This is a genomic window from Streptomyces sp. NPDC006372, assembly GCF_040612515.1.
Lineage (GTDB): Bacteria > Actinomycetota > Actinomycetes > Streptomycetales > Streptomycetaceae > Streptomyces.
Genome location: NZ_JBEXQJ010000006.1, coordinates 57,672 through 113,243 on the forward strand (window position 1 = coordinate 57,672; position 55,572 = coordinate 113,243).

49 protein-coding genes and 5 pseudogenes are annotated in these 55,572 nt (G+C 67.9%); 16 read left to right on the top strand and 38 right to left on the bottom strand.

The genetic code is table 11. The features are described 5' to 3' along the window. Positions 1 to 60: 60 nt before the first annotated feature. On the top strand, positions 61 to 276 hold the full coding sequence (locus ABZ016_RS13025; RefSeq protein WP_356916638.1) for a hypothetical protein: 216 nt from the start codon (positions 61 to 63) through the stop codon (positions 274 to 276). 104 nt (positions 277 to 380) lie between these two features. Here the strand turns inward: ABZ016_RS13025 and ABZ016_RS13030 are convergent, their stop codons facing one another. The 3 genes from ABZ016_RS13030 to ABZ016_RS13040 form a co-directional block, all read right to left on the bottom strand. After that, positions 381 to 956: a class I SAM-dependent methyltransferase gene (locus tag ABZ016_RS13030; RefSeq protein ID WP_356916639.1), complete on the bottom strand. Its 576-nt coding sequence runs from the start codon at positions 954 to 956 to the stop codon at positions 381 to 383. Positions 957 to 1,012: 56 nt separating this feature from the next. After that, a complete protein-coding gene (locus ABZ016_RS13035; RefSeq protein ID WP_356916640.1) occupies positions 1,013 to 1,864 on the bottom strand; it encodes an ATP-binding protein in 852 nt (283 codons plus the stop codon). Positions 1,865 to 1,943: 79 nt separating this feature from the next. Then, on the bottom strand, positions 1,944 to 2,231 hold the full coding sequence (locus ABZ016_RS13040) for a hypothetical protein (protein WP_356916641.1): 288 nt from the start codon (positions 2,229 to 2,231) through the stop codon (positions 1,944 to 1,946). A 132-nt stretch (positions 2,232 to 2,363) separates the two neighbouring features. On the opposite strand from ABZ016_RS13040, the gene ABZ016_RS13045 reads away from it, so the two are divergent. Beyond that, positions 2,364 to 3,137 (top strand): GntR family transcriptional regulator, encoded by a 774-nt coding sequence (locus tag ABZ016_RS13045; protein ID WP_356916642.1) that lies wholly within the window; start codon positions 2,364 to 2,366, stop codon positions 3,135 to 3,137. A 73-nt stretch (positions 3,138 to 3,210) separates the two neighbouring features. Here ABZ016_RS13045 and ABZ016_RS13050 read toward each other — a convergent pair whose 3' ends face one another. From ABZ016_RS13050 to ABZ016_RS13085, 8 genes are read right to left on the bottom strand one after another with little or no spacing between them, the layout of a single operon-like run. After that, positions 3,211 to 3,846: an HAD-IA family hydrolase gene (locus ABZ016_RS13050; protein WP_356916643.1), complete on the bottom strand. Its 636-nt coding sequence runs from the start codon at positions 3,844 to 3,846 to the stop codon at positions 3,211 to 3,213. Positions 3,847 to 3,883: 37 nt separating this feature from the next. Next, positions 3,884 to 4,360 (bottom strand): NUDIX domain-containing protein, encoded by a 477-nt coding sequence (locus ABZ016_RS13055; RefSeq protein WP_356916644.1) that lies wholly within the window; start codon positions 4,358 to 4,360, stop codon positions 3,884 to 3,886. Between the two features lie 31 nt (positions 4,361 to 4,391). Beyond that, complete coding sequence (locus ABZ016_RS13060; RefSeq protein ID WP_356916645.1) at positions 4,392 to 6,011, bottom strand: carbamoyltransferase C-terminal domain-containing protein; 1,620 nt, start codon at positions 6,009 to 6,011, stop codon at positions 4,392 to 4,394. Continuing rightward, positions 6,011 to 6,877 carry an AAA family ATPase gene (locus ABZ016_RS13065; protein WP_356916646.1) on the bottom strand — a complete coding sequence of 289 codons (867 nt, stop codon included), beginning with the start codon at positions 6,875 to 6,877 and terminating at the stop codon, positions 6,011 to 6,013. Before ABZ016_RS13065 ends, ABZ016_RS13060 begins: the two co-directional genes overlap by 1 nt. 2 nt (positions 6,878 to 6,879) lie before the next feature. Further along, positions 6,880 to 7,923, bottom strand: coding sequence for a Gfo/Idh/MocA family oxidoreductase (locus ABZ016_RS13070; protein ID WP_356916647.1), 1,044 nt, complete (start codon positions 7,921 to 7,923; stop codon positions 6,880 to 6,882). Beyond that, complete coding sequence (locus ABZ016_RS13075) at positions 7,920 to 8,825, bottom strand: sugar phosphate isomerase/epimerase family protein (RefSeq protein WP_356916648.1); 906 nt, start codon at positions 8,823 to 8,825, stop codon at positions 7,920 to 7,922. Before ABZ016_RS13075 ends, ABZ016_RS13070 begins: the two co-directional genes overlap by 4 nt. After that, positions 8,822 to 10,066: a methionine adenosyltransferase gene (locus ABZ016_RS13080; RefSeq protein WP_356916649.1), complete on the bottom strand. Its 1,245-nt coding sequence runs from the start codon at positions 10,064 to 10,066 to the stop codon at positions 8,822 to 8,824. Before ABZ016_RS13080 ends, ABZ016_RS13075 begins: the two co-directional genes overlap by 4 nt. Further along, positions 10,057 to 11,046, bottom strand: a complete 990-nt coding sequence (locus tag ABZ016_RS13085) for a glycosyltransferase (RefSeq protein ID WP_356916650.1) — start codon at positions 11,044 to 11,046, stop codon at positions 10,057 to 10,059. The genes ABZ016_RS13080 and ABZ016_RS13085 overlap by 10 nt, the downstream gene beginning before the upstream one ends. 171 nt (positions 11,047 to 11,217) lie before the next feature. Here ABZ016_RS13085 and ABZ016_RS13090 point away from each other — a divergent pair, with 171 nt between their 5' ends. Next, positions 11,218 to 12,531 (top strand): XRE family transcriptional regulator, encoded by a 1,314-nt coding sequence (locus ABZ016_RS13090; RefSeq protein WP_356916651.1) that lies wholly within the window; start codon positions 11,218 to 11,220, stop codon positions 12,529 to 12,531. Between the two features lie 96 nt (positions 12,532 to 12,627). Here ABZ016_RS13090 and ABZ016_RS13095 read toward each other — a convergent pair whose 3' ends face one another. The 4 genes from ABZ016_RS13095 to ABZ016_RS13110 form a co-directional block, all read right to left on the bottom strand. Next, positions 12,628 to 12,828 carry a hypothetical protein gene (locus tag ABZ016_RS13095; protein WP_356916652.1) on the bottom strand — a complete coding sequence of 67 codons (201 nt, stop codon included), beginning with the start codon at positions 12,826 to 12,828 and terminating at the stop codon, positions 12,628 to 12,630. Positions 12,829 to 13,300: 472 nt separating this feature from the next. Continuing rightward, positions 13,301 to 13,972 carry a hypothetical protein gene (locus ABZ016_RS13100; RefSeq protein WP_356916653.1) on the bottom strand — a complete coding sequence of 224 codons (672 nt, stop codon included), beginning with the start codon at positions 13,970 to 13,972 and terminating at the stop codon, positions 13,301 to 13,303. Beyond that, on the bottom strand, positions 13,969 to 14,571 hold the full coding sequence (locus tag ABZ016_RS13105) for a sigma-70 family RNA polymerase sigma factor (RefSeq protein ID WP_356916654.1): 603 nt from the start codon (positions 14,569 to 14,571) through the stop codon (positions 13,969 to 13,971). Before ABZ016_RS13105 ends, ABZ016_RS13100 begins: the two co-directional genes overlap by 4 nt. Before the next feature lie 443 nt (positions 14,572 to 15,014). Next, on the bottom strand, positions 15,015 to 15,626 hold the full coding sequence (locus ABZ016_RS13110; protein ID WP_356916655.1) for a hypothetical protein: 612 nt from the start codon (positions 15,624 to 15,626) through the stop codon (positions 15,015 to 15,017). A 1,203-nt stretch (positions 15,627 to 16,829) separates the two neighbouring features. Between ABZ016_RS13110 and ABZ016_RS13115 the strand changes: the two genes are divergently transcribed. The 3 genes and pseudogenes from ABZ016_RS13115 to ABZ016_RS13125 all read left to right on the top strand — a co-directional run bounded on the left by ABZ016_RS13115 (position 16,830) and on the right by ABZ016_RS13125 (position 19,873). Continuing rightward, on the top strand, positions 16,830 to 17,201 hold the full coding sequence (locus tag ABZ016_RS13115; RefSeq protein WP_356916656.1) for a VOC family protein: 372 nt from the start codon (positions 16,830 to 16,832) through the stop codon (positions 17,199 to 17,201). A gap of 138 nt (positions 17,202 to 17,339) precedes the next feature. Then, positions 17,340 to 18,793, top strand: a pseudogene (locus ABZ016_RS13120) (NF041680 family putative transposase). A 204-nt stretch (positions 18,794 to 18,997) separates the two neighbouring features. Then, positions 18,998 to 19,873 carry an aminoglycoside phosphotransferase family protein gene (locus ABZ016_RS13125; RefSeq protein WP_356916829.1) on the top strand — a complete coding sequence of 292 codons (876 nt, stop codon included), beginning with the start codon at positions 18,998 to 19,000 and terminating at the stop codon, positions 19,871 to 19,873. 952 nt (positions 19,874 to 20,825) lie between these two features. On the opposite strand, the gene ABZ016_RS13130 is transcribed toward ABZ016_RS13125, so the two are convergent. Further along, positions 20,826 to 21,965, bottom strand: a complete 1,140-nt coding sequence (locus tag ABZ016_RS13130) for a hypothetical protein (RefSeq protein WP_356916657.1) — start codon at positions 21,963 to 21,965, stop codon at positions 20,826 to 20,828. Between the two features lie 298 nt (positions 21,966 to 22,263). Here ABZ016_RS13130 and ABZ016_RS13135 point away from each other — a divergent pair, with 298 nt between their 5' ends. After that, positions 22,264 to 22,566, top strand: a complete 303-nt coding sequence (locus tag ABZ016_RS13135; protein WP_356916658.1) for a hypothetical protein — start codon at positions 22,264 to 22,266, stop codon at positions 22,564 to 22,566. Between the two features lie 71 nt (positions 22,567 to 22,637). On the opposite strand, the gene ABZ016_RS13140 is transcribed toward ABZ016_RS13135, so the two are convergent. Genes ABZ016_RS13140 through ABZ016_RS13150 form a run of 3 tightly spaced genes read right to left on the bottom strand, consistent with a single transcriptional unit; the run spans position 22,638 to position 24,176 of the window. After that, on the bottom strand, positions 22,638 to 23,066 hold the full coding sequence (locus ABZ016_RS13140; RefSeq protein WP_356916659.1) for an ANTAR domain-containing protein: 429 nt from the start codon (positions 23,064 to 23,066) through the stop codon (positions 22,638 to 22,640). Next, on the bottom strand, positions 23,063 to 23,455 hold the full coding sequence (locus ABZ016_RS13145; RefSeq protein WP_356916660.1) for a site-specific integrase: 393 nt from the start codon (positions 23,453 to 23,455) through the stop codon (positions 23,063 to 23,065). Before ABZ016_RS13145 ends, ABZ016_RS13140 begins: the two co-directional genes overlap by 4 nt. Beyond that, a complete protein-coding gene (locus tag ABZ016_RS13150) occupies positions 23,397 to 24,176 on the bottom strand; it encodes a hypothetical protein (RefSeq protein ID WP_356916838.1) in 780 nt (259 codons plus the stop codon). Before ABZ016_RS13150 ends, ABZ016_RS13145 begins: the two co-directional genes overlap by 59 nt. 172 nt (positions 24,177 to 24,348) lie before the next feature. Here ABZ016_RS13150 and ABZ016_RS13155 point away from each other — a divergent pair. Together ABZ016_RS13155 and ABZ016_RS13160 are read left to right on the top strand one after the other, a co-directional pair. Further along, positions 24,349 to 24,504 (top strand): annotated as a pseudogene (locus tag ABZ016_RS13155) (Ku protein); the annotation flags it as partial. Positions 24,505 to 24,588: 84 nt separating this feature from the next. Next, positions 24,589 to 24,819, top strand: a complete 231-nt coding sequence (locus ABZ016_RS13160) for a hypothetical protein (RefSeq protein WP_356916661.1) — start codon at positions 24,589 to 24,591, stop codon at positions 24,817 to 24,819. Between the two features lie 21 nt (positions 24,820 to 24,840). Here the strand turns inward: ABZ016_RS13160 and ABZ016_RS13165 are convergent, their stop codons facing one another. The 3 genes from ABZ016_RS13165 to ABZ016_RS13175 form a co-directional block, all read right to left on the bottom strand. Beyond that, positions 24,841 to 26,082, bottom strand: a complete 1,242-nt coding sequence (locus tag ABZ016_RS13165) for an IS110 family transposase (RefSeq protein ID WP_356916830.1) — start codon at positions 26,080 to 26,082, stop codon at positions 24,841 to 24,843. 788 nt (positions 26,083 to 26,870) lie between these two features. Continuing rightward, positions 26,871 to 27,239 (bottom strand): VOC family protein, encoded by a 369-nt coding sequence (locus tag ABZ016_RS13170; protein WP_356916662.1) that lies wholly within the window; start codon positions 27,237 to 27,239, stop codon positions 26,871 to 26,873. A gap of 61 nt (positions 27,240 to 27,300) precedes the next feature. Next, positions 27,301 to 27,639 (bottom strand): hypothetical protein, encoded by a 339-nt coding sequence (locus tag ABZ016_RS13175; protein WP_356916663.1) that lies wholly within the window; start codon positions 27,637 to 27,639, stop codon positions 27,301 to 27,303. On the opposite strand from ABZ016_RS13175, the gene ABZ016_RS13180 reads away from it, so the two are divergent. The 3 genes from ABZ016_RS13180 (at position 27,607) to ABZ016_RS13190 (ending at position 30,557) form a co-directional block, all read left to right on the top strand. After that, positions 27,607 to 27,813, top strand: coding sequence for a hypothetical protein (locus ABZ016_RS13180; RefSeq protein ID WP_356916664.1), 207 nt, complete (start codon positions 27,607 to 27,609; stop codon positions 27,811 to 27,813). The two genes, ABZ016_RS13175 and ABZ016_RS13180, sit on opposite strands and share 33 nt — an antisense overlap. After that, positions 27,810 to 29,465: a hypothetical protein gene (locus tag ABZ016_RS13185; RefSeq protein WP_356916665.1), complete on the top strand. Its 1,656-nt coding sequence runs from the start codon at positions 27,810 to 27,812 to the stop codon at positions 29,463 to 29,465. Before ABZ016_RS13180 ends, ABZ016_RS13185 begins: the two co-directional genes overlap by 4 nt. A gap of 636 nt (positions 29,466 to 30,101) precedes the next feature. After that, positions 30,102 to 30,557: a hypothetical protein gene (locus ABZ016_RS13190; RefSeq protein WP_356916666.1), complete on the top strand. Its 456-nt coding sequence runs from the start codon at positions 30,102 to 30,104 to the stop codon at positions 30,555 to 30,557. 232 nt (positions 30,558 to 30,789) lie between these two features. Here ABZ016_RS13190 and ABZ016_RS13195 read toward each other — a convergent pair whose 3' ends face one another. Together ABZ016_RS13195 and ABZ016_RS13200 are read right to left on the bottom strand one after the other, a co-directional pair. Then, a complete protein-coding gene (locus tag ABZ016_RS13195) occupies positions 30,790 to 32,001 on the bottom strand; it encodes a ParB/RepB/Spo0J family partition protein (protein WP_356916667.1) in 1,212 nt (403 codons plus the stop codon). Then, complete coding sequence (locus ABZ016_RS13200; protein ID WP_356916668.1) at positions 31,998 to 33,263, bottom strand: ParA family protein; 1,266 nt, start codon at positions 33,261 to 33,263, stop codon at positions 31,998 to 32,000. Before ABZ016_RS13200 ends, ABZ016_RS13195 begins: the two co-directional genes overlap by 4 nt. Positions 33,264 to 33,900: 637 nt before the next feature. On the opposite strand from ABZ016_RS13200, the gene ABZ016_RS13205 reads away from it, so the two are divergent. Then, on the top strand, positions 33,901 to 34,284 hold the full coding sequence (locus tag ABZ016_RS13205) for a hypothetical protein (RefSeq protein ID WP_356916669.1): 384 nt from the start codon (positions 33,901 to 33,903) through the stop codon (positions 34,282 to 34,284). Positions 34,285 to 34,752: 468 nt separating this feature from the next. Here ABZ016_RS13205 and ABZ016_RS13210 read toward each other — a convergent pair whose 3' ends face one another. Continuing rightward, positions 34,753 to 34,992, bottom strand: a complete 240-nt coding sequence (locus ABZ016_RS13210) for a DUF6368 family protein (protein WP_356916670.1) — start codon at positions 34,990 to 34,992, stop codon at positions 34,753 to 34,755. After that, complete coding sequence (locus ABZ016_RS13215; RefSeq protein ID WP_356916671.1) at positions 34,992 to 35,288, bottom strand: DUF6368 family protein; 297 nt, start codon at positions 35,286 to 35,288, stop codon at positions 34,992 to 34,994. Before ABZ016_RS13215 ends, ABZ016_RS13210 begins: the two co-directional genes overlap by 1 nt. Before the next feature lie 233 nt (positions 35,289 to 35,521). Here ABZ016_RS13215 and ABZ016_RS13220 point away from each other — a divergent pair, with 233 nt between their 5' ends. Continuing rightward, positions 35,522 to 36,400 (top strand): YwqG family protein, encoded by an 879-nt coding sequence (locus ABZ016_RS13220; protein WP_356916672.1) that lies wholly within the window; start codon positions 35,522 to 35,524, stop codon positions 36,398 to 36,400. Between the two features lie 617 nt (positions 36,401 to 37,017). Here ABZ016_RS13220 and ABZ016_RS13225 read toward each other — a convergent pair. Continuing rightward, positions 37,018 to 37,854 (bottom strand): hypothetical protein, encoded by an 837-nt coding sequence (locus ABZ016_RS13225; RefSeq protein WP_356916673.1) that lies wholly within the window; start codon positions 37,852 to 37,854, stop codon positions 37,018 to 37,020. Positions 37,855 to 38,613: 759 nt separating this feature from the next. On the opposite strand from ABZ016_RS13225, the gene ABZ016_RS13230 reads away from it, so the two are divergent. Then, a complete protein-coding gene (locus ABZ016_RS13230; RefSeq protein ID WP_356916674.1) occupies positions 38,614 to 39,129 on the top strand; it encodes a hypothetical protein in 516 nt (171 codons plus the stop codon). Positions 39,130 to 39,763: 634 nt separating this feature from the next. On the opposite strand, the pseudogene ABZ016_RS13235 reads toward ABZ016_RS13230, so the two are convergent. The 7 genes and pseudogenes from ABZ016_RS13235 to ABZ016_RS13265 form a co-directional block, all read right to left on the bottom strand. Further along, a pseudogene (locus tag ABZ016_RS13235) lies at positions 39,764 to 39,868 on the bottom strand (AAA family ATPase); the annotation flags it as partial. A gap of 33 nt (positions 39,869 to 39,901) precedes the next feature. Further along, a pseudogene (locus tag ABZ016_RS13240) lies at positions 39,902 to 40,120 on the bottom strand (ParA family protein); the annotation flags it as partial. A 590-nt stretch (positions 40,121 to 40,710) separates the two neighbouring features. Further along, positions 40,711 to 41,361 (bottom strand): hypothetical protein, encoded by a 651-nt coding sequence (locus ABZ016_RS13245; RefSeq protein ID WP_356916675.1) that lies wholly within the window; start codon positions 41,359 to 41,361, stop codon positions 40,711 to 40,713. A gap of 10 nt (positions 41,362 to 41,371) precedes the next feature. Further along, positions 41,372 to 46,321, bottom strand: a complete 4,950-nt coding sequence (locus ABZ016_RS13250; protein WP_356916676.1) for a ricin-type beta-trefoil lectin domain protein — start codon at positions 46,319 to 46,321, stop codon at positions 41,372 to 41,374. A gap of 801 nt (positions 46,322 to 47,122) precedes the next feature. Further along, entirely contained in the window at positions 47,123 to 47,452 is a 330-nt protein-coding gene (locus tag ABZ016_RS13255) for an ASCH domain-containing protein (RefSeq protein ID WP_356916831.1), read from the bottom strand. Then, positions 47,346 to 48,572, bottom strand: coding sequence for a hypothetical protein (locus ABZ016_RS13260; RefSeq protein WP_356916677.1), 1,227 nt, complete (start codon positions 48,570 to 48,572; stop codon positions 47,346 to 47,348). Before ABZ016_RS13260 ends, ABZ016_RS13255 begins: the two co-directional genes overlap by 107 nt. A 122-nt stretch (positions 48,573 to 48,694) precedes the next feature. Further along, positions 48,695 to 49,177 (bottom strand): Pycsar system effector family protein, encoded by a 483-nt coding sequence (locus ABZ016_RS13265; RefSeq protein WP_356916678.1) that lies wholly within the window; start codon positions 49,175 to 49,177, stop codon positions 48,695 to 48,697. Positions 49,178 to 49,425: 248 nt separating this feature from the next. Here ABZ016_RS13265 and murJ point away from each other — a divergent pair, with 248 nt between their 5' ends. Continuing rightward, entirely contained in the window at positions 49,426 to 51,108 is a 1,683-nt protein-coding gene (gene murJ / locus ABZ016_RS13270; protein ID WP_356916679.1) for a murein biosynthesis integral membrane protein MurJ, read from the top strand. Between the two features lie 30 nt (positions 51,109 to 51,138). On the opposite strand, the gene ABZ016_RS13275 is transcribed toward murJ, so the two are convergent. From ABZ016_RS13275 to ABZ016_RS13290, 4 genes and pseudogenes are all read right to left on the bottom strand, one after another. Beyond that, positions 51,139 to 52,188, bottom strand: a complete 1,050-nt coding sequence (locus tag ABZ016_RS13275) for a hypothetical protein (protein WP_356916680.1) — start codon at positions 52,186 to 52,188, stop codon at positions 51,139 to 51,141. Positions 52,189 to 53,396: 1,208 nt separating this feature from the next. After that, positions 53,397 to 53,720, bottom strand: a complete 324-nt coding sequence (locus ABZ016_RS13280; protein ID WP_356916681.1) for a helix-turn-helix transcriptional regulator — start codon at positions 53,718 to 53,720, stop codon at positions 53,397 to 53,399. Next, positions 53,717 to 54,845, bottom strand: a pseudogene (locus ABZ016_RS13285) (tyrosine-type recombinase/integrase). The gene ABZ016_RS13280 and the pseudogene ABZ016_RS13285 overlap by 4 nt, the downstream one beginning before the upstream one ends. Positions 54,846 to 54,921: 76 nt before the next feature. Next, complete coding sequence (locus ABZ016_RS13290; protein ID WP_356916682.1) at positions 54,922 to 55,314, bottom strand: RRQRL motif-containing zinc-binding protein; 393 nt, start codon at positions 55,312 to 55,314, stop codon at positions 54,922 to 54,924. Positions 55,315 to 55,572 lie beyond the last annotated feature (258 nt).

Below are 55,572 nucleotides of genomic sequence, written 5' to 3' on the forward strand. Positions count from 1 at the left end.
GCCGACAGCCGGCCGGCTCCCCCCGAGCCAGGAGACAGCCTCAAGACAAGGACGAACACCATGACTCAGAACGACCGTAGCCCGTCCCCCACCTCGTCGGCTACGACGACCGCGATCACATGGATCAGCGGCTTAACCTTGCTCACCACCGTCATTGCGGTCATCGTGCTCGCGTTGACGGGCCACGGCGAGTATCTCGCTCCCGTCATCGGGCTTGGGGCTGGCGCGGCCGCGGCCGGAGGGACTGTGCACGTACGGGTGCATATCCGTCGCTGAATAGGGCTTCATCCTGTAGCGACCCGGCGCCGTGTCCGTCCTGAGGGACGGGCGGCGCCGGGAGCTGCGGCCTCGTTGCCCTCGGCGGGATGAAGCGGACGTGGTCAGCTGTAGTCGTGCAGTACCACTGCCCTCTGTCTCCGGCTCAGTGAGTACGTCCGGCGGAATGCCCATCCGGAACTCAGAGTTCGGAGTTCCTGTTCGGTGAGGCCTCGGTGGAACGGATCGGTGTCTGGCTTCCTGCACTCGCCGGGCTGGTCGACGTACACGAGCGCGTAGAAGGTGCCGGAGGGGCGCAGCCAGCGTCCGATGTCCGTCAGCAGCCGCTCGTACTGGAGGTACGGCAGCGCGTAGCGGCAGGTCACGAGGTCGGCGCGGCCTGGTTGCAGGATGGGGTGAATGGGATCGCCGTCGATGTCCCAGTGCGCGTACGTGACGCCGGCCGCACCGGCCGCCGTGGCCTGCCGGAGGGCTTCGGCGGAGAAGTCGAAACCGGTGGCGTTCACCCCCCAGGCGGCGAGTTGCCGGGTCCACTGGCCGTTGCCGCACGCCAGGTCCACGGCGGACATCCCGGGCCTCGGGGCGACGTGGTCGTAGAAGAGCTGAGCTTCCTTGTGACTGACTACGGTGGGCCAGCCGGTCTGGTACCAGTGATCCCACTGCTCGGGCGAAAGGCGCACTCCGCCTGGGCTGCCGGTTTCGTGCCCTGTGGCATCGGCGGAGGCCTGCGAGCGGGTCACAGCGATACCTCGCCCGGCATCAGCTGTGCCCGGACGGTCTTGAGCCGGGCGTCCTCGGAGAGGAAGCAGCTGACCGTCGCGCCCAGGAGGCGCGCGTACTTCAGGCCCCTTCCCATCTCACCGTCGATGGCGGCCTCGCTGAGCGGAATGTCCGGGCGCGGGTCTTGCACGTCGATCAGCAGTGCCTCGTCCTCGGTCACGGCCAGTCGTACGGTCATTCGCGCGGGAGTCTCGTCGGCGGGCCGGGCGTGCACGGCGGCGTTGTACGCGAGCCGGGACAGCACCTCGATCGCCGTGACGATGTCACCGGGCCACCTCAGTAAGGTCAGGCGCATGCGGGCATCGTCCCGGAGTCGGCGCAGGCTCGCCGGGGTCATGGCGTAGGACTGGGACCATTCCCGGTCAACGGGCGCGGTGAGGACGGAGACCGGGGCGTCGGCGGGCTCATTGACGGGCGGGAGCGTTCGGTGGTGCCCGGCGTGCGGGTAGGCGGCGAAGGCGGACAGGCTCAGCAGCCACTCACGCAGTTCCCTCTGCTCTGCAGGCGTGGTGGCCACCTCGTGCTCGGCCGGTACGACCAGACCGGCGGCTTCGCCGGTTGCCAGGAGCTGTTGGACGGTGCGCCAGCCGGTGCGGCTGCGGGCCGGGATGTGGAGTGGCGCCAGGTCGTACGCCTCGTGGGTGACGGTCCACCCCCGCTGTTCGGCGAAGTCGCGCATGGATGTGAGCGTCTGGACAGCGATCCGGGAGTTGACGCTGGTCGTGTAGAGCACGACCGCGGCTCCGGCGGGGGCGGCGTCCTTGGCTGTCTGGGGCGGGCCGGAAGCGAGAGGTGTCGAATGGGTCATGCCGTCAGCTCCAGAGCCTTCAGGTGATCGTTTCGGCGCGCTGCAGCCGACGGAGGCAGGCCGAGGTACGCGGGGAAGGTCACGGGGTTTCTCCTCCGGCGGAGGCCGTCTCGATCTCCGCCCAGATGACGGAAGTACCGCTGTGTTGGAGGCAGTGACCGAAGCGGTCGGCGGTTCGCATCAGGAAGGCGAGAACATCGAGGCGGACCGCTTCGCTGAGTGCGTCCGGCACTGGCGCTGAGATACGCAGCCCCGTGTCGCTGGCTTCCGTGCGAACAGCCTCTGGATCGTCGTCGTCCAGGGGCACGCCGAGCGCCGTGCTGAGCATGGAGGCGATCGCGGTGGCCCTGGTCGTCGGCGAGCTCACGGATCTCCCCTGTACACGCGTGATCACGTAACGTATATCTGATGCATTAGCTTGAACCTGATGCATTAACTTGTCAATCGAGAGCCGCAATCCCGGCACTGAGACAGCCGACGACCAGTACGGAGTCCGCGCATGGGCAACGCCGAGCCGCCGCCGCACCAGGTGGTCGCAAGCGACCTGCGGCGCCGACTCGCGGAAGGCGAGTGGGAAGTCGGCGCGAAGCTGCCCTCCCGGGCGCAGCTCGCCCAGCACTACCGCGTAGGCCCCAACGTCCTGCAGAAGGCCACGGAGCGCCTCATCGTCGAAGGACTTCTCGAAGGCCGCACAGGGTCGGGGACTTATGTGGCCCCGCCGCGCGAGCGGCGCCGGATGATCCGCTCCCGGCACCGCGAACGCCGCGGCGGCAGCCCCTTCCGCGCCGACATGTCGGAGATCGGCAGCAACGGAACCTGGGAGGCTTCCTCCGAGGCCCGCACACCCGCCCCGGAGAACATCGCCCGGCGTCTCGGCATCACGCCCGGCGACCCGACCGTGCGCACGGCCTACGAGTTCCTCGCCGACGGCAAGCCCGCCCAGCTGTCCGTCAGTTGGGAGCCCATGGCCATCACCGGCGACACCCCCATCCTGCTTCCCGAGATGGGCCCGCTCGCCGGCAAGGGCGTGGTGGAACGGATGCGCTCCATCGGCATCGACACCGAAACCTGGCTCGAGATCCCGCGCCCTGCCCGCGCCACCCAGGAGCAAGCCGCCCTACTCGGTATCAGCACCGGCGACCTGGTCCTGGCAATCGAGCGGACGTACTACGCCAGCGACGGCCGCGCCGTGGAGACCGCCGACATCGTCGTCCCGGACCGCAGCTGGGAAGTGGCCTACGAGTTCGCCGTCGACCCACCCGAGTCCGCCTGATCATCATCACGGCAACGCCCAGGGGGGTGCCTCGAGGAGCACCCACGGCCGCCAATACCGCTTCGTGCGAAGGCTACTGGCCGAGCAGGGATGCGAGTGCGATACGCAGATCGTCGAGCTTGCGGTAATGGAAGGCGGTCATTCCGGCGTCGCGGGCGGCCGTCACGTTGGCGGCGGTGTCGTCGATGAACAGGCATCGGTCAGCCGTGGCCCCGAGACGTTCGGCGGCAATGCGGTAGACCCGGGGATCGGGCTTCGCAACGCCGATGCGGGCGGTGTTCACCACCGTGTCGGCCACGGCGTCCAGTCCCTGGCGGGCGAGGTCCTGCTCCAGCCGAGTGGTTCCGTTGGAGACCAGGGCCACGGAGGCGACGGTACGGACCTGGGTGAGCAGGGCCACGAGTTCCCGGTCCACGATCGGAACGAGTTCGGACCAGGCGGCCACGGCAGCGCGGGCACGTTCCTGCGACCCGCAGGTAGCGGCAAGGTCGGCGGCCACGGCTGACCGCCATTGCTCATCAGTGATTTGCCCGGTGATGGCGGGGTGGACGCGGGACGGCGCGAAGGCCGCGGCGGCGAGTGCACCGGCGGGCAGTCCGTGGGCCTGCTCGATCTCGTCGTCAGTGGGCCAGTGCCGCAGTACGCCGTCGATGTCGCAGAGCACGGCGGCGTACGGCGCGGGAGAGCCGGCCGGGCAGTTCTCAGTCATGCCCGCAGTCTGCTCAGCCGCGCCACGCGGGGAACGCTCATCCGTTCAGGACGACGGGGCGCGTGGGTGCACCGTTTTCGAGGACGCCGGTGATCAGATCGGCGAGACCGAGCGGGTAGACCGTCTCGGCCGTGGCGCGCAGCTCGGCAAGGGTCCACCAGCGGTGCTCGCGGATGTTGTCGGGCTGTGTGGCGCCAGCCGGGTCGACGTCGGCAGCGGAGACGCGGGTGAGGAAGTACTTCTCCACCTGTCGGACTTCGCGTCCGCCGACCAGGTGCTCCTTGCTGCGCTCCGCGAGCTGTGCCCCCAGTTCGACCGCGTTGGCGTCGATACCGAGTTCTTCGCTCAGCTCGCGGAGTGTCGCCGTGGCGTGGTCCTCTCCGTCTTCCAGGGAGCCGCCGGGCGTCGCCCAGAAGCTGCCGTTCTCGTCGTAGCGCAGCAGCAGGACGCGGTCATCGGCGTCCAGGACGATGGCGCGGGCGGCTTCCCTCAGCGGCGGAGTGGAGGTCGTCATGCCCTCCAGTGTGGCAGCCCTCAAAGGGGGGTCAGGACCGCTCGACGAGGTATTCGCCAGTACACGCCGCGTCCAGGTCGCAGACCTGGAGGGTGGCGAGCGCGTGGGCGGGAGTCTCGACGATGGGTTCTCGATCGTTGAAGGACGTGTTCAGGACGACGGGCACCCCGGTGAGCTGGTAGAAGTGCTCGATCAGCGCCCCGTACGCGGGGGCGACGGCAGGATCGACGGTCTGCACGCGAGCGGTGCCGTCGACGTGCACGACTCCGGCGATCTTGTCGGCGTGGTCGGGGCGGACCGGCGGGGCGAGCAGCATGAACGGGCTGGGCACGTCCAGGTCGAACCATGTGCTCGCGTGGTCGGCGAGGACGGCCGGCGCGAATGGCCTGAACGGTTCCCGGTGCTTGATCCTCTCGTTGAGGGCGTCGGAGCTGTCGCGGGTGCGGGGATCGGCGAGGATGCTGCGCGCGCCCAGCGCGCGGGGCCCGAGCTCGCTGCCGCCCTGGAACCAGCCGATGATCTTCCCGTCGGCGATCATCTGGGCGGCCGTACGGGCGATGTCGCTCTCGCGCCGCCACGTGAACGGTGTCCGGCGGCGTTCGACCAGGCCGGAGCGGGGATCGCGGTGCAGGGCCTGTTCGATCTCCTCACTGCTGTAGTCGCGGCCGAAGTAGTCGCTGTTCAGGGGGCGTTTGGGGAGGTCGCCGGTGAGGCGGTGCCAGGCGTAGAGCGCGCAGCCGAGGGCCTGGCCGCGGTCGGATGCGGCGGGCGGGGCGAAATAGCCGGTGACCCCGGGCAGGCGGCGGATCTTGTCGGCGGCGACGCAGTTGAGGGCGACCCCACCGGCGAAGCACAAGTCGGGCAGGCCGGTCGCAGCGATCGTCTGCGTGGCGAGCGCGCACAGGGCGCGCTCGGTTTGGTCCTGTACGTAGGCGGCCGCGTTGGCGGCGAGGTCGCCCTGACCGAGGCTGCCGTACGGACCGAAGTCGAAGCCGGTCCGCCTCGCGAGGTCGGCGACTCCGGGAGCGTGGGTGCGGGTGAGCCGTCCGTGGACCTGGGTGTCGACGACGTCGAACAGCGGGGCGAGGTAAAGGCCCGGGTCGCCGTACGAGGCGAGCGCCATGGTCTTTCCGGCTTCCTGCTCGTGCCAGCCGAAGTGGTTGGTGAAGGCCTCGTACGTCGCGCCGATCCCGGCCGCCCGGGGCCTGGTGGGCGGATTGCCGCCCAGACGCTCGATCCCGTCGGGGGTGGCGGCGTAGTAGGTCTCGGTGTCGTTGTTGTTGCCGCCGCCGTCGACGACCAGCACGGTCGCCGTCTCGCACGGGCTGAGGCAGTAGGCGGTGTAGGCGTGGCTGAGGTGGTGGTCGACCGGGAGGATCCGCTCGCGGTCGATGCCGAGGTGCGCCAGGCCGGTCTCGGCCCGGGTGGGTGGGGTGCGGCCGATGCCGCTGACGGCGACCAGGTCGACGTCAGCGATGGTGAGGCCGGCCGCGCGCAGGCAGTATAGGAGCGAAGCCTCGAAGCCGGGGCTGTAGCGGGTGCGGTTGAGGCGTTCCTCGCCGATCGCGACCATCACGCTGTCGGTGATCAGGGCGGCGCCGCCGTCGTGACCGAGGTTGATGCCGACAACGCAGGGGGTGGTGCGGCTCATCAGGCGGCCCTCCTGTCGGAGGCGGCAAGCGGGTTCCACAGCCGGGTGCGCCCGGCCGGGTCGCGGTGCAGGGCGCCGAGCTGGCAGAGCTGGACGGTGCCGCCGCGGTGGTCGATCGCCGGGCTGAAGGGGTGGCCCAGGGCTTCCAGCCCACCGAGCTGGGTGTAGGCCTCGGTGAACTGCTCGTCCAGCGGCGGCCGCGGGATGGGGGCGGCCGCAGAGGTGAGGCGCCGCGCGGTCTGGTCGAGTCCTGCGTCCGCGAGCACGCCGGCGACTTGGGCGAGGACCGCTTCCGGTGTGGCCCCGTCGGTGTTGATGATCGTCGGTGGGGCTGGGCACAGCGTGGGGGCGATGTCTGTGTAGAAGGTGTGCAGCCGCTCCAGCAGGCCTTCGTCGAACCACTGCTTCCACCTGGGCAGTTCGGCCACCTTCCCGCGGCGTGTCAGGCTCTGGTCGGGGCTGACCAGGAGGATCGCGGTGAGGACCGTCTCTGGGAGTTCGGGAGCGATACGGCGGGCGTAGAAGTCACGCGCGAGGGTGTAGGGCAGGGAGTCCTCGGCGTGGGTGGCGTAGCAGTAGGCCAGTGCGCCGAGGTGGTTGCGGTCGGCGATGAGCAGACGGGTTGACTCGTCGGTGACCAGGCGGCGCATGGCCCGGGCCTTGTCGAGTTCGTGCCGCAGGAACCAGAGGGTGTGTCCGGCCGGACTGGGGTGCACGGGCGCGGCAAGTCCGGTGGCGAGGCGGGCGTTGGGCTCGGTGATCCACATCGTGTCGTCGCCGAGGGCGCACACCATGCGGGCGAGGAGGGAGGTCTTGCCCGCTCCGGGCGGGCCGTCCAGGACCAGTACGGGGGCGTCGTGGGCCACGATCAGGTGTCCTTCCGTGTGCAGGTGCCGGGGCGGGTGAGGCCGGCCAGGGCGAGGGCGAGGTCCTCGACGCGCAGCGCGAGGTCGGCGCTGGTCGGCAGGTCGGCGGGGTGCTGCCCGGACAGGCGGGCGTCGACGGCCGCCCACATGGCGGCGAACGGATCGGCGAAGCCGCTCTGTGTGCCGTCGGCGGTGGTGAGCTGGGTGGTGGCGGCCGGCTCGTAAGGGCGGGCGAAGTCGATGGTGGCGGCCGCCGCCTGGTCGGCGAAGTGGATCTGCTCGCTGAAGACCCCGGCCGGTGTCGCTCCGATGACCAGGGTGAACGGCTCCCCCGCGGGCCCGTGCAGGAGGGCGTGGACGGATTGCCGGGCTGGATCGAGGGTGCACGCGGTGGCGGTGGTGCCGGGGACGGCCAGCACGAGTGCCGTCAGCAGGTGGTAGCCCTGCCACAGCAGGATCTGCAGCGCCGTCACCTGGTAGCGGTCGAGGTGGTCAGGGAAGGGCTGGGGCGGGTCGTTGGCGAACGTGTACGGCGCGAAGCCTGCCGGGAGCAGGCGGCGGCGCGCGGCCTCGTCGACGCCGTCGGCCTTCACCAGCCATCCGCCGGCGGGTTCGGGCACGTGGGCGAGGGCCGCGTGCAGCGCCGGGTCGTGGGCGCGCATCGCGCCGACCTCCAGCAGCAGCCCAGCATCGCGGGCCCGGGCGGCGAGCTTGCGGGTGCGCACGACGTCCAGGCAGACGGGTTTCTCGGTGAAGACGTGGACGCCGGAATCGAGGGCCTTCTCAATCAGGTCCTCGTGCACGCCGGTCAGCACGACCAGCACGTCGGCGTCGGCCAGGAGGTCACCGACCCGGGTCACGGTACGGGGCACGGCGAAGTGCTGCTGCGCGGTGCGGGCCCGTGCGGGGTCGCGGTCAGCGACCGCGATCACGTCGAACGTGTCGGAGGCCGCGAGCAGCGGGAGGTGCAGGCCGAAGGCGGCGGCGCCGCATCCGGCGACCGCGAGCCGCCACGGACGGGCGGGCGCGCTGAGGGTGGGGGTCATCGGGATGCCTCCGCGAGGGTCCAGCAGCGGGTGGCCGCGTGGTGGGACAGGCGGGCGATCTCGCCTGCGGGCAGCGCCCGCAGCTTGGGGTTGAACAGCTCCACGCTCACCGGCCCGTCGTACCCGGCCCGGGCCAGGGCGTCGGCGAGGGCCGGCCAGTCCAGCGCTCCGTCGCCCGGGAACAGGCGCTGCGCATCGGTGAGCTCGCCGACGGTGCGGTGGGCGGGGGTGTCGGCGATCTGTACGTGCGTGATGCGGTCCGGGCCGAGAGCGGTGATGTGGCCTGGGTCGGATCCGGCGGCCTTCCAGTGGAAGGAGTCCACCAGGACACCTGCGTTCTCTGCGCCGGTGTCGTCCAGTAGTTCGGCGAGTTGGGGCAGGCTGTCGACGACCGGGTGCGGGCCGTCCAGCTCGGGCGGCAGCCCGGTGTGGATGCTGACGGCCTCGACGGCGAGCCGCACGCCGTATGCGGCGGCCGCGGTGGCGAGTTCGGCGATCCGCTCCCGCGCGACCGTCCGCGCCTCGGTCGTGTCGAGCGGGGAGCGGGGGTTGAGGACGGTCGTGGCGACGGTGCAGCCCAGTTCGGCCATGGTCTCCAGCCGACTGTCCAGACCGTCCAGGCAGGCGCGGTAGGTGTCCGGGTCGACCAGCAGCGGGGCGGGCAGGACCGGCCCGGCGGGCAGGATGCCGCTCGCGGCCGCCACGCTCACGCCCATCTCTTTCAGCAGGTCGCGTAAGGGTTTGGTGCCGTGGGATTGGGCCTGCTGGATGGAGACTTCGACCGTGGGGAATCCGGCGCCCGCGGCCAGGGCCAGGAACTGTTCGAGTGGGATACCGGAGAGGGTGGCCGGGTTGAGGCAGGGCACGAACCGGCCGGCAGTGTCGGTGTGGGGCGCGGTCATGCCGTGGACAGCTTCCCGTCCAGCAGCTGCTCGCGCAGCGTGCCGAGGTCCGCCATCACCGCGTCGATCACCCTGCGCACTCCCGCTTTGCCGAGCGGGTGGGGGCCGGGGGTCTGCACGATCGCCTGCCATGGGTCGGTCAGGTCCCGGCCGGACTGGGAGACGAGCACGACCGCGCAGTCCAGCCCGGTCTCCTCGTGCAGGCGGCGGGCGGCCTCGGCGGCGGCCAGGTTGTACAGCTTGCCGACGTGGTAGACGGGGTTCTTCCCGGAGACGCCTTCCGCGGACCAGGGCCTGAGCATGCTGATCAGGCCGTTGGCGCGGTTGCCGCGGCCGACGACGCCTTCGTCGCCGGACTCGATCGACGAGCCGGTCGCGGTCAGGTACAGCTCGGGACGGCTGTCGTCGTCCCGGGTGTTGACGGCCACGGTCACCTGGTGCTCGGGTGCGATCGTGGACGCGAGTTCGGTGATCAGGTCGCGGGCCTGGGTCCGGCGGGCGATGTAGGTGTCCAGATCCGCCGTCTCGCGGGCGATCTGCGGCACGCACGCGGTCAGCTGCACGCTCGCACCGTGCCGGACGACCATGAGCTTGATGTCGGTTCCGTAGTAGGGGTGTTCGGCGCGGAACGCCTCGCTCGTCAGCTGCTCCTCGATGCCGAGGGCGAGCTGCTCGGCGATGCCCAGCGGCCAGTAGGCGACGCCGGCCGAGGTGTCGTTGGAGAACATGCGGTGGCGTTCGGCGAGGTCGTCCAGGGTGCGCGGGGCGAACCACCGCTGACGGGAGGCCTCGCGTTGGGCGGCGTCTGCAGCGTGGACGGCGCCAGGGCTGGAGGCCTGCGTCAGCCGCGGCCGTACGTCGACCCACCGGGTGACGTCGAGCAGCGGCAGAGCGCTCGCGAGGTAGTCGCGCGCGGCAGCGGTGACGATGTCGGCGACCGGGATGGCGTGGTCGCCGAGGGCGGCGGTGATGCGCCCGTTGACCAGGACCTGGACAGGCGCGGTGAGTTCGCCGTGGCCGAAGCGCACGTCGGCGGCTCCGCCGAGCAGGGACGTCTTGTCGGTGTTGTGGTGCAGGATCGCGCCGAACTCCTCGAGGCAGTAGCGGCTGTAGGCGCGGGAGATCGCCTCGGCCACGCCGTCGGCGAGGGTGTCGGGGTGCCCGGCGCCCTTGCGTTCGACGACCTCTGCGCTCAGCGCGGCGGAGGCGGTGGGCAGGCCGGTTGTGGTGATCACGTCCATGCGGGGGACTCCTTCGTCGGGGAGTGCTGAGCGAGGCCGATGGAGCGGCGGCCCAGCAGGCGCAGCCGGCCGCGTTCGAGGTGGTAGGCGCCGATCCGGGCGAGGTCGCGGGCGCCTTCTACGGCGCGGGAACGGTCCAGGAACGTCCACCCGGCGGCGAGGTTGATAACGGCGGCGTGCACCGCCTCGCGGCCGGCCTGGATCGCCGCGGGCTCCACGATCACGCTCAGGTGCATCCGGGCGACACACACGCCGTGCCCGGCGCCCTGACGCAGGAAGTACCTGAGGGTGGTCTCCGGGCGGTAGACGGGATGGGAGGCCACGGCGGCCGGCTCGATGAGGGTCTGGTGGCCGGCCTGGCGGGCCCGGTCGATGAACTCCAGGTCCTCGCAGTCACCCATCCACCGGCCCCGCCGCCCGAGATCGGTACGGAACAGGCCGATGTCGAGCGCGGTCTGGCGGTGAAAGAGCAAGTTGCAGCCGGTGACCCAGTACGGCCACACCGCGACCTCACGGCCACCCGGCCAGTCGACCGCGCCGTGGCACTCACGCAGCGCCTTGGTCAGGGCGACGACCTGCCCGCCGGGGTACTCGACGGTCGTGCGGCCGCCGACAGCGAACACATTCTCCTTCTTGATGGCGTCGAGGAGAGTCTGCAGCCAGGCGGGCTCTGGGGTGATGTCGGGATCGGTGATGGCGACGTATCGGCCGCGTGCCGCACAGATCCCTCGGTTACGGCCCGCACTCAGGCCCGGCGTCGGCTCGTACAGCACTCGCACGGCGAAAGGCCAGTCGCCGTCACGGACCGCTTCCGCGATCAGGCGGATGGGACCGGGCGGGTCGTTGTCGACCACGACCGCTTCCAACTGTGCGGCGGGCAACGTCTGCTGAGCCAGGGCGTCCAGCAGATTCCGCACATTCTGGGTGTTGCCGCGGGCGCTGACGACCACGGACACGAGCGGTGCAGCAGGTTCCGGCATCGGCACATCCCTCCCGATAGAGGTCCATCCATCGCCGCCTGCCGTGCCGCGGCATCAGGAGAATGGGCTTCAGCTTCTCGACGTAGCCGGCCCTCGGGCAGAGGTCCCGGGGAGGTCCCGTCCTGCGCGGAAGAGTCACCAGAGCCGTGCACTGAGTGATTGGATGAAGGCGTGGAAGAGACCCCGCACCCGCTGGTACTGGCGCGCAAGGCGGCCGGACTGACGATGGAGGGCCTCGTCTCCGGCATCCGCGCCGCTGCCGCCAGGCGAGGCCTGCGCTCAGGCGTCGACGAGGCGCGGGTCCGCAAATGGCACCGCGGTACCCGCCCCAACGACGAATCGCAGGTCTACATCGCTGAAGCACTCGGATGGCCGGCGGACATCGTCCGAGCGGAGGACTGGCCGAACTGGCTGCCGCTCACCACGGACGGCGTGGTCCCACTCGGACCGAACAGCTTCGTACTCGCGTTGAGAGAGGCCCTGCGAACAGCGATGGACCGCCGCACCTTCTTCACGATCTCCGGCGCCGCTCTGTCCACGCTCGCTGCGGACTGGGCCGCCGGCCCGGCCGTCGAGCTCGCCCAGAGCCATGACGGACAACCCGTCGGTGAAGAGTTCGTCGCCTTCCTGGAGAGCACCGCACAGCAGCTCACGGGGTTTGCCACCGAGCATCCGCAGCAGATCCCCATCCTGTTAGAGGCGCAGCTGTCCGCAGTGACCGACCTGCTCGAAAACAGCCGCTACACACCCGCCCTTGGGCTGCGTCTGCACGCCCTTGCGGCCTCCTTGTCGCAGACAGTCGCCTGGCACGCCTTCGACCAGGGCCGCCACACCCAGGCCAGTCAGAACTGGGTCGCCGGTCTACACAACGCCTATGCGGCCAGGGACTTCGACATGGGCGCCGGTCTCCTGGGCGACCTTGCCTACCAGGCTGCCTGGCGTCTCGACCACGCCACCGCGGCGGACATCCTCAACCACGCCCTGACCCGGGCCCAGAACCCCGCCGCCCGGTGCCTTCTCCAGCTCCGCCTCGCCCGCACCCTCGCCGCCCGAGGCGGCCGAAACGAACGGCGTGCCGTGCTACGCGCCCTCGCCGCAGCAGAACAACACCTGAACGACGCCGGTACCGACCGGCCCACCTGGTGCGTCTGGGTATCCGAAGCCGACCTTGCCGTGGACTCGGGCCAAGCCCTCCTCGACCTCGGCGACGTCGGCCGCGCCCACCACCTCATCACCGAGGGAGAGCGCCTCCTGCCCACGTCCCGGGACAAGACGAGAGGCGTGTTCCTCGCCTACCGCGCCACGAGCCTCCTCGACCTGAAGGAACCAGAACCCGCAGCAGCCGCCGCCACCCAGTCCCTCCTCCTGGCCCGTCGCACCGAAGCTCCCCGCTGCGTCAGACTCGTCGAGGACCTCCTCCCCCGCTTCCAGCCCTACGCCCACGCCCAAGGCGTTGAGGAACTCTTCCAACTCGCCACCGCATGACGAGGAGCTTCTTCTCGCGCGAGACCAAGCGGATCCTGAACGGCGGGGTTGCTGAAGACGACGGCGGGACCGTCCCACGACGAGCCCGCCGTGGTGTCAACGACGGGCCTCCCACCACAGGATCAACAGCGTCACAGCGCCGCTCCCGAGCTTGTAGGCAGCGCCCTGAAGGAATTCAGTGGGGATGCTTCGCCCCTGCTGGCCGATCCATTTGCGCAGGTGACGAGCCATTTCCGTGCGTCGCCTCGCCCAGCGGGACAGGTGCTTGGGCTGACGTTTCGCGTTACTCTCCTCCATGGGGAGTTCCTCTCGTTGATAGGCGTGCTGGAACACCGCGCAGGGAGCCCTCCCAACTCAGAGGCCTAGGAAACCTGTTGGGGATGCAAGGGCTCCTTTTGCGCGGAACAGCAGTCTAGTGATGGGCGACTGACACATCGTTCAATGAAGGTCGGCCTGCCACAGACTCGTTGACTCTCCTGGACTCAATGTGACTCGGCTCCACTTCGTGTGACTAGGCGAAACTCGGCGCTGGGAAATTCCCAGGTCAGGGCGACATCGCGTAAGGCGCTGTGAGCTTGGCCGTACGTCACATTGGGGTGCTCTAGGCGCCTCCTTCCGGTCCGAAGTCGTGGATGTAGTCCGGGGCTCCCCCTTGCACCCAACGTAGTTCGCCGCGTCCCAAGCGTTAAGGGGCATTGTTCCGGATGGCGGGATTGCCGTCGTGCCAAGCCGGGTTGCGGGCCGCCTCAAGCGGTCCCGACCTCACCGGTCAGCGGCGGGTGAAGTCGTGCATCAGGTCCGCGAGGCGCCGGTCGGGGCGCTGGACGATGATGCAGGAGTCCGGCTTCGCGGTGGCCAGGCGGTCGACTTCCATCTCAAGTCCCCCGGTGGGGGCGCTGGCGAGGCTGGAGCCGGTCCTGCGGACGTACGTCGCGACGGCCTCCAGGGTGGCGAGGAAGGTGCCGTCGGGCGCTTCGGAGTCGAGGACGTCGTCCGTGACTTCGTGCAGCCAGTGCCGTGCCTCCCGGGTCTCGCCGAGGGAGAGATGGTGCAGGTGCAGGCAGTAGGCGGCGGCGCGGTGGCCGGCCCCGGCGGCGAGCTGCCACCAGAACTGGGCGCTTTCCCGGTGGTCGGTCAGGTGGAGCAGGCATGCGAAGACGAGGGCGCCGTCGACGTCCAGGTGGCCGTCGTCCGCGGGGGTTTCGGGTTCCTGGGCGAGGCGGTCGACGTGCTCGGCGGCATCGGGCTTGTTCAGGATCCAGCGGCAGACCACCGACAGCCGCTGCCCGGCCTGGGCGGCGCGGACGGTGTCCGGGTGCGGCTTGGCCGCGACGGCGGCCGCGTCGGCGGCGAGGCGGCGCAGGGCGGCGCCGACGTCGAAGCTCTCACGCGGCGCGGTGGGGATACGGGCGTCGGCCAGGAGGTCGTCGATGGCGGTCACTGTCCTGTCCCCTTCTTGGTCTTGCCGGGAGTAGCGGGCAGGCCCAGTCGGATGCGCAGGCGTTCCTTGCCCTTGCGACCGTGGTAGTCGACGGTGCGGGTGTCCAGGCCCATGTAGCGGGCGATCCGCTTGGTGGGGTAGCCGAGCAGGTGGCGCAGGACGATCACGGTGAACTGGCGGCTGGGCAGCGCCAGAATCTCCTCGTACAGGCCGTCAGCGCTGCTGCTCAGCTCCAGCTGGCTGCGTACCGCCTCGAGGTTCTTCGTTATCGGCCCGTTGATGAGGAAGGCCGGCGGGCGTCCGTCTTCCTCGAGGCGGCGGGTGACGCCGCGGTGCAGCACTGCAAGCGTCTGCTGCTCGAGGTCGCCCTGCTGCAGGAGTTCGTCCCAGCCTCCGAGGATCTCCAGGAACACCTGGTGGATGACCCGTTCGGCGGTGCGCCGGCTGCCGAAGTGGATCTCTGCGAAGTCGTGGAAGAACTCCTGGTGTCCCAGATAAAAGCCCTCGAAGTCCAGCGGCAGATCGGGAGGGGCCTGGACGGGCTGGTCCTTGCCGCCGTCCTGGGGCGATACGTCAGTGCTGACGTCGCCGTTGCCCATGCAGTCCTCCAGGCGGTGAGCACCGGTCCTCTCCGTTGAGGCCGGCGGGTTCGGACGCAGACCAACTGGCCTGCGTGAGCGCCACGTTGGGTCCGGGCTCTCAGGCACCACCCTGTCGTTTTTCAGGTCCTGAAACTCATGCCACCCTCAAAAACTGTGACTCTGCGATCTTCTCCATAAACGGAACGTGATTGCGGCATGGGGTCGCGCGTTCGAGAATGGCCCGTGAGCTGCGGCGATTCCGTTCCGCGCGAAAGTTTCCCTTTCAAGGATCGTCGGGTTCGTGGCATAGGTCACACGGCCTTCGCTGCTGTGTGGACACCTCGTGAAGCGCAACCCGCCACAGGTGGCCGTATGCGCGCAGAACCGATCTGCTGTCACCCGATCGGGGGATACCGGGTGTGCGGACGAGAGCGGCGCTGTCCCGGGCGGGCGTACGGTGACTAGAACTCCAGGTCAGCTACGACTCTGCTGACGGCGGCGACGAACTCCGAGTGCCGCGCGGCCGCGATGGCGACCTGTTCGTCGGCGTGCTCTTCGGCCCGGGAGGTCACGGTCCCACCGGTAGCCAGAGCAACCACCGGTGCCAGCAGAGCGTCGGTCGGCTCGTTGATCTGCTCCCGGAGGTTGGCGGCCGTCTCCTTCAGGGCGTCCGGGCCGAAGATGCGCACCTGAAAGTAAGCGTGGACGACGCGGCTGTCGGTGGCGCGTAGCTCCGCTGCCAGAGCCCTGAGGTTTTCATGCCGGCGGCGGTCCAGCTCGTTGCGCAGAGCGCTCCCCGCGGCAGCGAAGTCGTTGGAGGCAGTCAGCATGGCCAGGCTTGCGTCCACGCGGTGCTGCCGCAGCCAGTCCGCGCGTCCGTTGAGCGTCTGAAGGGCGACCTGCCGTGCGGCTTCCTCACCGGCTTTGGCGGCCCCTTCGACGGCGGCTTGGATGTCGCCCTCGCTCTGGCGCCGGGCCGCGTGTACCGTGGCGCGGCATTGAAGAGCGCTGCCGATGACGGCTCCGGCGAAGCCGGTGACGCCGGCGAGTACGGCGGCTAATCCTGCGTCCATCTGCAGGCAGAGGATCATCCCGGACGCCTTCGCTGTCGGGTCCCATCTGCCGAAAGTGTCCGTCCTGGCGGGCACGGCGCCGGGAGGCCCGGGCGGCCTCGTAGGTCGGCGGACCTCTCAGTGCCTTCTCCGCGCCGCTGGGGGCCGTCCGCACGGTGCGGACGACCCCCAGCGCGTGCTACGCCGTCGGTCGATGCTCGTCGTCGGTCTCACGGGCGGGCCGGAGTGCAGCGACCCGTCTCGTGCGGCTCCGTGCACGAATCTTCCGAGCACTCCAGCTGGCAACTGCGAGTACGAAGGCAGCCATGAGGCTGCCCAGAAATTCAGGCAGCGAGGAGGCAAGTATGCGCAGTACGGACTCAGATAAGGAGATCGTCACATGAACCTCGGGGAGGGGGACGCCCGAGGTCGTGTGCGATTACCCGACCAGGGCGTCTGTTGCGGACAGGTCTGACGTGTGTCCGCTCCCGCCCGGGGCTCGGGGCACATGTGAGCTGCGCAGGCGAATTACTCCACATGGCGATGACGCCACCGGTGGCACAGCGTCAAGAAACTCGTAGTGGCGGTCGCAGAGGGCCCGCGTTAGGAGCGTGTCCGCAATCTCATAGACGAGCTGAAGGAAAGCATCTTCCAGGTCCAGCAGTGCACTTCGAGGCCGTTCGGCATCATCCCAGGGCAACGGCGGGGCGCTGGACATGGAGTCCACGGGGAGTTCTGGTGGCTCCCAGTTCTGGAAGACTCGTAGGGCGCGATGCGGGGGAGGCACAAAAAGGTCTCGCCTACGCATGCGCAGCTCGACGCGGCGAGCGATCTCTTCCTGCTGCCGTTCCTGCCTGATCTGCTCCCGTCGCCGGGTCGCGAGCAGTTTGATGCGGAGCAGCGTGGCTATCTCGGCGGTCTTCCCTGAGCCCACTCCGGGGGTGGCAGTGATGTGCGGAGTCGCAAGATCAATCCAGTCCGCAGACCTGTGCTGTCCGTCAACGAGCCATGGCAGTGACGTGAGCTCGACCCGATAAGGGTCATACCTATCCCACCAGCGTCTCGGTTGCTGGGGGGATACGTCCGTCATGCGGCTCAGCATAGAAGTTGTGACACCACGGGGGTGGCGGAACGAGAAAGCCCGTATCCCTGAGCTTGTTCTTTAACCTCGGGCTGTGCCCCTGCCGTTTGGCCCGCTCGTGGGCCAGTGGCAGAGTGAGCCGGATGATCGGACGCCTGTACACCGTTGTCATCGATTGCCCCGACCCGGATGAGCTCGCCGGTTTTTACGAGAAGCTGCTGTCGCTCTCACGGCAGGCGGACACGGGCGACTTCGTCGTGCTCCAGAACGCGGCGGGCACCCCGGTGGTCGCCTTCCAACGGGTGGAGGACTTTCGCGCGCCGCGGTGGACGGATTCTGCGCGTCCTCAGCAAATGCACATCGACGTGATGGTCACGAACCTCGATACGGCTGAGGCCCAAGTGCTCGCCCTCGGCGCGACGCTGCTGGATGGTTCGGACAAGCCGATCGGTTACCGCGTCTACGAGGATCCCGTCGGCCATCCCTTCTGCCTGATCACTCCCGAGGGAGCATGACCTTTGCCAGTTAGGGTCCGGCGTCGAAATGTGCTTCGAACTGGGTCGCTGACCTGGGTATTCTCCGGACGCTGAGGCGGCCTTCGTCTCATCATGTGCTCCGACCAAGGTGCACCGATCGAGACGAAGGCCGTGAAGGTGAGTCTGCTGCCTGATGCCGGTCCCGGGGAAGTGTTCGCGCAAGCGTCACGCTTCCGGGAGGACTTATTCGACTGCCTTACCGCGCGCGGGGACGAACTGTTCGACCTCGTCGACGCGTTGCTCTGCGCGGACGGGCCGGTGGCCTCGCCGGTGGACTTGACGCTGGTGGCCGAGCACCGGCGCGGACACGGCGCGATGTACGAGGCGCTGAACTGCGGGACCGTCGACGTGCCCCGGCTGCGGCAGGTGCTGGCCGGTCTGTCGATGCCGCAGGCCGCCGACGGGCGCCTGGTCCTGGCGGTCGACGTCAGCAACTGGCTCCGTCCCGACGCGCCGACCAGCGCGGACCGCCTGTTCTGCCACGTCTACGGCCGCAGCGGACGCTCCTCGGACCAGTTCATTCCCGGCTGGCCGTACTCCTTCGTCGCCGCCCTCGAATCAGGCCGGACGTCCTGGTGCCAGTTCCTGGACGCCGTCCGTCTCGGCCCCGAGGACGACGTCGCCGAGGTCACCGCCGCGCAGCTCCGCCGGGTGGTCACGGACCTGATCGAGATGGGCCAATGGCACTTGGGCGACCGCGACATCCTCATCGTCTTCGACGCCGGCTACGACGCCCCGCGCATGGCCCACCTCCTGGGCGGCCTCCCGGTCGAGGTGCTGGGACGGATGCGCTCCGACCGCGTCATGCGACGGCCGACGCCCTCGCTCAAGGAGTACGCCCTGGCCTATCCCCAGGGCGGGCGACCGCCGAAGCACGGCAAGGAGTTCCGCTTCGCCAAGCCGGAGACCTGGGGCGAGCCGGACGCGGCAACCGTGCAGGTCACCGACCGAACGGCACCGCCCGCGCGATGGCATGGGACCGCATCCACCCCCGCCTGACCACCCGCTCCGCATGGATCGACCACACCGGCGAACTCCCAATCATCGAAGGCACGCTGATCCGCCTCCAGGTCGACCGCCTGCCCGGCGGAGGCGAGCCGCTCCCGCTCTGGCTGTGGTCGTCCGCCACCGGCCTGAACAGCGAGGACGCCGACGTGCGCTGGCAGGCGTTCCTGAGGAGGTTCGACATCGAGCACCTCTTCAGGCTGATGAAACAGACCCTCGGGTGGACCCGTCCGAAGCTGCGAACCCCTGAAGCCGGCGAGCGCTGGACCTGGCTGATCATCGCCGCGCACACCCAGATCCGCCTCGTGCGCGAGGCCGCCGCCGACTTGCGACGGCCGTGGGAGAAGCCCGCCGAGCCCGGCCGGCTCACCCCGGCCCGAGTCCGCCGGGGGTTCAGAAACCTCCGCCCACATCTCACCTGCCCGGCCCGTGCACCGAAACCCTCAACACCCGGACCAGGCAGGCCGCTTGGCTCGAAGAACCGGCGGCCCGCCACCCGCTACGACGTGGGCAAGACCGTGAAACGACCCGAGAGCATCACCGAACGAAACCGACTCAGACCATAAAGAACAAGCTGAGAAGCTGTGTCACAACCGACGATCTGTGACGTTCCGTGACTGGTTGGCCGTAGGGCTGGCCTGGGGAGGCCTTGACTCCGCTCTCCTTGACGGCGATATCGCGTCAGTTCGGACGGCCTGGCCGACCAGATCCGTTTCTGTCGATATGCGTGTGCGTGGCGGCAGTTTGGGGTGCAAGCTGCCGGGGTGAATATGGAAGAGGTCCGCGCTCGGTTGGTAGGTCGGTTCGGTCCCGAGGCAGAGGGTTGGCTCGCTGAGGTTCCGGATCTCGCTGCGCGGCTGGCTGCGCGGTGGGGTTTCGTGCTCGGTGAGCTGTTCGCGAGTGGAGCCTCCTCTGTCGTCTGGCGCTGTCAATGGCCTGACGGAACGCCGGCGGTTCTCAAGCTCAGTGCGGATCGGGCGCTGTTGTCCAAGCAGGTGGAGATGCTGCGCTTGTTCGCGCCGTCGGGTCGGGTGCCGGCCGTATTGTCTGCCGACGCGGAGGCCGGGGCGATGGTGTTGGAGGAGGTCCTGCCCGGCACCGAGGCCGAGGACATGCCGCAGACGTCCTTGCCGCAGCAGTGGGGAGAGTTGCTTGCCGCGCTGCACGCCGTGGCCCCACCCGCGCACTGGCCACTGGATCTGCGCGGTCGGTTTGACGAGGCCTTCGTCCGGATCGGCCGACGGCTGTCCGAGCCGGCCATCGGCGCACGGATCGACCAGGCCTCGTGGCAGCGGGCGATACGGCGCTGTGAGACGTTGCTGGACAGTCAGGCCAGGCTCGTGTTGCTGCACGGCGATCTGCACCTCGGCAACGTCCTGGACGGCGGCCCGTCGCGCGGTCTGATCGCGATCGACCCGAAGGCATGCGTGGGCGACCCATGCTTCGACGCCGTCGACTATGTGGTGGCCGGCGCCGGACAAGAGGGCGTCGAGGCACGTTGCCAGCAGGTGGCGACCGCGTGCGGGCTCGATGGGGACCGGTTGTATGCCTGGTGCCGAGTGATCGCGCCAATGGCAGCCATCGCGCACCTCACCTATGACGGTCCAGAACCGGCGATCGACGAACTACTCTCCCTGTCTCGCTGATCCCACGCAAATAGCAGTTCCTGCCGGTCAGAGCGACCTCGGCTCTCGTCAGCCACGTGTCGTGCGTCCGGCCAGGTCGCTCCAGGACACCCTGCTTCGCGTACGGCGGCGAGGGCCAGGCGGATCGTCTGTGGCTGCATTCGCCGGATGCGTATGGGTTTGGGCTTGCCAGCCGCTTTCACGGGTTCGACGGGGGGTGGTGACGTGCCTGGTGGTCGGGGACCCCCGAACGACTCCAGCAGCTCGCCCAGCTCGGCCTCCACTGGGCGCAGGGGTGACGCGCGTGGCAGGCTGCGCCCGAGGGGTCCGCGCCGGACCCATCCAGCACGGACCCCTCTTCGGCGCGAGGAGCGTCGAACGAAACGCTGGCCGCTACCTCCCCACATCTACGGTGGCAAGCCTGGCTCGCAAGGGACGCCCGGTCGTTTGCACCAGGACCGCGGGCGGGCGGCGCCGCTGCCGGGCCCGGAGACGACTCACCTCCGCGTCGCGGGGAGACCCCCACGGCGGCCAGGATGCGGACGGGGTGGTCGGGATCCCCCGTCCCATGTCGAGATCGACGTCGTGTCTTCCCTGCCGACTCGGGGGTGTTCCGATCGGCAGGGTGGTGCCCGACAGGGAATCGGAGTTCCGTCCTAGCATTTCCGCTGCCCCCGCGGGTCTGGACAGCCGGGGCGAGTCGCTCTGGGGTGGATCAGTGGAACAGTTTGGGGGACTGGCCCCCCCTGATGGGGATCTTCAGTTCCCCCTGCCGACCACTCAGGCCCCAGCCCCGTGCGAGGGGCGGCACCGAGGGGCGGTGATGGTGAGATCGCCATGCGGCCGACCTTCAGTCCGCCGATGTCGAGCCACCTGGCTCGTGCAGCGTTCAGCTCAGGTCAGGCAGCATCGGAATCGGCCACCCCCGCCTCTCGTGCGGTGCCAGCCCGCCAGGGCCCTGGAACTGGGGGTGTCACACTTTCATCGCGTAGACGTTGCGGAATCCGGGATGCTCGCCGAGGCCCCACATCCATCCGTTGCGGCCGTCGTAGCTGAGGTCTTCCGGTCCGCGGGAGACCCGCCACATCTCCTTGGCTGTCCCCTCCTGGTTTGCTCCGAGCAGTGCGGTGCTGAGGTAGCCGTCGTCGTTCCCCACGCTGACGGAGAGGTACATGGTGTTGTTGACGGTGACTGCTCCCTGAACCCCGCGGCCTTCGGGGATGCCGGTTCCCCGGTGGATGGTGTAGACGTCGGCCGCTGTGGCGGTGTTGCCTTCGGTGATCAGCGATCCGCTGGGGCCGTAGGCGAAGCTCCACCGACCGATGCTCTGCGAAACGCCGTCCGTCTCCCATCCGTTCACGATGAGGGTGGTTCGGCGGAACGGGGACGCCAGGGAGGTGCGGTCCACCGCAACCTGGGAGAACCTGAGGGCACCCGGGTTGTTTGACGTGTAGGTGCGGCTCAGGGGCAGCGCCCACGGGGCTTGGGAGTCGCCGGTCCGGAAAATGTCGTCGGTGTTGAACACCAGCAGGGCGCTCTGCTTGCTGTCCGTGACATACAGCCGGTTGCGGTACCAGGCTAGGCCACCCGCGTGCAGGCCCTTGATCACTCCGAAGGTGTAACCGCGGCCACTCGGCTTGGTTTCCACCAGCTTGATGTAGTGGTAGCGCCCGGCCCCGCGGTCGATGAGGGCCACGCGTGCACCCTTGGGATCGTCCTCGTTGTACCAGGAGACCATCATGCGCGTGCCGTCCCGGCCGGTCGCGTCGTAGTAGGTCGTGATGCCCTGGGGCCACCAGCGCCTGGCCTCATCGTTGGCGTCGCGGTCGTTCGGGGACCAGCCATAGGCCACGACAGGGAGGGGTGTGTCCTGCGGCCAGTCGGGAATCTTCGCCGGCACCCGGCGGAACTCCCAACTGCCCACGCGGGGTAAGGGCAAGGTCGTCGCGTTGAGCCTGCCGCGCCTCATGTTGAGCCAGCGGATTCCGCGTACGTGGGTCGCGGTCTTGGACGGATCGTATGTCAGTGCCAGGTTGGGTTTCGCCGGAGCGGCTACGGCCGTCTCCGGCACGAGTAATCCGCCCGCCATCGCGGCTATCGGCGTCGCTGCCATGCCCCGGAGGATGGTTCTGCGTGAGGTGTCCATGACGCCGTACCTTAAGCCGGAATGCCGGGCTCCCTCCGCGTCGCGTGGTGGATTTTTCGGACTTTCTCCGGGCTCTGAGGCGCGACGATGCCCCTGCGAGAAGGCCGACTCCAACGCGGCTTCACCGTGCGGAATCCCACTCCGTGCTCGCGCATCAACGCCCGGTGCGACATCCCTACGGCCATCAGGACGTCGGGCAGAACCAGTTGCCCGCGATGGGGTCCGGTGGGCAGCAGCCGCCCGGTGCGGTGGGGGCGAGGACGGGGTGGGTGCAGCGGCGGCGGTGGCGGGTCTGGGCCACGCATCGGATGTCTTCGACCGTGTGCTGGGCGAGGTAGAGGCACAGCAGCCGACGGGCCGGGCCGAGCTGGCGGCGTCGGAGTCGCGGTCGGAGTGGGCGGCCTGTGTGCTGGCGGGAGCAGGAGTGGGGATGAAGGCGCCGGTGTCGGTCAGGCGGCGGGTGTGGACGGCGAGCTGGCGGCGGAGCGCCTCGAGGCAGGCGGTGGCGCATCGCACCGCTCTCACCGCGAGCCGCCAGGGGCAGGTCGTGGTCGTCGCTCAGTCGTAGATTTGCTCCAGCACCGAGGCGGGCACGGCCTTTGCCACCCCACCACCGAACAGGCCATGGCCGCCTGACCGCTACCCGGGCTGATTCGAGTCGTGCGCTCCGTACGAGCGCCGCTGCACGGCCACGTCCAGAGCCTTGCCCACCGCCGGCCCGGACAGTGGCTCCCCCCGTGCCCAGCCGATCACCGACTCGGCCACCGAGTACAGCTTGATGTTGGTCTGCTGGGAAAATGCGCGCAGCACCTCGAACCCAGCCGAAGGCGGGATCCGGTGGACCGCGATGAGGACACCGATGGCCTGGTCGACCGTCGCATGAGAGCCGACCGCCTGGCGTAGCTGGGCGTTCTCCTGCTCCAAGCCGATACCCGAGGCGCCACGGTTCTCGGGCCGCTGCGTGTGTAGAATTTCCTGATCCACCGCGGCCCGCAATTTTGCGGTCCCGTCGTCCTCGTCCTCCTCCAAGCGCCCTGCGGGCTGGAGCGGAGCAGCGGTAATCGTCATCGGGCGCCCTCCCCGCCCAGCTCTCGCGGCGAGGGAACGCGATTGACTGCATCACGCAGCCGTGATGCCGCCGGATGCAAGTAGGGGCGCGCGGATTCGGGGTGCTTGTGCCCCAGGAGCATCTGCACCTCGTCCAACTTGCCGCCGGCGTCGACGACGTTGCTGGCCATCGCGTGCCGGCACATCCGCGGTCCCACCCTGCGGTCCAGTCCCGCCCGCCGAGACAACGACTCGCACAACTCCCCTGTTGCGTCCGCAGAGACCGGCGCACCCAGAGGGTGACGGAAGAGGTTGACGAGTAGAAAGTCGCCGCCGTCGGACCCCAGACGCTCATGCCGTTCCAGCGCGTACTGGTCGAATGCCTGCACGACCAGGAAGTCCACGGGCATCACCCACGACTTCTTCGACTTCGACCACGCGTTGTTCTCGTTCTGACGCCGGACGACATGCACGTGGGCGCCTTCGACGTTGCAGCCCAGTGACCGAGGAGTCCAACAGCAGGTGAGGATCACGGCGACGAAGGCCAGCGACCTGCGCTGGACGCAGTCCGACCCGGGACAGCAGGAGCATGATCAGCCGGTCGCGCGCTGAGCGGCAGGCGAGGAACAGCGCAATGACCTCCTCGTCGCTGGCTCGGTCGACCTCGGTCTCGGGCTCCTGGAGCCGATGGTGGGCTCGCAGGCGGTGGCGCATCGCACCGCTCTCACCGCGGGCCGCCAGGGGCAGGTCGTGGTCGTCGCTCAGTTCGTAGATCTGCTCCAGCACCGAGGCCGGCACGGCCTTGTTGGTGACCGCGTGGACCAGGAACATCCGCACGGCTGTGAGCACTTTGTTGATCCGGGTGTCCCCGCGGACTGGCTTGGTCCCGGGCCCGGGCACCACGACCTGGCGCTGCCCGCCGTTGCCGGTCCACCTCAGCCAGAGGATGAACAGCCCCATCTCGCGAGCCGCCGTACGCCAGTCACGCCCCGTGCTCACGCACCAGCGCAAGAACAAGACGAGACCCTCGGCGTACGCCTTCGTCGTCAGCTCCGCCCGCCCTCGCCCCAGCCGAATCTCCCGCAGGAAGTGGTCAGCGTCCTCGACGACCTCAAGATCGTCATCTACCACGGTCCAGTACCGGAGGCCCGAAGGCAGCCGAACAGGAAATGCACGCACTTGTACCCCTAGTCCACGAGTCGATCGCAACGATCCACCGCAGAGCCACACCCCCGGAGAACCTGTCCTACGGCCCCCACGAGGAGGTGCCGTACGACGTCACACCACAGTCCTGAAACCCCCCGAGAACATGGGCCGGGTGCGGGTGCGCAAATACTGCGAGATCGAGGACCGTGAGGTCGACCAGAGCGAGATCGGCAAGGGCTACCAGCTGACCAAGGAGCAGGTCATCCCGATCAGCGATAAGGAGCTTCAGGACCTGCCGCTGCCGACGGCGAAGACACCTCACGTTGCTATGCCGTCAAGTCGGTTGCCTTCAGCCCCTGTAGCGTGACCTGCCTATTCGAACGGGTGGGGGTGAACGATGGTCGACGTGGTGCGCGTGATGGAGGCACTGGCGGAGCAGGGCGTCACGGTGCTGTTCAAGGCGGATGCGGAGCGCATGCGTGATGGCGTCAGGCCGTGGACTTTCGTCGCGAACGGCGGCCCCTTCCATGAGGACCTGCTTGTGCGCACTGATGCGGCCTCGGTGGAGGCCTGCCTGAAGATCTGTCTGCCTCAGCTGCGTGACCGCGGGCTGGTCATCCCTGAGTGAGCTGCGGCCCAGTCGGCCGAACTATGCAGCAGCGGCTTCTGTCGCTTCGGGTGAAGCCGGAAAAACCAGGCGCTCGTCGAAGAGTCGCCGGTGCTGGAGGCAGTGGTAGAGCTGGCCGATCATGCGGTTGAAGAGGTTGCGCTGGGCGGCGGCGTGCCAGTCGCCTTGTTCGCGTCGGCGTCGGTAGTGGGCTCCGGCTCCTGGCGAGTGGCGGAGCGCGGAGAAGGCCCACAGGTAGCCGGCGTGGTTGAGCCGGTCGTTCTTCACCCATCGCCTGGTGATGGCGGACTTCTTGCCCGAGGCGCGGGTGATGGGAGACGAGCCTGCGTATGCCTTGAGGCCGCGGGCGTCGGCGAACCGAGTTCTGTCGTCCCCGATCTCGGCCAGGATTCGGGCGGCGAGCTGGATACCGAGCCCGGGGAAGCTCAGCAGGATCTCGGCGTCCGGGTGCTGGGGGAAAGCCTCTTCTACCGCTTCGGCGAGGTTGTCGGCAGCGGCGCAGGCCGCCTCCAACTGGATGAGCAGGGCGAGCATCTGCTTGCCGAGAGCATCCTCGACCAGCGGCGGCTGGTGGGGCCATTCGCCCCGAAAGACCTCGCGGAGGCGGTCGGCCTCGGCGTCGATGCCGCGCTGGCGGCCGGCTCGCTTGAGCGCGGCCTGGATCTGGGGGCGGGTCAGTCGTGCGGCCCGAGCCGGGGTCGGGGCAGCCTTGAGGAGTTCCCGGGCCTCGGGACGACACAGACCGTTGGTCCAAGCGGCGAAGGCGGCCGGGGCGGAGGGATAGTACTCACGCAACAAGGACTGGAGCTGGTTGGCGAGCTGCTGCCTGTTCCATAGCGAGTCCTGCTGAGCGCGGGCCAGGACGGAGATCGCGCGGCCGAGGTCGCTGTCGTCGGGCAGTTGCCGGTGGGCGTGCATGTCAGTGCGGAGGATGTTGGCCAGGACCAGGGCGTCGCCGGGGTCCGACTTCCTGCGAGAGACGCTGTGCCGGTCGCGGTAGCGAGCGGCGGCCATCGGGTTGATCGCGAAGACCTGCCGCTTGCCGGTCCGCAGCACAGCAACCAGCAGGCCGCGGGAGGTTTCGATCGCGACCGGAATAGGGTTCTCGGCGGTGTCGCCGTACTCGGCGAGCAGCTCCAGCAGGATCTTGTAGCCGTCCGCATCGTCGGTGATGTGCCGCTTGGCGAGCAGTTGGCCGGTGTCATCGACCAGGGCGACGTCGTGGGTCCGTTCCGCCCAGTCGATTCCGCAGTAGATCAAGATTCCCCTCCCCAGAGTTCGGCATTTACGCTGGTCACGAGCGCATGCGGGCCACGCAGCGACCTAATCCCAGGACTCGGCACGAGGGCCGGTCCGCCACCTCACTAGCCGTTCGTGGCACCAGCGCACCCCACGGGCCTCGGTCTGCACAGGAGCTCGGTGGGCTCGGGCATATCGAGAGGTCGCCATGGGGCGGGCTCGCACCACTAACGTCAACGAGTGACCAAAGCCCGGGCTTCTCTGAGTCATAGCCAAGGCATGGTGGTGGCGGCCACGAACGTCAGACGCCACCACTCTTTGCATAGGCGTCGACGCCGGGCGATCGAAAGGCATGCGCCTGACGCACGTGACCGCCACCACCAGCACCACGACCGCGCACCGATCTACGTTGAGGCCTCGACGGCCCGGCTGCACTTGGATGTCACGGTCTGGTACTCGAACGCTCTGAGAAGCACCCGCTCCTGCGGAACGCTCACAACTACGGATTAGGCGATCGAGATCGTCGCGTTCGTGCCGCTGGACTCCGTCGACCCTCTGAAGATCGGCGAGGGCTACTACCTGGCGCCGAGCGGGCTTATCTAGATCTCGCTCTGATACTTGCTGGTCAGCAGGGTGTCGTGTGGTGAGGGACGTGAGGTGTGGAAGGTCAACCTGGAGCGTCAACTCTGCGTCGAGGTGGATTGGTTGTGGCAGTGGCCCCGCCGAAGGCGGGGCCACTGCGTTGATCTGTGAGGTGCGGTTGCGGTCGGTGCCGAAGCTCTGTGCTTGTCATGCTGGCGAGGGAGGCAAGGTCACGGGCGTGAGCGCGGGGGATTGAAGACGCAGAACTCGTTGCCCTCCGGGTCGGCAAGGACGATCCAGCGAAAGCCGTGTTCGCTCATTTCTTCAGAGAGCCGCTCGGCGCCGAGTCGTTCGAGACGGTTGGCCTCGGAGGTCAGGTCTGCGGTCCCGAAGTCCAGGTCAAGGTGCATGCGGTTCTTCCCCTGCTTGGGTTCTGGGACGTGCTGCAGGAGGAGAGTTGGTGCTGGAGTCTGCCCGACCAGGCTCAGGTAAGGGGGTCCGTGGAATCCGCGCCGGTAGTCCAGCGGGGCGAGCGCTGCGAGCCAGAAGTTCGCTTGCGCTTCGGTGTCGACACAATCCAGCGTCACGACGATCTGCATGGCGGAACGGTAGGAGCCCTGGTCCGCCTTGACGATCCATTTTCTGCAGCACCCGGGCTCCTTATGCCTTGCCGCCCTGGTTGGTGTCGCGGATCATCTGCCGCAGGCTCGTGCGGGCGGCCGCCAAGTCGGCTTCCAGGGCGCGGGCCTTCTTCTTCAGCGGCCGCAGCTCGGCGAGTTCTGCTTCCAGTTTCCGGTTGGCATCGGCCTCGACTTGGTGGCGTGGTGTGCCCTGCGCCTTCGTGTGATCCGTGACCGCGACCTGGACGTCGCCGGCGAGGTCGCGCCAGGCCCGCCACGCGGTCTCCCACGAGGTCTGCTGCTCCTCGGTCCAGGCGGTCTGAGTCGGTCGACCGTGAACGAGCTGATGATCCAGCTGGCGGCTTTTCTGCAGAAGCATCCGGACGCTGCGCCGGAGCTTCAGGACCTGGTCGACGAGATCAAGGGTGCGGGCGACGGTGAGGGGGCGCAGACCAGCGTGCACCACAACACCAACAGCCAGGTCGTCATCTCCGCTGGTGACATCAACGCCTCAGGCGGCTTCCACTACCGCTCCCCGGAGCAGAGCCGGTGAGCGAGGAGACTTTCCCGAGGCCCGTCGCACCACCGCCGCCTCCCCCACCCGTCGCCCCGCCGACACCCGGCTTCCAGGTAAGGGTGGGCGGCAACCAGAACTCGAAGATCATCATTGCCGCCGGCTCCATCTCGATGAAGGACAAGCCTCAGGGGCCGGTGGCCCACATCCCGCAGGCCGAGCTCGACGTCGTACAACGGGCGTGGGTGGATCTGGATGCGCGCGACCAGCACGTGCGGACGGCGGAGGAGGCAGTCGCCCGTCTCACCGGGGATGGGCCTCGTCTGGCAGTCGTCGCGGGCCCGCCTGGATACGGCAAGCGAACTGCCGGAATCAAGGCATTGTGGGAGGTGTCCCAGGGGCAGTCCCTCGAGCTCCAGGAGATCGTGCCCGACTGGGAGAAGCCCGGCTCCCCGGACGTCGCAGAGCTGCCTGACGAACCGGGCACGGGCTACCTGCTGGACGTGGCCGCGGAGATCAGCGCCTGGCAGAATCGGGGCTCTGTCGCGCAGCAACTCTTGGCGTACGCGGAGAAGCTGAGGTTCTCGGGCTCGTTCCTCGTCGTGATCGCCGACGAACACGGCTGGCCCGAGGCGGTGTCGGGGGCGGTCGCGGGCGCCGTCGTGCGCGCCACGGCCCGGCCGTCCGCGCGTCGCGTGGCGAGGATGCATCTGGAGTACGTCCACCGTCAACCGGACCGCCTGCAGTGGCTGGCTGGCACTCCGTCCGACACGGGCCTGGCCGGCAAAGCCGCGCAGCAGTTAACCGATGGCAGCCGACCAGCTGACGCGGTCGACCTGGCCGCCAAGCTTGCCGCCGCGGAAGACTCCCCGGAAGGGCTCAAGAATGCCTTGAGCGCCTTCCAGGAGTGGCGCACCGACGTGCGGGACGTCTTCGCGGCGACCGAGGAGAATCCCGATGACCGCGCCCTGCTGATCTCCGCTCTCTTCCTCAACGGCAAGGACGCGCTGACGGTGCAGGACGGTGCCCGGGCACTGCTGGGTGAAACGCCGAAGGCGGACGTCCGCACGATCCTGACCGGACCGGATCTGACCAGCCGACTGATGGCGATGGGCGCAGAGGTCACCGGGCGGACCGTGTCACTGGACCACAAGCCCGGATACGCCCGTGCCGTTCTGCTCCACCTGTGGCAGCAACGTGCCGACATCCACCCGCACCTGCTGAAGTGGCTGGACACCGTCACCTCCCCGAAGGATGCGGGTGCCGACCGGCTGGCTGACATCAGCGACCTCTTGGTCGAACTGGCCGTGGCCGAGAACGATATTCGGGTCGTGCAGAAAGTCCACGCCTGGATCGACAACGGGGCCGACAGTCCCGAGCACCGCGCGCTCATCGCCCGCTTCCTGACCGTCGCCGCGGAGTCGGACACGCTGGGAGCCGGAGTCAGGGGCCTCCTACTGGACTCTGCGCAGGAGACTACGCAAGCCGTCGCAACCGTCGTCGCCCTGGTCTGCCAAGGTGAGTTCGCCGAGCACTACCCGCGCCAGGCCCTCGTCCGTCTGCGGCACATCCTCGACCGACCCGAGAAGGACGAGGCCGTACGAACGGCGCAGAAGGCCCTGCGAGACATCGCGCGCCGGGACGGTCAGCTGCCACGCGTGTGGAGCACGGTAGTCGTAGCCCGGGGGTGACGCATCCGGTATTGATGACAGCGAACCTCACGCTCATCAGCGCCAGCCGCCAGGCCGGGTCGCCGAGGCGCGGCAGTTGCACCGGGTCGAAGCCGGGCCGCAGTCGGGTGAGAGTGAGCACGAACGCGTCGGGCGCCGGGCGATCACTCCGGGTCCGGTCGGTTCGGGCTGCAAGGTGCTCGCGGGCCGGGCCTCCGCTCCAGCCTGGCGTGGATCAGCTCCCGGTCCGGCTCGCTCGCGGCGGCGACGAGGCGGGGCCTGCTGTCGGTGGTGGTGTAAGGGGTCAGGGTGTCGCTGATCCGGGCGGTGTGGGCTGCCCAGCCCGCGGGCCACACCCGGGTGGGGTGCCACCGTCGAGCGCAGCGACTCCAGCGCCTGGTGGAGGCAAGCGATGCGGGGCAGGTCGCGGCCGGTGGTGACCGCGTTGCGGCAGGCGAAGCACAGCAGAACGACACTGCGCACGGCGTCCCGGCAGCGCCGTGGTCGGAATTGTGGAAGTCCGCGCACGAGGCGACCGGGGTGCGGAGTCGGCCGCCCAAGAGCGGGAACGCCTCCCCGCCTCGAGGCGCGGTTGAGTTCGCGAACCAGCCGGCAGGGGCGGCAGGACGGGCGGGGCCATCCCGTTAGTCTCTGACGATGGCTGATCCACATCCCGCCGTCTATAAGGCGTACTTCACCCGCACGCCCTTCCAACTCCTCGCTGGGGTGGGCTGGAAGCGTCTGGTCGCGTTCTGCGTCGATAGCACGGGCATTCTGCTCGGCGGTGCGCCAGCCCGCTATAGAGCTCAGACGGCGTTCGTGCCGTGGGAGGACATCACATCGGTGGTCGTGTGGCAGCAGCGCATGGCTGGCCCCTCAATGAACTACGTCGGCGTCCACCGTCGGGCGGGAGCCCCGGAGCTGCCAGGGGCGAACCGCAAGATGACTCCCGCACAGGCAGCTCGCACCGCGCCCCACGTCGAGTACGAGCTTCTCCGCGCGAGCCGGCCCATCAACTTCTGGCGTCTCGACCCCCATCGCCTCCAAGCCGCAGTCGATTCCTTTGCTCCCAACGTTCCAGTCCTGGTGTACCAACAACCACACCTCCGTTGAAAGGAGATCGTCACCAACATCAGGCTAGCCCTCCCCTATCAGCCACCCGTAGCCGCCGACTTGGGCTGAGCTGCGGGCGCTCTCGAGGGGCCGGGCCCGCTGGTTCAGAGCGGTGCGACGACGTGGAGGGCGACAGCCTGAAGGCCCGGTTCCACCATGAACGTGGGAAGCCGGGCCTTCTTGTTGTCCGGTGGGGCCGTCCTCAACGAGGGAGTGGCAAGCACCGCACGAGTCAGGCTGACTGTTGCTTTTGCTGACTGAGTTCGAGCAGCAGCGCCTGGTACTCCTCAGGATGCTTCTCGCGCAGGACCGCCATCCACAGCCGCGCGCCCTTCACGAAGTCGGCTGTCGCCATCTTCAGGTGCAGGTGTTGGACGACATAGAAGGCGTCATCGTAGGGCAGCTTGCGCGGCTGTTTAGCGTTGTCCTGGTCCGTTCCGTCCGAGGCAATTTCAGCTCGGTCGGTAGCGCCGGAAGGATCGGCTGTTTTCTGCGAGGCCTGACGTTGGGCTGGAGGCCTGGTGGCGTTTCGCATCGGCCTCCCGGCGGACTGGTTGTCTGCGGACAGCGAGCCACTTGAGGTGTGTGCTGCCTCTGCTTCTGTGCTGCGGGCCGGTGGTGAGCCAACTTGCGTGGTGATTGCGCCGTAATCACCCGCAGGTGGGCTCTTGGCGTCGTCCTCGTCAGTGTCAGCTGTTCGTTGCTGCGTGCCGCGTTTCGCTACGTGTGCCGTTTCCTCCTTGCGTGCCCGCTCCGCTTTGAGCTCTTCCAGAGCGGCTTCCTGCTGTTCGGCCGGCTTGTTGCCGACCGCGCGCAGCAAGTCGATGGGCTCCTGGCCGATGCGGGCTTGGAGTTCTGGACTCAGTTTGAGAAGTGCCAAGCGCTGGGAGATCCAGCCTTGGGAGCGGTGGAGGCGTTTGGCGAGGGCTCGCTGGCTGCCGTGAATGTCCAGGAGACGCTGGAGGGCCCGGGCTTCGTCGAGTTCTTCGAGGTCCTGGCGGTGGATGTTGGCGACCAGGGCGGACTCGAGGAGCTCTTCGGGCGTGGAGCCTTGGTCGTCGCTGACCATGACCTTGAGCGTTTCAAGGCCGGCCTCACGGGCGGCGGCGAGGCGGGTGCTGCCGTCCACGACGACGTGGGTGGTGTCCGGCTCAAGGTCGGCTTCGCGTTCCGGGTTGGCTTTGACGTAGGCGTCGCGGTTCATGACCGTGACGGCTTGCTTCTGGCCGTGAGTCTTCAGACTGCCCTTGAGGTCGGTGAGGTCCCCGAGAGTGGAGCGGGGGTTGTCCGGGTTGAGGCTAATCCGATGCACAGGGAGTTCTGTGGGGGCGGCGATGCCCTCGGTCGGGACGCCCGTGGCGGCAGCGACGGCCTGGCGGCGTGCGCTGACTGTGCGCACTCCTCCACCGAATCGGCCGGAGCCCAGCTGATCGGCCTTGCTCACGAGACCTCCCTTGCCAGGGCGCGCATGCCGACAGCCTGCTGTGACTTGGGGGCGTAGGACAGCAGGGGTTTCTTCACGCGGACTGCTTCTTTCTGTTCTTTGAGGTCGCCGATGAGTCCCACGACCCGTGGATCCTTTATGTCCACCCATCCCTGGAGGGATGAGGTCGCGATGTATCCGCGGCGGGAGTCGTAGAGGTTGACGACGATGCCCAGGTAGTCGATGTCGACTTGGAGGTCTCCGCGCAGGTCGTCGATCTGGGTGGTGAGGAGTTCGTAGGCGTCGGCGGAGCTGTCCTCGGCTTGGACGACGATGAGGGCTCCGGATTGTCCGGGTTTTTCGCCGTCGCGCCGGCGTCCGTAGTAGGCGGCGGCGTCCATGCTGAGGCCGAGGCTGGGCGGGCAGTCGACGATGATTACGTCGTAATCGGCTTCGAGGGGGGCGAGGGCCCGCTCGAGCGCGGCTTCCCGGGCCCGTACGGCGGACAGGCGTACGTCGAGGAGGAAGGCGTCGTTGCAGGCGGGCAGGAGGTGGAGGCGGCCGCCGAAGGTGTCGTCGTCGACGGAGACGATGAGGTCGCGCAGGTCGCCCTTGGCGTCGCCGGCCATGTGGTTGGTGAGGCTGTCGCCGTTCAACGGCAGCGGGCTGCCGCCTAGCTGGTTGGTGAGGTGGCACTGCGGGTCGAAGTCGACGAGAAGCACGCGCAGCCCGAGGCCGGGCAAGTTCTCGATATCGAGTGGGTCGCTTCCGGATTCGGATTCGTCGTTGTGCACCTCGCTCGCGCGCAGTGCCTTGGTGAGTGCCTTGGCGACGCGTACCGGGTGCAGCTTGTTGGGGTCTTCGGCCAGTGCCTCACCTAGTCCGGCGGTGACAGCGGTCTTGCCGACTCCCCCCTTCTGATTGCAGACGACGAAACGGCGGGTGATCGCGGGGCGCTCGATGTCTGGGGCGGGATTGGTGTCGAGCCACAACTGGACGGATTGGGCCAGGCCCTGGATGAGGGAGACCCGCCGGTCGGCTGTGATCCGCCGGAACTCCTCCCACTGCCCGGGAGGCAGCCAGGTGGAGAAGGAATCGGCGCTTGCGGTGTCGACGGGGGCGGGGGTGGAGGCAAGGCTGCACCAGTCGGTGATGCCCTGTTCGACTGCGGCCTGGATCTCGATGCCGTGCTGGGCGGCTCTGATTTTGAGGTTCTGCCGGAGCCATCCCGGCAGCTTGGAGACGACCTTCTCGCGGTCGCTGGAGGTGGCTGGCGAACTCATGAAGGACACCATACTAACGCTCGTGATCAACTGCAGCATTGAAACGTTAGTTGGACCAAGTTGATGAGGGTTCACCTACTCCCCCGGCCGATTACACCGTGACCACCTTCCTCCGACTGCCATCCCCCGCCGAGTGATTACGCCGTAATCACTCTGTCCGAGGAGTCCGACAGGAAGCAGGACACGGCAGCAGTGGACGCAGTTGTGTCACGTCCGAATCTCGCCTGTGGCTGCCGCGCCAAGGCTGCCCGTACTCCCCCACTGTTGGACGGCCCGTGTCGTTCAGCGCTGGGTGCCCATGCCGGGCAAGCCGCGCCCTCCCCCTCACACGAATCGACCCGCGCCGGTCACTGCCCGCTCGGGCAGCGAGCAATGCATCGTGGTGTCGGAGACTGCAGCAGGCTCGGCTGGCAGAGCCCACAGCCCGGCCCGGGCAACAGCATCCTCGGGACGGTCACCTCGCGTGCCAACCGCCTGCAGGCCGGACACCCACTGACGCCCCTCTCGCAGCTGCAAGGACGGTGGTGCGGCGGGCGCGTAGATAGGGTCGTAGAAGTCGCCGCCCTGTGGCGCCGGGATGAGGTGCGCTCACCCTCGCCCTCTAGTACGAGGAGGCGGGATCCTTGATCCTCTATACATGCTGCTTCCTATCGCCCATGAGAAGACCGAGCTGATCGAGGTTGTCCGCATCGTCGACCCGATACGGCACATCACTTCGGAGGATTTGACCGGTGAGGAGGTCGCCACCTGGGAGGCACCCCGGACTGGCCAGGTCCTATCTCTCATCCGAGACCTTCCGGGCAGCGAGCTGCAGCGCTGCTTCATCCCGGGCTGGGGCATCCGGGCTCGCAGTGCGACGACCGACCTGCTGTTGCACCTGGCCTTCTGCTTCGACTGTCATGGAGTACGCCTGTGGGGACCAGGCGTCCCGGCCGGACACGAGGCGCTTCACAGCTTCGATCCGGACAGCGCTGCCGCCCAGGAGCTACTCCAACAGTTCCGCGACGCCGGGTCCGGCTGACTCCAAGGCTTGTTCGGCGCAATGCGGACGCCCCCGCGACCCGGTAGAGACGTCGAGGAAGAAGCGGTGGCGCCGGAGACGCCAGGATCCTTGTGCCGTCGGCCCTCGCAGAGATGGGGGCTCTGCTCTGTCGGCCGGGCGTTTGCGGCGTGCGTTCTAGCTAGCGCTTGATCGCATGGGTTCGTCAGGGTCGTGGTGACGATTCCGTCAACGCCCGCCACCGCGACGTCCTGCTTCCCAACTCAAGGAACTCGCCCGCATCCGCAGCGAAACGGCATCCGCTGGGGCGGCCGACCCGCTCTCGCCGCCCGATAAGGCACCTGGCGAACGTTTCAGCTCACAGAGCCACCTCCGCCTCGGATCTGTCTGTGCTACTTGACCAGCCGGAAGGCGGGGTGCCCGACTCGGGCCCGCAAGAACTCCACAGGTCCAAGCGCCATGCACGCCTCGTCCGCGATCCCCAACACCCTAGGAAGGCCAGCCACAACCGACGCCTGCCCGGTCCAGCAGCTCGGCCTTGACCGCGCCCCCGATGATGTCCATGACAGCGGCGGTCAGAAGGGCCGTGGCAAGATGATCGATCTCGAGATTGCAGCAGGCGCTGACATTGACGGCATGGGTCGGCCTGAAGCCGAAGATGGCCTCCACCTCGGGCTCGTCCGCGTGCTCAGCCTCGAAGAGGCTCTCATCGCCGATACCCGGCCCCATCAGGTGGACCAGGAAGGGCCGACGCCAGTCCTCGCGCTGCGGACTGAACCCACCAGGGCCGTGAGCTCCTCGTCCGCGGACGTGTTGCCGACAATTGACAGCGGGGACGGCCTTCGCCAGTCCTCCTCTCGCTTGTCCTCGACGGCCAGCCACTCTGCGAGCAGGTCGACGTCGAAGAACCCGGGCCACTTCTCGGCACAGTGAGAGGACAGGCCCACTAGCAATACGCGGAAGTCCCGCAACGCTGCCGAGGAGAGCGGCTGCGCCAACTCGATCACCAACGTCGGACCAGACATGCGGGAGCCTAGTTTGATCGGATCAGCGATCGCTCAAACTGTTCCCACACCAAGCAGCCCGCCCAAGCGCTGCCGCCGCCAACCCTGCGCACCTATGCGGTCAGAGCACTGGTGGTGAGCACGGCCGGCCCGGCACTGCAGATGCGCCCGCCTGCCGAACCTCATTGCATGCTCCACGACCGTGTGAGGCTCGAGAACGCACGGTGAGCGGGGAGCTGTCAGTGGCGCCGTGCATGATCAAGCTCATGACTCATGGTTCTGCCGAAGCTCTGCGTTCCCTCGCCTTGCAGCACCTGCCTCCCAACATCGCCGAACAGTGGCTGGGGCTGTTGCGGCCGTCTATACGACTGGGCATAGCCACAGGCTCAGACAGCGTGGTCGGTCAACTCGGTGGTCAGCCGAAGCTGCCAACCGGTACGCGCTGGCCAGTCTGGGAAGGACACGGGCCGCTCTCGTTCGTTGCTTCGATCGATTGTGCGGCTCTTCCCGCCCATACTCTGAACATTGACCTGCCAGAGACGGGGACACTGCTGTTCTTCTACTTCGACGGGCAGCTTGATGACGGCGACGCTCTCGTGCTGGCAGAGGACCGGGACAGCTGGCCCGGCGCTCGCCTGCTCTATGTACAGGCAGACGAAGGCCTACGGGAGAGGGAAACACCGGGGGAACTCAGGCCGTATCCTCTGGTTCCTCTGACAGCGCGGGTGGAGATGACGGCGGCTGATCCCTGGCATCCCTCGATCCGAGGAACCTTCGCGCCAGGTGCCCCGCTCGGGCAGAGGTACGACCACCCCGTATGCACTCAGGAGTTCCTCGAGGCGCTATGGGAGTTCGATGACACGGTCGGCCATCAGGTCGGCGGACATGCGCACTCCGTACAGAACCCTGTGGAAATCGAGATCGCAGAAGCTGTGCTGGAGGGGCCAGTGTCCTGGGAGGATCCGCGGCTGTCCGACGAGGCGGGCAGGTTGGTGCTGCTGGCGCAGTTCGACAGTGAGGATGCCGCGGGCATGATGTGGGGTGACAGCGGTGCGTTGTACTGGCTTATCCACCCGCAGGACCTGGCCGAGCAGCGCTTTGACCGGGCGATATTCACCTGGCAATGCAGCTGATGTCCGCCCGGCCCCTTTTGCATTCGGGGGATGTCCTCGACGGCTCGTACAAGGCGGTGAGCCATGAATCGGGCAGGGGCCCCCGGTCCATCGGGGGCAGCCGCACGCGCCTCCGGCTCGTGCGAGCACCAGATGCTTCTCCTGTAAGGAGGGGTCGGCCAAGGCACACGTCGATGGCCGAGGCGAAGGTGGCCCGTCGGCGCTCCGAGCCGCTCCGCTGTGGGTACTGCGGCCCATGACGAAGCGCCTCGGTGATTACGGCGTAATCACGGTGGGCACTGCGGCAACGTCGTCCCGCATAACAGTTCTCCCTTGTCGATCTGATGCCCCGTGGGGTCACGGGGGCAGTGGGATGCCGTTGGAGACGCTGATGACCTCGAACCCCGCACTTCGCTTAACGACAGGCAGCGAGGCGCCCCGGACTGTGGGTGATTACGCCGTAATCAGTTCGCCGATGAACGGGCCAGCGAGGCGACGCCGTCAGCGGAGCGAGCGCACGTGAGTCTGCTGGTGGTCCTGACAAGGCACCGACGCTGGCACCTGCACGAACCGGCGGGAGAAGCGCCGAGGCTCCCCTTATCCGCCGGGTGTGGGGGAGTCCTCCTCGCAGACTTCCGCTACTGGGACGGCGGGCGCTGCACGGATTGCTGTTCCAGGAACGCGACTGCTGCGGATAGGGCGAGGTGTGCCTCGTTGGTGGTGGCTGCGGGGAGTGCTAGACGCTTCTCTGCGTTGCCCAGGGCACGGACTGCAGCACTCAGATAGCGACTGAGGCTGACCATCTGGGTGGGGGTACTACAGCTGGACAACACCTCGGCTACCTCATCCAGCCAGTACTCAGCATCCTCATCGAGGACGAGACCACTTCGCTGTTCCAGCAGCCGGCCTGCTACAGGCATCAGTGACTGATGCCGACGCTGGGCAGCTTCCTGTGCCCGCCGTTCGGCTGCCCTTTCACGGCTGAGCCGTTGTTCGGTCGCCGCCACCGCCTCGGGCGTGCGCCGCACAGGCTCTGCCCCAGGGGCATCTTCCATCCAGGCTGCAGCCTTTAGCCGTTTGGCCTTGTTGTAGGCGGCATTGGCTGCGTTGACGGCGAGCGCGGGCGCCAGCTGCTGCCACTCGGCACCAGCTGCCCGTGCATCGGCCACTGCTCGAGCCTGGTGGATCTCAGCCCGCTCGCGCAGGTACTGCCATAGCTGGACACGCTTGAGAGCAGCTTGCTGCTGCCTTTCGGGTGGCAGGCGGCGCAGCGCGCTGGCGTGCTTCTCGGCATAGAGGAGCGCGCTGTAGGTCTCGTTGTCGGCGGGCATGCGTTCCACGCTGGGGTCTTCGGCATCCTCATGGAGTTGCCGGAGTTCCCCGACGACTGCTGTGGCGTCCAACTTTCCGACTTGAGTGCGCTGCTTGACCAGCGGTTTTGTCGGGGGGCTGGGCTTCCTGATGCGACTTGCCATGCGTTGCAGTGTGCCCGTTCAGGGTGATTCACAGAATGTGAATCACCTGACGTCGGGGCGAGGGAATCCGCTGAGAGGGCACCCCACACCTATCCGGTAGCGGCGTGAGCGGCCCCTATGGCTTTGGTGCACCAGGGATCCCGCTGGCCGGAGTCTTCGGATCGCCGACCGACCAAGCAGCGGCCTCGGGCACGACTGAGCCGCCCCTACCCGTGATCGAAGTGATTACGGCGTAATCACTCTGCGCAGGACCGTCCGTCCAGGGTGCGGCACGCAGGGCAGCCCTGAGCTACGGGTGATTACGCCGTAATCACTTCGCGAGCCACACAGCGACAGCTTCCTGGGGCGCTCTTCGCGGCGAACCAGTCGATCTCCCAGCGTCGCAGCCCGCGCGCCGTCCACGTGCCCTTGCCGCTGGGCGGGAATCTGAATCCGGCCGTGTGCAGGGCGAGCGCGGCGTCGTGCATCTCGCGCGCGACGCAGGGCCGTGGCGGGGGAGTCGGCCGGCGAAGACGTGCGGAACTCGGGGGCCGGGTTGGCGGTGTCCTGTATCAGGACGTCAACCTCGTAGGCGGACAGCGCCATGTTGTCCAGCTCCCTTCTTATGTCGGTGATGAGAGAACCACCGCGACCGCTCGGACCTCCGTCGTGGGAAGGCCGGGGCAGCACGGAAGCATCCGTAACACTGGGCAGCGGGTATGTCCTTGGCGGGCCGCGCGGTGCCCTGTGCGGTCACTGCGAGTCGACAGAGAGCGGGGGATGGTGGACGTGAACATTGTGACGTTGCTGGTCTCAGTGATCGCGCTGGTCACATCAGCCTGGTTGGCCTGGAGTCAGCTCACCTCGTCTCGGAAGTCGACAGTGTTGGCGATGATCCTGGAGGGGTTCAGAGACACCCGTGCTGATGATTACCTCGAAGCCATCGAGTACGTGTTGTACCGGCTGGCAGTCGAGCACCCACAGCCCGTCGCCTATCAACAACTCCCAGAAGAGAGCAGGCGGTACATCCAACGGGTCGGCCTGTTCTACAACGACCTCGGCAAGCTGGTCGCGCATGGTCTGGTCGATGAGTCCCTGATCACCGGCGCCTACGGCGGAAGCCTGCTGCGGGCATGGAATGTACTGGCGCCTTACGTGTATCTCGAGCGCCAAGAACATCAGCGTCAACCCATGCGTTACTTCGAGGACTTGGCTTGGCGGGTGTCACGCCGTCGTCCGGAAGCCGTGTATGTCAAGTTGGGGCTGCATCTACTTCCCCCTGAGAACTTGCACTGACCATTTGATGCGAAGGTGGCCGGGCTTCGTGAAGGCGCCGATGCGCGACAGCTGAGCGGTCACTGAAAACTGATGGGCCGCGGGCTATCTCCATCGACATACTGAGGGCGGCTGTCCCGTCGCCGAAGGAGATGTGTCGATGGAGGTGCCAGGGTTCACCGTGCTGGCGACCGAATCCGGGAGCGGGGGGCAGAGAGCCTTGCAGGCTGTCGGAGCGGTGACCGGACTGAGCCTGTGGCGGAGCAAGCTTCTTCTGGGCACCACCCCTGCGGCAGTTCTGGACGAAGCCCCGCTCGACACGGCCATCGTCGCGGCCCGGCGCCTGCAAGAGGCTGGTGTGCCTGCAGCCGTCCGGTGCACCTGGTGCGACCGGACGGTGTCCCGCGACGAGACACTGCTCGACCCAGGCCCCTGTGCATCCCGCTACTGGCCGACGGCCCATTGCCAGGCAAACTGCCTGACCAGCTGTGATTGCGAGTTCTGCAGCACCTATGGGCCCACCGGCCTCACCCTCTGAAACTGCGTCGAAGCATTGGCTCATCCCATAGTGGAACGATCTGCAGGGACGCTCATGGCCGCTGTGACAGTCCTCCGCCCGGACGGCGGAGGACCGACGAGTAGGTGCCCGCAGCGGTCAGCCAGCCTTCGCCCGTTCCTCGGGCCGCCCTCGCGTCGAGGCGAGGCGGTAGGAGTCAGCGCCGGTCTCGAGGAAGGTGCCGTTGCAGGTGAGCCGGTCGAGCCCATCAAAGGCGGTGCGCGTGAACTCTTCTCACCGGCCACGGGGGAGGAAGGTGGAGAAGGAACTCGCACTGGCAGTGTCGACTTGCGCAGGGGAGGCGGCCAGGTTGCACCAGTCGATGATGCCCTGTTCGATGGCGGCCTGGATCTCGATGCCGTGCTGGACGGATCGGATCTTGAGGTTCTGCCGGAGCCATCCCGGCAGTTTGGAGACGACCTTCTCGCGGTCGCTGGAGGTGGCTGGCGAACTCATGGAGGACGCCGTACTAACGTTCATGATCCTTCGCTGTCGTTGACGGGTCAGTTTGACTACCTGTTGGGCCGGCAGGGATCACTCACGCCAGCTGGGAGCTATTACGGCGCAATAGCTCCCATGCGACCACGCCTCGCGCTTGCAGTGCTGTGCGGCACCCTGCACCCGTGACGTCGCACCACAGCTGTAGTACGCCACGATGTCGTCAGGTCTCCTCCTATTACGGCGTAATAGGAGACGGTCAACGCGAGCTGCGCGCACTCGGGGGCGGCCAGATGTAGCAGCTGGCCTGTCACACAAGGGCCCGAACCCCGGCAGCAAGTTCGCGGGGAGTACGGGGTCTTCGTCGTACTCGGTCGTGTGCGTCAGGGTGCCCAGGTGGCGGGGCGCTCCTTGGCCAGGGTGGGGGAGCGCGATGGCGGTTGCCGGGGCGGCGGTGCGGTAGGTGGTGCACCGGCGCTAGCCGATCAGCGGGCTGTTCGGAATCGGTCCCTTACAACGCTGCGGGCGCCCCTCATTGCGAGGGGCGCCCGGCCTATAGGTGCGCCTGTCAGCGGCGGATCAACGGTCTTCGCTCTCTTTGTGGGCCATCAGTCCACCAGGATGTTGAAATCCCGGTCGTCGACGACATCCTCACCGAGGCCGAGCTCGTCCCCGAGCGCGAGGTAACGATCGTAGCGAACCTGGCTGATCGGCACGAAGTACCCCTTCAGGGCCCGGAGTAGCAGTCGGAACCCCAGGTCCGGATCGACGTCCACCGCCCGTTGCAGGGCCGGGACGACACCATCGAGCGGGCTGTAGGCGTGGTGGGTTGTGGCCTGTTCCAGGGCAGGACCGATTGACCTGACCTCGGCGGCGACTCCCTCCTTCATCGCTTCGTCCAACACCGGCGCGGCAGCGGCGGGTTTGGGGGAGGGGTCGTCGCGTCGGATCCTGTCGGTGCAAATGTCCGCGATCCGGCGCAGCCACACCCGGCCGTCGATCCCGAGGCGCTGCAGGTCGAATTCCCGGAACGTCCCTGCCAGCCACAGGGTCTCGATGTCCTGGCTGGACAGCGGTGATTCCAGGAGTACGAGACAGTCCTGCAGAAGCTGGTGGGCGAACGCTCCGTCAAACTGGTCGGCAGCGCTCGTGACGACGTCCAGGCCGGCGGTCTCGCTGTTGACCGCAGGGTAGCGGATCCACTTGATCAGGCCGCTGAGCCCGATGTCGACTCCGAGGTGCCGGTGTGGCTGCGCCATGTTCCTTCTCCTACTTGGGGTAGGCGGTGTAGATCACGAAGTTGTTCGGGATGTTCGCAGCCGGATCCCCAGGGTGGCTGTTTCCTCGAACCGCCTTGATGTTGATGACCACCCTGTTGCCTGCGTTCACCGGCGTTGTGGCCCCCGCGTGCCAGATCTTGCCGAGGGATCCCTCGCCGCGAAGCTCCCATTCGATGGGGAAGAGGTCGTAGCGGGGATCGAAGGGCTCCGATCTCGGCTTCTTCCGCTGCTTGGTGATGAAGTCCGCGAGCTTCTTCCCGTTTTTCGGACTGCGCTGCAGCCATTGCTGGAAGGCCTCGTTGATGCAGCGCGTCGCGGTGTCCTCATCGTTCCAGACTGTCGCGATGCCATCCTTCTTGGCCTTGTCCTTCGCCTGCTGCTCGGTGAGGCGGACGTGTGAGCCCAGGGTATGTGCGCCGTCCTTGCCCTCATCGGCCACGATGTTCAGGCAGTTGTGGACGAGCACGTCCTGGGGCCGGTCACCCGTCGTGCGTACGAAGAAGGTGTGCGGGCCGTCGACCGTGAGGTCGTAGACCGTGGCTGGCTTCAGGCCCGTGCGGTTGTGGAGGGCCGTCACTGCGCGGACAAGGCCGTCCGGGGTGCGCAGACGGTCACCGGCGCGCAGTTCGGAGACTGTTCTCCAGCCGCGGTCCAGCACGAAGAACTTGTGACCCGCGGTGCTGGTCAGCGTCCCGCCGTCAGCGACGGTGATGTCCATCAGGCGCTCGGTGGCGTGCCGGAAGGTAGCGGTGACTTTCTGGGTCCGCAGATCCCCGGATGCTGGATCCGTGGCTTTCACCAGGTCCCCGGCCGCCACCTGGTTGATTGGCTTGTGTGAACCGTCCGCCATCAGCACCCGGGTGTCTCCTGGGAAGCTGTTGCGCACACAGGAGGTAAAGGCGTCCTCGTAGATGTTGACCTGCTGCGAGATCTTGGTGAGGGTCGCCGGGTCCAGGTCGAGGGCCTTCAGCGCCTTGTAGGCGTCGGCGATACCGGTGCCGGTCTTCATCGCGGCGTCCAGTGCCTGGATCGCCTCGGCAATCTTCGTGAACGCCTTGCCCGGGATGAAGTTGCTCAGGGCCCAGGCGCAGCCGCTGGCGCTGCCGTGCCAGCAGTCGACGAAGTCCTGGACCAGGACCGCCTTGATGAGCTTGTAGGTGAGGGTCTGCTGAATCAGTTCCAGCTTCGTGAAGTGCTGGGTGACCTCCTTCTTCAGGCCCTTGAAGGGCTTGCTCTCCAGGAGCAGCGTGTCCTCTGGCGGGCAGCCGTTGGCGGTAGCTGGCACGTCAGGGTTGGTGCAGAGGAAGAAGTCGACCGTCGCGTTGAACGTGACTTTGAACGTGACGGTGCAGCCCTCAAAGCCGATCTCGATGACGCAGTCGTTCTGCTGCTTGGCGTCGGTGATTTCGATGCTGTCCTCGTCGACGACGTACCAGGTGCCGCCGATACCGGTGCCCGCGCCTGACGCGACCTGCTGGTTGGCCTGCTTGCGCGCGGCGGACTCCGCGGCTTCCTGCGCTTCCTTGGCGTACTTCAGTGCGTCCTTGGCCGCTTGTTCGGCTTCGGTTGCGGCGGTGTCGGCGCGGTCGGCGGCGGCCCGGGCGTCCTTGGCCGCCTGTTCGGCCTCGGAGGCGGCATCGCGGGCGGCCTGGGCGTCGAGGGCGGCCTGGTCAGCGGAATCCCGGGCGTTCTTGGCGTGGCCTTCGGCGCGGCCTGCTGCCTTGTCGGCGGCTTCGGCGTCCTCGGTGGCCTGCCTGTTGTAGTCGATGGTGCGGGCCAGAGAGGCGGATGCCTGTGAGGCGGCCTTGGCGGCGTCGGCGGCGTAGCCGAGTGCTTCCTTGGAGTAACCACGGGCGGTGGCCGCATGTCCGGCGGCGTTGGCGGCGTGCTGATAGGCGGCCTTGGCGTCGCCGGTCGCCTGTTCGGCGAGGTTCTTGGCCGCGGCTGCCTCGGCCTGTGCGTTCTCGGCGTGGGCGTCGGCGACGGCCCGCTGCTGCTCGGCGAGCGATTTCGACGCCTGCCCGGTCAGGACGACCAGGCCGGCGGCCGAGTCAGTGGTGATGTAGGGGGAGCCGAGTTCGATCGCGTCGTTGGCCGGCTTGGCGACCTGGACGGCGGCGTTGCCGGCGTCGGTGGCGGCCTGCGCTGTGACGTGGGCGAAGCCCGCGGCTTTCGCCGCGGCGGCCAGGGCCTTGGCGGCTTCCTTGTTCGCTTCGTCCGCCTGGGTCTTGGCGGTCTTGGCCAGTTGCTCCGCCTCGTTGGCCAGCTCGACGGCTGTCTTGGCCTCGGAGGAGGCGTGCTCGGAAGCCTTGATGGCGTCGGCCGCCGCGCTGGTCGCGGTCTTCATCGCGGCGTCGGCCTTCAGCTTCGCGGCGTGGGCGGCGTCCGCGTGGGAGCGGGCCCGCTTGGCGGCGGCTTCGGCACGTGTGGCCGCGGCGTCCGCCTCGGCTGCCGCCTCCGTGGCCGCGTTCGCGGAGGCCCGGGCCCGGCCGGCTGCCGCCTCGGCGTCATCCGCGTGCCCAGCAGCCGCGTCCGCTGCCGCTCTGGACTCATTGGCGTTGCTGTCGGACTCGTGGGCCTGGGCGAACGCCTCCTTCGCGTCCGCCTTGGCGCGGGCGGCATCGGCCCTCTGCTCGGCGTCCCAGGCGTCGTCGCGCAGGTCGCGGGCCTTGTCGCGGGCCTTGACCGCGTCGTTCTTCCTCGCGACCGCGGTCGCCTCGGCGGCTTCGGCCTTGTCCTTGGCGTCCTTGGCGTTCGCCGCTTCGGCCTGCGCGTTCTGCTTGTGCTGTGCCGCCTCAGCCTGCTTGGCCTCGGCGGTTTCCTTCTCCGCCTTGGCCGTCTTCTCCTCGGCCTCGGCCGCGAGCCGCTTGGCATGCGCGTCAGCGGCGGCCGCCTTGGCGTCACCTTCGGCCTTCAGCGCCTCGGCGAGCTTGGCCTCCGCGGTCTCCTTGTCCTTCTTGGCGTTGTCGCGGTGCACCTTCGCCGCGTCGGCCGCGGCCTTCGCCTGCAGCTCCGCGGCATGGGCCGCCTCCTTGCGGAACTCCGCCTTCGACTGCGCGGCCTGGGCAAGAGCGCGCTGTGCGATGGTCGCGCTGTCACCCGCAGACGCCCGGGTCGCCGCCTCGGCGGTCTCAGCGGCCTTCACCATCGCCGTCAGCGCCGCCACCGACCCCTTGGTGACCTGCGCCTTTTGCTGGCCGACCAGAAGCCCACGGCCCCGCGGCGCACCAGCGGCGTCCGCGATGCCGTACGCGGCCTGCTCAGCCGTATCGGAGGCGGTAGCTGCCTTCTTGGCGCTCTCGAGTTGAGTCTTGAGCGTGGCCAGGTGCTTCTTCGCCGCCGCCTGGGCGTCGGTGATGACCTTCTTCGCCTTGTCGAACTCGGCCTTCTCCGGGTACAGGGGACTGTCCGTGCCCTTGTGACCGGACGGCTTGATCAGGAACTTCTGCGAGGCGGCGTTCTTGCAGTCCCACAGCCGCGCGTCCGTGCTCTTGGTGAACGCGCTCAAGTCCAGGCACTTACCCGTGCTCACGCTCTTCAGAGGCGAGGCGGCACGGACGTCGCCCTTCCACGACTGCCCCTTGGACTTGTAGCAGTCATAGATCTGGATCTTCGTGCCGTTCGCCGAGGCGTTCCCGGCCACGTCCAGGCACCTCTGGGAGCCGACATTGCGGAAGTAGAGATCGTCCTCACTGCCCTCCAGCGTCCACTGCTGGGCCGCGCCGCCGTTACAGGTGTAGATCTGCACGGGCGTGCCATTGGCTTCCTTGCCGCCCGCGACGTCCAGGCAGCTGCCCGCCGCGCCGGGCACCTGGATCGCCACAGGACTGTCGCCGATCCACCCCAGCCCGCCGGCCGACCAGTAATCCTGCCAACGGGTGGAATAGTCCGCCATCCACGACTGGCCGAGGACCTGCCCCAGGGTGAAGCTGCCGTCCTGCAACGCCTTCGTCGCGGTGACGTTGGCACCAAGGATCTGCTGGCGCTGCGTGGCCTGCGCGGCGATCTCCTGCTGCCACTCGGCGGACGCCTGCGCCACCTCCTTGCCCAGAACCCGGTTCGGGTCGATCGGGGCGTGCCACGAACACGACGCGAAGCGGGCCTTCAAGTCCTCGACCGCTATGCGGTACTCCGGGGTGTCCGCAGCCGGGGCCGTGCGAGGGAAACCGCCAGAGCCCAGGAAGATACGAGCGTCATCGGCGAACACCCGGGGCACGAACAACTCGTTGGGTTCGATCTTTCCCGAGTTCTTCTTCCAGAGCTTCCACGCCTGCTGCTCCTGCGGTGTCCCCCCGGTGGTGTACTGCGGGTCGCCGACCGCGAGCGCGGCGGCCTTCGTCTTGTCGTCAGCGGTGGGAGAGGGATCGTAGAACGGCGAGAACAAGTCGACCGATTTGAAGTACGACTGGTACAGCCACGGAACGAGGCCGATCTGGTCGTAGATCTTGTCCTCTCCCTGCGGTGCGTCAGGGTAGGAGCTCAGGCCGCTGACGGTGCTGGACCACGCACGCTCCTGGCCATTGGCCTTCTTGAGCCACTGGTCGCTGTCTGCGCTGTCTGCATAGGAGGCCTGGTGCAGGGGAGAGTTGTTGTCGGTGAGGTCCCGCTTGAGTTTCTGGTGGAGCTGGTCGGGAGGCAGCCCGATGGAGTTCTGTGCGAGGCCGAACAGGTTGGGCCCGCCCTTGCGCAGGGCGTCGACGGCCACACACTGATCCTCGCGCAGCTGCTCGGCCGCTTTGGTGTCAAAGCCGTCGTACGAGTCGCCCGCCGCGGCGACAGGAGCCGTGCGCTGTTCGGCGCCCCGGCCGAGTAGGCCGGGCTGAACGGCCAGGCCGCTGAGAACGGCCAGAGCGGCGACGGACGTGACAGCCGAACTTAACGCTGTGGATGTTCGTGAACTGGGGTTGAACAACCCCGGTCTGAATCGCAAAAGGGGCATCCTTCGTAGCAAGCGACGACGGCAGGCGGGGACCGTAGTTGGAGGTGGTGGGGCGCGCAGGTCAGCCCGCCCAGACAGCAGCGAGCGAGTGGGTGTTCCAGCGAGCCGACATCACGGCACGACGTGCCGTCTCTGCCCCGTGACGGCACTCCCCAGTGCCGTCGGATGGCATGCGCGCGTCACACCAGGGGTGGTCAAGGTCCCTTACGTGGTACGCGCGGCGATCAACTTAGCCACAGGCCAACTGGGCACGGCAAGCGCCACCCCCGACACCCGGACTCCTCAACGGGAAATCACTTGCGCGGCTTTTCACGGCGCGGCACCAGCAAACACCAAGCTCACAACGGGAGTTACATGTGTGGGATACGTAAAGCAAGAGTGCAGATCTCGAAGACCTCCCGCCAAAGATTGACCGAAAGTTACCTACTCGTCAGTAATCCAGTGATGACTCAAGAGGGCGCCGTCTCCGTCTGACCGTTCTCCCCAATGTCCAGCCCTCGGTGAGGTCGCAGATTTCGAGGCCGCCGCCGGCCTGGTGCGAGGGCGTGATCGACGTCGCGTTGGGTGCTGCTCATGAGTGCCTCCCGGGTGGAGGGGTTCAGGCGTGGTCGTCGTCGCGCCGGCGTTTGGGCTGACCATCGGAGCCGAGCCAGCTGAGGCAGGACTTCGGTGGGATTCGCGGCGATCGACTCCCCAGCGCACGCCTTGTGTACGGGCTGGCCATAGGATGCGGGCCTGGAACGCAAAAGACCCCCGGCCGCCCCTCGTCGGAGGGGGCGGCCGGGGGCCTCATTCGCGGGGTCAGTCGACCAGCTCGATACCGATGGCCAGGCACCGCAGCTGTTCCTTACCCGGCGGGTAGATGCGTCGGATGTTGGACAGTTGCTCCTCACGGGTCGCTTCGGGGTTCACCTGGGAGGGTCCTTCGGCGTCCAGGAGTTCCTCGAACGAGGCGTACTCGGCAACGCGTGTCACCTGCGTCATGCATGACCGGTCGGTGCCCTTCACTACGAACCGGATCAGGTCACCGACCGCCAGGCCGTCGAACTTTGGGTACTTCACCCGCACTTCCCGGGTCTTGCGGCCGGCGGCTACGAGATCGAAGTACTGGGGGTACAGGTTCAGCTCGATGACGCGGGCTGAGGTGGTGCTCATGTAGGGGGCTCCCTGCGGGTAAGGACATCAGCCGCGACAGCTCCGCAGCCGAGTACGAGCGGAAAAAGTGCCGGGGGTGGGACAGCAGCAGTTCCGCCAGGTTCAGCAGGCGGTCCGCGAACTCCCCCACGGTGCCGGGCCACTTCCTGGTGTCGAGCATCCAGGGTTCGGCGCCCGCGGGCAATGATGCCTCCCCCGAGCGGATGAGGCTCTTGGAGAGCTTGGCGCCCGTCTCGGCCACGATCATCGGGCAGAACAGGCGCGCAGGCAGTTGGCCCCGGGTCAGGCCCACCGACTGGAGCGCGCCGTCAACCAGAAGGCTCCCGGGCATCCAGTCGGTTCCCTTGACCATCACTTGGAGAACGCCGGTCTCCGCGAGCGCGGCGAGTTCCTTAACCATGTTCCGGTAGAGCGTGGCGAGGTCGAGGTAGCTGCCGCCGGTGGGCGTGATGGTGGTCGTGTAGGTGCCGTGGTGCAGGCAGACCGCCGATACGCGGGCGTAGCCGCGGCCGGCGCGTTCCACGCGGGTGCGCTGTGCGTACTTCTCCGCCCACCCGCAGGAGTGCGGGCAGGGCACCCGCAGGTGCGGCACTCCCGTGGAGGGGGCCAGCCAGAGGCTTGCGGCGTCCAGGCGCGGCAGGACCCGCAGCCACGTCTCCCGGAACAGGCTGGTCGCCTGCTGCTGCGAGTAGGTCTCCACGCTGTACGGCACGGCCAGGCGCTCTGAGAGGGCGTCGAACAGGGGCTGGTAGAGGGTGCCGATCAGGCAGGAGATGCCGTCCGCGCCGAGGGCCTGGGCATAGGCCTGCTGATAGCGGTGCCCCGATACGGGGTCAGTGACCAGCTCATGCGGCGCGTTGTCCAGTGCCGAGAACCGGACCTCCACGGGCAGGCCGTGGCGGGCGTGGAGCCGGGCGGCCGTGGCGAACGCCATCGACTGCACCAGCGAGGTTCCCGCGTGCGGGGCGCCGTTGATCTGCGTGCCCACTACTAGGGCGACTCCCTGCGGCCTGCTGGCGCGGATACGCGGGGCGAGGACGTCCTCCACGTTCGTCAGGGCGTTCGCGAGGACGGTGTTCGGGCTGATGAGCGTCATGCTGGTGCCTCATCTCATGTCGGTGAGGTGCTGTGACTGTGTGGGCCGGTCCGGGGGACAGCCGGGCCGTGGGCGTGGGGTCACAGGAGGCGGGCTTCGGCCCTGGGCGGCCGGGACCCCTGCTAGAGCAGGGATGCGAGCGCGGCCACTGCGAGGAACGCCAGAGCCGCGAGGGTGCAGTCGACAGCGCGGCGCAGCTTGCTGAACTTGCCGACGGCGATGCCGGACAGGACGCGGATACGCGCAGTGCGGGTATCGCTGGTCATGCAGGCGCTGATCTCGGTCTCGTCCAGGCGTGCCCAGTAGGGGAAGGACGCCCGGTCGGTGCCGCCGAGGCGCGGCCTGACGACCAGGAGCAGCAGCACCGCAGCGGCCCCGAGGGCGCTGACGGCCAGGACGCCGGCGGCCTTGGTCAGGGCGGGCAGGTCGTGGTCGGCGAGCGTGGCCAGACCGGCGAGGACGGCGCCATTGAAGGCCAGCAATAAGGAGGCCTTGCCGTCGGTGCGGCCAATCTCCGCGGCGACCGCAGCGACCGCGGCGTCGAGGTTCTTGTCCGTGGTCGGGGTGATCTGGTCTGCGGTGGGCTGCGTGGTAGGTGCCTGCATGCGGGGAGGTCCTTTCGCGGTCAGGCCGCCAGGTCGTGCTCGGGCGCGGCGAGGAGGTGGTGGGGTCGGCTGGGGTGCCGTCGTGGCATTCCAGGCAGGAACCGAGGGTCTTTAGCGGTACTGGCGCAGAGCACTTGTTCCGCTGCTGTCGTATTCCTGGCCACGGTCACGGCCGGGGGACGTTCGCTGAACTCTGCGGCGAGACGGCGGAATTGGGGCCGAGGAACCTTCGGGCATAGGTTGACGGCATGGTGGAGGGGGCGAACTCCGCGGCGCAGACCATGCCGCAGGAGCAGCAGACGAGGGGGCGGCATGCCGCCCGGCGGAAGAAGGACAAGGGCGGGCTGGCTCGTTCGTCTTTGCTGATGGCTGTTGGCACGGTGGTGTCGCGGGCGACGGGGCTGATCCGTCAGGTGTTGCAGGCCGCGGCGCTGGGCACGGGCTTGCTGGCCAGTACGTACAACACGGCGAACACCGTGCCGACGAGCCTGTACACGCTGTTGATCGGTGGCGCGCTCAACGCTGTGCTGGTGCCGCAGCTGGTGCGGGCCAGGACGACGCAGCCTGATGGCGGACGTGCCTACGAGCAGCGTCTGGTCACGCTCGTGGTGTGCGTGCTGGGTGTGGGGACGGCGCTGGCGGTATGGGCGGCGCCGCAGATCGTGGGCCTGTTCATGCGGGACACCCCGGGCAGTCATGAGGCGTTCGAGCTGACGGTGACGTTCGCGCGGTTCCTGCTACCGCAGATCTTCTTCTATGGGCTGTTCAGCATTTACGGGCAGGTGTTGAACGCCCGCGAGAAGTTCGGGGCGATGATGTGGACCCCGGTGCTGAACAACGTGGTGCTGGTCGGCATGTTCGCCGCCTATTTGGGGCTCATGACGGTTCCCGACCGGGTGGAGGACATCACCGCCGACCAGGTGCAGTTGCTTGGGATCGGGACGACGGCAGGCATCGCCGTGCAGGCCTTGGCGCTGATCCCGTTCGCGCGGGCGGCCGGTTTCCGTTTCCGCCCGCGGTTCGACTGGCGGGGCACCGGCTTGGGCAAGAGCGTCCACGCGGCGAAGTGGACGCTGCTGTTCGTCTTGGCCAACCAGGTCGCTCTGACGGTGGTCACGAATTACGCCAATGCCGCCGACCAGGAGCTGCCGCAGGCCGGCGCGGGCTACTCGGCCTACACCTACGCGCAGACCATCTGGATGCTGCCGCAGTCGATCGTGACGGTGTCCCTGGTGACGGCGTTGCTGCCGCGTATGAGCCGGGCCGTCGCTGAGGGGCGCGTCCCGGATCTACGCGCGGACCTGTCCCGGGTGCTGCGGATCAGTGGCGTAGTCATCGTGCCCGCCGCGTTCCTCTTCCTCGCTCTGGGGCCGCAGATCTCCTCGCTGCTGTTCGCTCACGGGGCGGCGGACGCCGACTCGGTCCGACCGCTGGGGTACATGCTGCAGGCGTTCGGACTCGGGCTCATCCCGTTCTCCGCCCAGTACCTGCTGTTGCGTGGCTTCTACGCCTTCGAGGACACGCGCACGCCGTTCTTCATGGCGGCTTGGATCGCGGGCGTGAACATCGCCCTGGCCACCGCGTGTCATTTGCTGCTGCCCGCCCGCTGGGCGGTCGTCGGGATGGCCGGCGCCTACACCCTCTCCTACGTGGCCGGTCTCGCGCTCACCGCGCATCTGCTGCGCAAAAGGCTTGGGGGCCGCATCGACGACGGCGACCTGCGCCGCACCTACGTGAAACTGTTCTGCGCCGCGGGCCCGGCGGCTGGGCTGGGCTGGGCTGCAGCGCGTGGGTGTGCGGGCCTGGGAAGTGGAACGTGGCCTACGGCCGTCGCGCTGGCTACTGGGGCGCTGGCAACAGCCGTGGGGTACCTCCTTCTCGCCCGGCTGATGAAGGTCAACGAGTTGCGTCGCCTGCCCGGGATGCGCTGAGTCCAGGCAGACGATGGAAGCAGGCGTGCTTCATGGACGGTCCTGCGCGCGGCTGGCGATGTAGTCGAGCCAGTCCCGCTTGGCATATCCGGTCCAGCGAGTGGAGTTGCTGATGCTGGTGCCGGTGAAGTCGGCGAGGACAGATGCTGGTAGATCGGTGGCAAGCGCGAGACGAGCACTGTTCCGGCTGGCGAGGGGTGCGATGCCGTGTCGGCGGAGCTTCAAGTAAAGGTAGGTAGCTCCGAGAGGGCGGGCGGGCTCCTGCCCGGGGAACAGCCATGGTGTGGTGCTGGCCGTCTGGTCGAGGGGCCAGCGTTTCTGGCGCTGGTCGCGCAGTGCGCGGACTAGCTGGGCGACTTCGGGTGGCAGCGGAAGACGATGACCGTTGAGGTTGAGCGCCACCACCGTGTCGTCGTCGATGATGTCGTGCACGGTGAGTTCGAGCAGTCGGGTGTGCTGCAGCCCGAAGAGGAGTGTCAGGGCGCCGGCCGTGCGGACATCGAGAGGCAGTGCATCGTCGTCGAGACACCGGTGCAGTTGTTCGGCCTGGTCCTCGTCCGTGCTGAAGACACTGGGTGCGGCGACGGGGGCCCTGGGGACTGCGAGCTCGCCGGCCAGGCCCCGGCCTGTCGCCCAGGTGATGAAGGAACGCACTTCACGACGTTTCTCAGGCCCTTCTTCCAGCCACGTCTCGAGTTCTGGTTGTGTGAGCTTCCCGAGAGGGATGCCGTGTTCGTCGAGCCAGTCGAGCAGTTCCAGGGCTCGGCGCAGTCGTGATCGCATCTGGTGCTGCGTGCTGGCGCGTAGCGGGCGGTGCCGGTGGGCCCGGCGGATGCGGTGCAGCAGGTACCAGTGGGTGAAGGGGGTGAGGAACTTGCGCTGGGGGAGTGGTGCCTGGGCCAAGAGGGCGTCTGCCCAGCGGGGCAGGGCCTCCAGTCGGTCGTCCCTCGGTGGCAGCACCGCAGCAGCGACGAGGACGTCGCGGATGTAGCGAGTGGTCGGCGTGTTGGGCAGGTCGTCGAGCTGTTGGTGGGTGAACTCCGCATGAGAAGCGCCTAGTTGGGACAAAAGAGTCGACACGCCGTCGCAGGTCAGCCAATACGCCACTCGGCGGGGGTGTCCGGCGGCGGAAAGAGCCGAGTAAAAGTCTTGCCGCTGTCTGGGGACTGTTGTGCCATCTCCACCGAGCGCCTCGGCCAGTTGCTTCGTGGCGAAGCAGCGGGGGCACAATCGCTCGCGGAAGATCCTCTCGCTCGTGCCGCAACGCTGGCACGCGTAGGTGAGATCGACCCCGGCGCAGGGTCCGCAGATCCCGTTCCCCGCTTCGGTGAAACCGATGAGCGGACGTTGCTGTTCGCATTGAACGCAGGGACCGGGGTGTTCACGCACTGCCGCGTAGCAGCTTGTGCAGACCGGGCCCATCGGCCAGTAGGCGTGAACAGGACGGTCACGGAGACAGCGTGCGCATGGCCCCGTAGGGCGGGGATAACACCCCTGGCAGAACGGCTGTCCGGCCACCTTGCGCGCGCAGGGCCGTAGCCGGCCACAGGCGGAGCAGGCGACCGGCGGTGCGTCATAGCAGCGGGAACACAGATCGGGCGTGTCCTCGCCGCCGCGCCGGACGACCTTGCGGACTTCTCCGCAGCTGCCGCAGCGGCGCTGGGGTTGTCGGTAGCAGCGCCGGCAGACCGGGCCGTCCGCCGAGATCGCTTGGACTGGAGCTTGAGCTCCGCACCCGACGCAGGTGCGGAGCGGGCGTGGGTGGCACCCCTGACAGCGGACACTGCCGTCGGGCATGCGGAAGGTCGCGCGACGTACGCGCCCGCACTGCCCGCATGCGGTGGCAACGTGCTTGCCGTAGCAGGTGCCGCAGAGCGGACCGTTGGGGCCCCTGGCGTTGATCTTCATCTGTCGGCCGCAGCCTGAGCAGGTATTCGGCGGCCGCACCCGACGAGCACAGGCCGAACAGCAGTGTCCGGCCGGGAGGCGATGTGTGAGTTGGCGCGAGGTCTTTCCGCAGCCGACGCACGTCGGCAAGGTGACCGGGCCGTGTCCGGCGTCCGTCAGGGCATGCGCGAGCCGCACCAGATTCTGCGGAGGCCTCGGGCCCGGATTCGTCAGGGCGTCCTGGTGATCCTGGAAATGGCGGGCAAGACCGACGCAGGAACGTGCTGTGATCTTCCCGCGCTCCAGTGCCTTCGCTGCCTGTTCGCCGGTCACCCCCGTGAGCCGGGCGGTCAGGTGGGCGATGACCTGTCGGTGGGCCTCCTCGAGGCGGAGAGGAGCGGTCATTCCGGGCCTGGGCGCCGGATCGTCGTGCGACGCGCTTGCGGCCGGGACGCCGTCTGCTCGCCGGCGGTCTTGCGCACCTCAGCCTTGGCGACCTCCACCTGGATCAGATCGTTGGGCTCACACGCGAGGATGTCGCACAACGCGGCGAGCGTGTCCATGGACAGCCGTTGCGGTGTCTGGGTCACGAGACGAAAGACCTGCTCACGCGACAGATGCACGCCGCGTTCGGCCAGCAGCGGGACGAGTTCCGTGGTCTGGAACATGCCCTTCTCCGCCATACGGATCCGAAGCTGCCAGTCGATGTCCATCTTCCTGATCATGCTTCCTGCCCCCATAGATCGCCGTGCCGGGCTTGCAGTGAGCGTCGCAGCAGCCGGTTTCGGTACTCGTCCGAAACGTGGCTGTAGATGGCCGTGGTGCTGGCGTAGGCGTGGCCGACCTGGTCCTGGACGAACTTCTCTGGATAACCGAACTCGATCAGATGGATCACGTAGCTGTGCCGCAGCGAATGCAGGTCCAGCTCCGCAGGCAGGGCGGCGGCCCGGCGCGCCGTCTCGAAGGCGCCGTTCAGCCGTCTCAGGGACATCCGGTCGCGGCGCTCGGTGATCCAGAATGCCGGGTGCTTGCCCGGCACGAAGGCGGGGCGGATCTCGCTGACGTACTGGTCGAGAACATCCACGATCCAGTCCATCTCAGGGACGGTCAGAACACTGCGGCGCTTGGGAGGCCCGCCCTTGGATGCCTTGCCGTAGCGGACGAAGATCGCCCCGAAGCGGCCGTATTCGGCGACCTTGGGATTCCGGCGCAGGTCACACAGGTCCAGGCCGCACGCTTCCTGGCGCCGCAGGCCGAAGGCGTAGACCGTCTTCAAAACCATGGCGTCACGAAGCGCCGCGAGGGAACCCTTTGCGTCGTCGTGCGCGGATCTCCTCGACACGGCCGTCGGCGGCGTCGAAAAGGGCCTGTACTTCGTCGTAGGTGAGAGGGCGGCGTTCGGCGGCTCCTTCGTACTCGCTGGTGTGGGTGATCGTGTTCCACTCGTGCAAGAGCTGGACCGGAGCCCGGCCGAAGCGCTCATTGCAGGCGGACGGCCAGCCGTAGCGAGTGTCGGTGATGTAGTCGAAAAACAGCCGCAGGTCGTTCTGGTAGTTCCGTGCGGTCGACACCGCCAGCGGCCTTCCAGGGCGCCGAGTGCGAAGGTCGTCGAAGAATGCCTCCACCTCGGCGGGGTCCCATTGCCACGGGTACTCATTGGTGAAGCGGGCCAGTCGACGGACCAGCGCGATCCGGGGGTGGATCGTCGACTCCCTCAAGAAGCGCGTGCGCTGCTGCAGTGCCCAGCCCTCCAGCATCGCTTCCAGGACAGCGGGTTCGGGGTCCAGGTGCACAACGCCGTCGGCGAGGACAAGGCGCGCGGCTCCAGGCATATCAACGACAGCACTCACGATGCATCTAACGCATCATCGTTGAGTCGGTAACGGGCGCCAGGTCAGCGCATCGCAACCAGCCACCGACCCGGCACTAACCTGGGCACCAACTGCAGCTCAGCAAGTTGGCGCAGCGCGAGATGTGTTGCATTTGATGCAATACGGCAGCTTGGAGGCACACGTGATACCGCCGTCGGCACTTCGGGCACGTCTGACGGGCGGCCATCGCCTTGTCGAGCGCGAGTTCCTTGGCGAGGGTCATGGGCCGTATGGGCTTGGCCAAGTCCACTCGGTAGAGGTAGGCGAACCGCTGACCGCGTCGGCAGGTGATCCGGGCGACCGGCTCCTGCCCGCCAGGGCGTAAGCGCATGGCGCGCAGCTGTCGGCGAGTCGCGAGCCCTTGCGGTGCCCTCTCCCACCGGAATTCGGGGAACGACCCGTCGTCGTACGGATCGACGTCGACCAGGTCCTCCTCGTGGCCGTCCACTACGCGTTCCAGGAACCGGGAAGCGGGCGGGGACGCCGCGGGCAGCGGGGGCCCGGGTACTGCGGGCGGGGCCGGCCGATATGGCGACGCGGGCGGGGAACGAGCACGAGCGATCTCCTTCGCGGCAGGTGGACAGCACCGCGCCCGCCGACATCGAGTGGTCGGCGGGCGCGGTGCTGGAACGAGAGTCGGTTGTGCAGGGAGGCCGGACGTCCTGTCCGGCCCTCGCAGCCCAAGCCGGAGCGCGGGCGTGCGCGA

What these genes read in the sequence shown, in the direction of transcription:
- ABZ016_RS13025 (WP_356916638.1), top strand. Translation starts at nt 61, where the DNA reads ATGACTCAGAACGACCGTAGCCCGTCCCCCACCTCGTCGGCTACGACG.
- ABZ016_RS13035 (WP_356916640.1), bottom strand. Translation starts at nt 1,864, where the DNA reads ATGACCCATTCGACACCTCTCGCTTCCGGCCCGCCCCAGACAGCCAAG.
- ABZ016_RS13045 (WP_356916642.1), top strand. Translation starts at nt 2,364, where the DNA reads ATGGGCAACGCCGAGCCGCCGCCGCACCAGGTGGTCGCAAGCGACCTG.
- ABZ016_RS13050 (WP_356916643.1), bottom strand. Translation starts at nt 3,846, where the DNA reads ATGACTGAGAACTGCCCGGCCGGCTCTCCCGCGCCGTACGCCGCCGTG.
- ABZ016_RS13055 (WP_356916644.1), bottom strand. Translation starts at nt 4,360, where the DNA reads ATGACGACCTCCACTCCGCCGCTGAGGGAAGCCGCCCGCGCCATCGTC.
- ABZ016_RS13060 (WP_356916645.1), bottom strand. Translation starts at nt 6,011, where the DNA reads ATGAGCCGCACCACCCCCTGCGTTGTCGGCATCAACCTCGGTCACGAC.
- ABZ016_RS13070 (WP_356916647.1), bottom strand. Translation starts at nt 7,923, where the DNA reads ATGACCCCCACCCTCAGCGCGCCCGCCCGTCCGTGGCGGCTCGCGGTC.
- ABZ016_RS13075 (WP_356916648.1), bottom strand. Translation starts at nt 8,825, where the DNA reads ATGACCGCGCCCCACACCGACACTGCCGGCCGGTTCGTGCCCTGCCTC.
- ABZ016_RS13080 (WP_356916649.1), bottom strand. Translation starts at nt 10,066, where the DNA reads ATGGACGTGATCACCACAACCGGCCTGCCCACCGCCTCCGCCGCGCTG.
- ABZ016_RS13085 (WP_356916650.1), bottom strand. Translation starts at nt 11,046, where the DNA reads ATGCCGGAACCTGCTGCACCGCTCGTGTCCGTGGTCGTCAGCGCCCGC.
- ABZ016_RS13095 (WP_356916652.1), bottom strand. Translation starts at nt 12,828, where the DNA reads ATGGAGGAGAGTAACGCGAAACGTCAGCCCAAGCACCTGTCCCGCTGG.
- ABZ016_RS13105 (WP_356916654.1), bottom strand. Translation starts at nt 14,571, where the DNA reads ATGGGCAACGGCGACGTCAGCACTGACGTATCGCCCCAGGACGGCGGC.
- ABZ016_RS13110 (WP_356916655.1), bottom strand. Translation starts at nt 15,626, where the DNA reads ATGGACGCAGGATTAGCCGCCGTACTCGCCGGCGTCACCGGCTTCGCC.
- ABZ016_RS13115 (WP_356916656.1), top strand. Translation starts at nt 16,830, where the DNA reads ATGATCGGACGCCTGTACACCGTTGTCATCGATTGCCCCGACCCGGAT.
- ABZ016_RS13125 (WP_356916829.1), top strand. Translation starts at nt 18,998, where the DNA reads ATGGAAGAGGTCCGCGCTCGGTTGGTAGGTCGGTTCGGTCCCGAGGCA.
- ABZ016_RS13130 (WP_356916657.1), bottom strand. Translation starts at nt 21,965, where the DNA reads ATGGCAGCGACGCCGATAGCCGCGATGGCGGGCGGATTACTCGTGCCG.
- ABZ016_RS13140 (WP_356916659.1), bottom strand. Translation starts at nt 23,066, where the DNA reads ATGACGATTACCGCTGCTCCGCTCCAGCCCGCAGGGCGCTTGGAGGAG.
- ABZ016_RS13145 (WP_356916660.1), bottom strand. Translation starts at nt 23,455, where the DNA reads ATGCCCGTGGACTTCCTGGTCGTGCAGGCATTCGACCAGTACGCGCTG.
- ABZ016_RS13160 (WP_356916661.1), top strand. Translation starts at nt 24,589, where the DNA reads ATGGTCGACGTGGTGCGCGTGATGGAGGCACTGGCGGAGCAGGGCGTC.
- ABZ016_RS13170 (WP_356916662.1), bottom strand. Translation starts at nt 27,239, where the DNA reads ATGCAGATCGTCGTGACGCTGGATTGTGTCGACACCGAAGCGCAAGCG.
- ABZ016_RS13180 (WP_356916664.1), top strand. Translation starts at nt 27,607, where the DNA reads ATGATCCAGCTGGCGGCTTTTCTGCAGAAGCATCCGGACGCTGCGCCG.
- ABZ016_RS13175 (WP_356916663.1), bottom strand. Translation starts at nt 27,639, where the DNA reads ATGCTTCTGCAGAAAAGCCGCCAGCTGGATCATCAGCTCGTTCACGGT.
- ABZ016_RS13190 (WP_356916666.1), top strand. Translation starts at nt 30,102, where the DNA reads ATGGCTGATCCACATCCCGCCGTCTATAAGGCGTACTTCACCCGCACG.
- ABZ016_RS13200 (WP_356916668.1), bottom strand. Translation starts at nt 33,263, where the DNA reads ATGAGTTCGCCAGCCACCTCCAGCGACCGCGAGAAGGTCGTCTCCAAG.
- ABZ016_RS13205 (WP_356916669.1), top strand. Translation starts at nt 33,901, where the DNA reads ATGCTGCTTCCTATCGCCCATGAGAAGACCGAGCTGATCGAGGTTGTC.
- ABZ016_RS13210 (WP_356916670.1), bottom strand. Translation starts at nt 34,992, where the DNA reads ATGGGGCCGGGTATCGGCGATGAGAGCCTCTTCGAGGCTGAGCACGCG.
- ABZ016_RS13215 (WP_356916671.1), bottom strand. Translation starts at nt 35,288, where the DNA reads ATGTCTGGTCCGACGTTGGTGATCGAGTTGGCGCAGCCGCTCTCCTCG.
- ABZ016_RS13220 (WP_356916672.1), top strand. Translation starts at nt 35,522, where the DNA reads ATGATCAAGCTCATGACTCATGGTTCTGCCGAAGCTCTGCGTTCCCTC.
- ABZ016_RS13225 (WP_356916673.1), bottom strand. Translation starts at nt 37,854, where the DNA reads ATGGCAAGTCGCATCAGGAAGCCCAGCCCCCCGACAAAACCGCTGGTC.
- ABZ016_RS13230 (WP_356916674.1), top strand. Translation starts at nt 38,614, where the DNA reads ATGGTGGACGTGAACATTGTGACGTTGCTGGTCTCAGTGATCGCGCTG.
- ABZ016_RS13245 (WP_356916675.1), bottom strand. Translation starts at nt 41,361, where the DNA reads ATGGCGCAGCCACACCGGCACCTCGGAGTCGACATCGGGCTCAGCGGC.
- ABZ016_RS13250 (WP_356916676.1), bottom strand. Translation starts at nt 46,321, where the DNA reads ATGCCCCTTTTGCGATTCAGACCGGGGTTGTTCAACCCCAGTTCACGA.
- ABZ016_RS13260 (WP_356916677.1), bottom strand. Translation starts at nt 48,572, where the DNA reads ATGACGCTCATCAGCCCGAACACCGTCCTCGCGAACGCCCTGACGAAC.
- ABZ016_RS13265 (WP_356916678.1), bottom strand. Translation starts at nt 49,177, where the DNA reads ATGCAGGCACCTACCACGCAGCCCACCGCAGACCAGATCACCCCGACC.
- murJ (WP_356916679.1), top strand. Translation starts at nt 49,426, where the DNA reads ATGGTGGAGGGGGCGAACTCCGCGGCGCAGACCATGCCGCAGGAGCAG.
- ABZ016_RS13280 (WP_356916681.1), bottom strand. Translation starts at nt 53,720, where the DNA reads ATGATCAGGAAGATGGACATCGACTGGCAGCTTCGGATCCGTATGGCG.